Origin of the sequence: Kaistella chaponensis (genome assembly GCF_900156725.1) — a bacterium.
GTDB lineage: Bacteria > Bacteroidota > Bacteroidia > Flavobacteriales > Weeksellaceae > Kaistella > Kaistella chaponensis.
Map to the genome: position 1 here is coordinate 115,344 of NZ_FTOI01000008.1, position 54,095 is coordinate 169,438.

At 32.9% G+C, this 54,095-nt stretch carries 45 protein-coding genes and 1 other RNA gene (1 of these 46 only partly in view); 36 read left to right on the plus strand and 10 right to left on the minus strand.

Annotated features, from left to right (window positions below):
- The 19 genes from bshC to BW932_RS09665 all read left to right on the plus strand — a co-directional run.
- Positions 1-443, plus strand: the end of a protein-coding gene (bshC, locus tag BW932_RS09575) for a bacillithiol biosynthesis cysteine-adding enzyme BshC (RefSeq protein ID WP_076387281.1). 1,144 nt of this gene lie to the left of the window's left edge; only the last 443 of its 1,587 coding nucleotides appear in the window; the start codon falls outside the window, past its left edge; its stop codon occupies positions 441-443.
- 38 nt (positions 444-481) lie between these two features.
- A complete protein-coding gene (locus BW932_RS09580; RefSeq protein WP_076387282.1) occupies positions 482-2,458 on the plus strand; it encodes a LysM peptidoglycan-binding domain-containing protein in 1,977 nt (658 codons plus the stop codon).
- A 104-nt stretch (positions 2,459-2,562) separates the two neighbouring features.
- The gene (gene fabD, locus BW932_RS09585) at positions 2,563-3,438 is read left to right on the plus strand and encodes an ACP S-malonyltransferase (protein WP_076387283.1); all 876 of its coding nucleotides are present in this window, start codon (positions 2,563-2,565) and stop codon (positions 3,436-3,438) included.
- Between the two features lie 4 nt (positions 3,439-3,442).
- The gene (locus BW932_RS09590; RefSeq protein WP_394333205.1) at positions 3,443-4,351 is read left to right on the plus strand and encodes a GYDIA family GHMP kinase; all 909 of its coding nucleotides are present in this window, start codon (positions 3,443-3,445) and stop codon (positions 4,349-4,351) included.
- Between the two features lie 128 nt (positions 4,352-4,479).
- Positions 4,480-6,084, plus strand: coding sequence for a phosphoenolpyruvate carboxykinase (ATP) (gene pckA, locus BW932_RS09595; RefSeq protein ID WP_076387285.1), 1,605 nt, complete (start codon positions 4,480-4,482; stop codon positions 6,082-6,084).
- A gap of 200 nt (positions 6,085-6,284) precedes the next feature.
- On the plus strand, positions 6,285-6,878 hold the full coding sequence (locus tag BW932_RS09600) for a hypothetical protein (protein WP_076387286.1): 594 nt from the start codon (positions 6,285-6,287) through the stop codon (positions 6,876-6,878).
- A gap of 274 nt (positions 6,879-7,152) precedes the next feature.
- Positions 7,153-8,394 carry a tyrosine-type recombinase/integrase gene (locus BW932_RS09605; protein WP_076387287.1) on the plus strand — a complete coding sequence of 414 codons (1,242 nt, stop codon included), beginning with the start codon at positions 7,153-7,155 and terminating at the stop codon, positions 8,392-8,394.
- Positions 8,395-8,396: 2 nt separating this feature from the next.
- Positions 8,397-9,059, plus strand: a complete 663-nt coding sequence (locus tag BW932_RS09610) for a hypothetical protein (protein WP_076387288.1) — start codon at positions 8,397-8,399, stop codon at positions 9,057-9,059.
- Between the two features lie 154 nt (positions 9,060-9,213).
- On the plus strand, positions 9,214-9,489 hold the full coding sequence (locus BW932_RS09615; RefSeq protein ID WP_076387289.1) for a helix-turn-helix domain-containing protein: 276 nt from the start codon (positions 9,214-9,216) through the stop codon (positions 9,487-9,489).
- A gap of 104 nt (positions 9,490-9,593) precedes the next feature.
- Complete coding sequence (locus BW932_RS09620) at positions 9,594-10,946, plus strand: DUF3987 domain-containing protein (RefSeq protein WP_159436429.1); 1,353 nt, start codon at positions 9,594-9,596, stop codon at positions 10,944-10,946.
- A 221-nt stretch (positions 10,947-11,167) separates the two neighbouring features.
- On the plus strand, positions 11,168-11,851 hold the full coding sequence (locus tag BW932_RS09625; protein ID WP_076387291.1) for a DUF6371 domain-containing protein: 684 nt from the start codon (positions 11,168-11,170) through the stop codon (positions 11,849-11,851).
- Complete coding sequence (locus tag BW932_RS09630; RefSeq protein WP_076387292.1) at positions 11,839-12,072, plus strand: hypothetical protein; 234 nt, start codon at positions 11,839-11,841, stop codon at positions 12,070-12,072. Before BW932_RS09625 ends, BW932_RS09630 begins: the two co-directional genes overlap by 13 nt.
- A 144-nt stretch (positions 12,073-12,216) precedes the next feature.
- Positions 12,217-12,513, plus strand: coding sequence for a plasmid mobilization protein (locus BW932_RS09635; protein ID WP_076387293.1), 297 nt, complete (start codon positions 12,217-12,219; stop codon positions 12,511-12,513).
- Between the two features lies 1 nt (position 12,514).
- Positions 12,515-13,462 (plus strand): relaxase/mobilization nuclease domain-containing protein, encoded by a 948-nt coding sequence (locus BW932_RS09640; RefSeq protein ID WP_076387294.1) that lies wholly within the window; start codon positions 12,515-12,517, stop codon positions 13,460-13,462.
- Positions 13,463-13,464: 2 nt separating this feature from the next.
- Entirely contained in the window at positions 13,465-13,968 is a 504-nt protein-coding gene (locus BW932_RS09645; protein ID WP_076387295.1) for a hypothetical protein, read from the plus strand.
- 190 nt (positions 13,969-14,158) lie between these two features.
- Positions 14,159-17,353: a type ISP restriction/modification enzyme gene (locus BW932_RS09650; RefSeq protein ID WP_084566496.1), complete on the plus strand. Its 3,195-nt coding sequence runs from the start codon at positions 14,159-14,161 to the stop codon at positions 17,351-17,353.
- Between the two features lie 228 nt (positions 17,354-17,581).
- Positions 17,582-23,161, plus strand: a complete 5,580-nt coding sequence (locus BW932_RS09655) for a reverse transcriptase domain-containing protein (protein ID WP_076387296.1) — start codon at positions 17,582-17,584, stop codon at positions 23,159-23,161.
- A gap of 414 nt (positions 23,162-23,575) precedes the next feature.
- Entirely contained in the window at positions 23,576-23,959 is a 384-nt protein-coding gene (locus BW932_RS09660; RefSeq protein WP_076387297.1) for a hypothetical protein, read from the plus strand.
- Between the two features lie 5 nt (positions 23,960-23,964).
- Positions 23,965-27,357, plus strand: coding sequence for a hypothetical protein (locus BW932_RS09665; RefSeq protein WP_076387298.1), 3,393 nt, complete (start codon positions 23,965-23,967; stop codon positions 27,355-27,357).
- Positions 27,358-27,596: 239 nt separating this feature from the next.
- On the opposite strand, the gene ssrA is transcribed toward BW932_RS09665, so the two are convergent.
- Positions 27,597-27,995, minus strand: a transfer-messenger RNA (tmRNA) gene (gene ssrA / locus BW932_RS09670).
- A gap of 49 nt (positions 27,996-28,044) precedes the next feature.
- Complete coding sequence (locus tag BW932_RS14300) at positions 28,045-28,197, minus strand: hypothetical protein (protein ID WP_159436430.1); 153 nt, start codon at positions 28,195-28,197, stop codon at positions 28,045-28,047.
- A gap of 144 nt (positions 28,198-28,341) precedes the next feature.
- Here BW932_RS14300 and BW932_RS09675 point away from each other — a divergent pair, with 144 nt between their 5' ends.
- The 4 genes from BW932_RS09675 to BW932_RS09690 all read left to right on the plus strand — a co-directional run bounded on the left by BW932_RS09675 (position 28,342) and on the right by BW932_RS09690 (position 30,717).
- Positions 28,342-29,112: a hypothetical protein gene (locus BW932_RS09675; protein WP_143745543.1), complete on the plus strand. Its 771-nt coding sequence runs from the start codon at positions 28,342-28,344 to the stop codon at positions 29,110-29,112.
- Positions 29,109-29,330 carry a carboxypeptidase-like regulatory domain-containing protein gene (locus BW932_RS09680; protein WP_076387300.1) on the plus strand — a complete coding sequence of 74 codons (222 nt, stop codon included), beginning with the start codon at positions 29,109-29,111 and terminating at the stop codon, positions 29,328-29,330. The genes BW932_RS09675 and BW932_RS09680 overlap by 4 nt, the downstream gene beginning before the upstream one ends.
- Positions 29,331-29,342: 12 nt before the next feature.
- Positions 29,343-29,888, plus strand: a complete 546-nt coding sequence (locus tag BW932_RS09685; RefSeq protein ID WP_076387301.1) for a hypothetical protein — start codon at positions 29,343-29,345, stop codon at positions 29,886-29,888.
- A 97-nt stretch (positions 29,889-29,985) separates the two neighbouring features.
- A complete protein-coding gene (locus tag BW932_RS09690) occupies positions 29,986-30,717 on the plus strand; it encodes an SIMPL domain-containing protein (RefSeq protein WP_076387302.1) in 732 nt (243 codons plus the stop codon).
- 65 nt (positions 30,718-30,782) lie between these two features.
- Here the strand turns inward: BW932_RS09690 and BW932_RS09695 are convergent, their stop codons facing one another.
- The 3 genes from BW932_RS09695 to BW932_RS09705 all read right to left on the minus strand — a co-directional run bounded on the left by BW932_RS09695 (position 30,783) and on the right by BW932_RS09705 (position 33,669).
- Entirely contained in the window at positions 30,783-31,304 is a 522-nt protein-coding gene (locus BW932_RS09695) for a GNAT family N-acetyltransferase (protein ID WP_084566497.1), read from the minus strand.
- Positions 31,301-31,522 (minus strand): PspC family transcriptional regulator, encoded by a 222-nt coding sequence (locus tag BW932_RS09700; RefSeq protein ID WP_076387303.1) that lies wholly within the window; start codon positions 31,520-31,522, stop codon positions 31,301-31,303. Before BW932_RS09700 ends, BW932_RS09695 begins: the two co-directional genes overlap by 4 nt.
- Before the next feature lie 74 nt (positions 31,523-31,596).
- On the minus strand, positions 31,597-33,669 hold the full coding sequence (locus tag BW932_RS09705) for a GH92 family glycosyl hydrolase (protein ID WP_245820707.1): 2,073 nt from the start codon (positions 33,667-33,669) through the stop codon (positions 31,597-31,599).
- On the opposite strand from BW932_RS09705, the gene BW932_RS14240 reads away from it, so the two are divergent.
- Together BW932_RS14240 and BW932_RS09710 are read left to right on the plus strand one after the other, a co-directional pair.
- Entirely contained in the window at positions 33,656-33,946 is a 291-nt protein-coding gene (locus BW932_RS14240) for a hypothetical protein (RefSeq protein WP_143745544.1), read from the plus strand. The genes BW932_RS09705 and BW932_RS14240 overlap by 14 nt on opposite strands.
- Before the next feature lie 96 nt (positions 33,947-34,042).
- Positions 34,043-34,549: a hypothetical protein gene (locus BW932_RS09710; RefSeq protein WP_076387304.1), complete on the plus strand. Its 507-nt coding sequence runs from the start codon at positions 34,043-34,045 to the stop codon at positions 34,547-34,549.
- A 230-nt stretch (positions 34,550-34,779) separates the two neighbouring features.
- On the opposite strand, the gene BW932_RS09715 is transcribed toward BW932_RS09710, so the two are convergent.
- From BW932_RS09715 to tilS, 3 genes are all read right to left on the minus strand, one after another.
- A complete protein-coding gene (locus tag BW932_RS09715) occupies positions 34,780-35,583 on the minus strand; it encodes an alpha/beta hydrolase (RefSeq protein WP_076387305.1) in 804 nt (267 codons plus the stop codon).
- Positions 35,584-35,783: 200 nt separating this feature from the next.
- Positions 35,784-37,856: a protein-disulfide reductase DsbD family protein gene (locus BW932_RS09720; protein WP_076387306.1), complete on the minus strand. Its 2,073-nt coding sequence runs from the start codon at positions 37,854-37,856 to the stop codon at positions 35,784-35,786.
- A 32-nt stretch (positions 37,857-37,888) separates the two neighbouring features.
- Complete coding sequence (tilS, locus tag BW932_RS09725; RefSeq protein ID WP_076387307.1) at positions 37,889-39,190, minus strand: tRNA lysidine(34) synthetase TilS; 1,302 nt, start codon at positions 39,188-39,190, stop codon at positions 37,889-37,891.
- Positions 39,191-39,279: 89 nt separating this feature from the next.
- Here tilS and BW932_RS09730 point away from each other — a divergent pair, with 89 nt between their 5' ends.
- From BW932_RS09730 to BW932_RS09745, 4 genes are all read left to right on the plus strand, one after another.
- Complete coding sequence (locus tag BW932_RS09730; RefSeq protein WP_076387308.1) at positions 39,280-40,116, plus strand: OmpA/MotB family protein; 837 nt, start codon at positions 39,280-39,282, stop codon at positions 40,114-40,116.
- 100 nt (positions 40,117-40,216) lie between these two features.
- The gene (locus tag BW932_RS09735) at positions 40,217-40,864 is read left to right on the plus strand and encodes an O-methyltransferase (protein WP_076387309.1); all 648 of its coding nucleotides are present in this window, start codon (positions 40,217-40,219) and stop codon (positions 40,862-40,864) included.
- Positions 40,865-40,879: 15 nt separating this feature from the next.
- Entirely contained in the window at positions 40,880-41,590 is a 711-nt protein-coding gene (locus BW932_RS09740) for a C40 family peptidase (protein WP_076387310.1), read from the plus strand.
- A 332-nt stretch (positions 41,591-41,922) separates the two neighbouring features.
- Positions 41,923-43,170 carry a 3-deoxy-D-manno-octulosonic acid transferase gene (locus tag BW932_RS09745; RefSeq protein ID WP_076387311.1) on the plus strand — a complete coding sequence of 416 codons (1,248 nt, stop codon included), beginning with the start codon at positions 41,923-41,925 and terminating at the stop codon, positions 43,168-43,170.
- A gap of 9 nt (positions 43,171-43,179) precedes the next feature.
- On the opposite strand, the gene BW932_RS09750 is transcribed toward BW932_RS09745, so the two are convergent.
- A complete protein-coding gene (locus BW932_RS09750; protein WP_076387312.1) occupies positions 43,180-43,791 on the minus strand; it encodes a deoxyuridine 5'-triphosphate nucleotidohydrolase in 612 nt (203 codons plus the stop codon).
- Positions 43,791-44,543, minus strand: a complete 753-nt coding sequence (locus BW932_RS09755) for a glycosyltransferase family 2 protein (RefSeq protein ID WP_076387313.1) — start codon at positions 44,541-44,543, stop codon at positions 43,791-43,793. The genes BW932_RS09750 and BW932_RS09755 overlap by 1 nt, the downstream gene beginning before the upstream one ends.
- Positions 44,544-44,642: 99 nt before the next feature.
- Here BW932_RS09755 and leuS point away from each other — a divergent pair, with 99 nt between their 5' ends.
- The 7 genes from leuS (at position 44,643) to BW932_RS09795 (ending at position 53,594) form a co-directional block, all read left to right on the plus strand.
- Positions 44,643-47,456, plus strand: a complete 2,814-nt coding sequence (gene leuS / locus BW932_RS09760) for a leucine--tRNA ligase (protein ID WP_076387314.1) — start codon at positions 44,643-44,645, stop codon at positions 47,454-47,456.
- A 257-nt stretch (positions 47,457-47,713) separates the two neighbouring features.
- Positions 47,714-48,583 carry a MotA/TolQ/ExbB proton channel family protein gene (locus tag BW932_RS09765; RefSeq protein ID WP_076387315.1) on the plus strand — a complete coding sequence of 290 codons (870 nt, stop codon included), beginning with the start codon at positions 47,714-47,716 and terminating at the stop codon, positions 48,581-48,583.
- Between the two features lie 76 nt (positions 48,584-48,659).
- A complete protein-coding gene (locus BW932_RS09770) occupies positions 48,660-49,262 on the plus strand; it encodes an ExbD/TolR family protein (RefSeq protein ID WP_076387316.1) in 603 nt (200 codons plus the stop codon).
- A 7-nt stretch (positions 49,263-49,269) separates the two neighbouring features.
- Positions 49,270-49,842, plus strand: a complete 573-nt coding sequence (locus BW932_RS09775) for an ExbD/TolR family protein (protein ID WP_076387317.1) — start codon at positions 49,270-49,272, stop codon at positions 49,840-49,842.
- Between the two features lie 25 nt (positions 49,843-49,867).
- Positions 49,868-50,704 (plus strand): energy transducer TonB, encoded by an 837-nt coding sequence (locus BW932_RS09780; RefSeq protein WP_076387318.1) that lies wholly within the window; start codon positions 49,868-49,870, stop codon positions 50,702-50,704.
- Positions 50,705-50,963: 259 nt separating this feature from the next.
- Positions 50,964-51,836: a PstS family phosphate ABC transporter substrate-binding protein gene (locus BW932_RS09790; protein WP_245820709.1), complete on the plus strand. Its 873-nt coding sequence runs from the start codon at positions 50,964-50,966 to the stop codon at positions 51,834-51,836.
- A gap of 93 nt (positions 51,837-51,929) precedes the next feature.
- Positions 51,930-53,594, plus strand: coding sequence for a tetratricopeptide repeat protein (locus BW932_RS09795; protein WP_076387320.1), 1,665 nt, complete (start codon positions 51,930-51,932; stop codon positions 53,592-53,594).
- Positions 53,595-54,095: the final 501 nt, after the last annotated feature.

Consider the following 54,095-nt stretch of genomic DNA (forward strand, 5'->3'; position numbering starts at 1 on the left):
AAACGAAATCCTTCGGTTTAGAGGTCAAGGATTTCTTCAGAAATTTCGCAAGCGTCACCAATGAAATTCTGCTCGAGAAAAATGAAATTCTGCCGCTCCTTAATAAAGATGAAGCTTTTCTGGAAAAACATTTTGAAGAATTAGCTGTGAGTGCGAATGCAACGGATCCAACTTTTGGGAATTTGGTTCAAGCAGAAAAAACACGGCAATTGAAATCTTTTGACCGTATGAGAAAAAGACTTTTACGTGCTGAAAAAATCAAACAAAGTGAAAAGTTAGAAAGGCTTGAAAATTTATTTTTAAAAATTCATCCTGGGAAAGTTTGGCAGGAAAGATCCTATAATTTTTCTGTTTTTTATGCGGATTTCGGAAAAGAATGGCTCCAAAATTGTTACGACGGAATCGATGTGCAAAATTCGGAATTAATTATTTTTACCATTTAATTTTAAAGCACTATTTTTGTAAACATTTACGATAAAACATGATCAAAAAATTTTTCTTATTCTCTAGTTTAGTCGCTTTTTCAGGGGTTTTTGCACAGAAAACGCATACCGTGGTGAAAGGCGATAATCCTTATAATATTTCTAAGAAATATGGTATGACACTCGATGAACTGGTGTTGCTGAATCCAAAGGTAAAAGGAGGAAATCTTGCTTTGGGCGAAGTTTTGGTCATCAGTAAAAAGAGTAAAGCAGAAAAAGCAAGCTCACCAGAAAAACCAGTTTCCAATCTTGCACCTGCAGCAGGAAAATTAGGAAAGATTATTCTTCAACCGAAGCAAACGGTGTATGGACTTACCAAAAAATATCAAATTTCTGAATCAGAATTAAGAAGACTCAATCCACAATTGGATTCTCACCTGAAAATTGGTGATGAAGTAATCTTACCTGCAGAAAACATCAAAAAATTCGGTGGAAATCAACCGGTTGCAGTGTCGCCTGTAGAAAAAACAGAAACTGCTCCGAAGACAGAAGTAGTGACAAAAGCTGAATCTGAAATTAAAGGAGGAAATGAAAAAGTTCCAGAAGTTTTAAAAGAAGATTCCTATCAGATTCAGCCAAAAGATAATTACTACAAATTAACGCGAAAATTCAATCTTTCACAAGCTGAGCTTTTCGCGCTCAATCCTGGTTTAGAGGCAAAAGGTTTGCAACCTGGAGAATTCGTTAAAATAAAAGGAGAAAGCAAAACAGCTCCGGAAGTGGGATCGGTTCAGCCTAAAACTACACAAGTTTCTGCGCCAATTTCCACAAATACCTATTCTGATATTTCTACTTCCGATGAGTATGTGACTTATACCGTTGCAAACGGTGATACGGTTTTCGGAATTTTAAATAAATTCGGAATTACGCTTGATGAATTATTAACGCTGAACCCAAACCTTTCAGAAGGATTGAAGTCAGGAATGGTTTTAAAAATCAAAAAACTAGGAGCTTCCTATATAAAAAAATCTGGTGACGCCCTGAATGTGGTTTTAATGTTGCCATTTGGTTTCGATACCAACGATTCAAAATACAGAAGCATGTCGCTCGATTTTCTTTCTGGTGCTAAATTGGCGATCGAAAGAAACGCAGCGAAAGGTCAGAAATTAGACATCAATGTTGTTGATGCAGGAAACGAAGCCAACTTCAAAAATTCTTTAATTCAAATTAATGCTAAAAATACCGATTTAATAATCGGACCATTTTTCAAATCAAGTGTTTTGCAGGTTTTGGACTATGTGAAAGATAACAAAATCCCCGTAGTTGCTCCTTTTGCAAATTCAGATGAATTGCTGAAATACGACAATCTGATTTTAGTGGAGACAAATGATGCAGTTTATGCAGATCGAATTGTGAAGGAGGTGAAAGAGGTGTTTTCTGACCAAAAAATATACATCGTTGCTGATGCCGACAAAAGCAAAGCGAATGCACTAAAGACCAAACTAGAAAAAGATCTAAAAAATCCGGTGATTATCATCGTAAATTCTGCGCAGGATATTCATCTGGATCAAAACATGATGACCGGAAAAAACGCACCTGTAATTGCGATTTTGGTTGATGAAAGCGATTCTGCAGGAGATTTGTTTGCAAACAAAATCATTGCTTTATCGAAAGAAGTAGAAAGTTTTAAGGCATTCAGCATGTCTTATTCGCCAGTTTTTGAGAAAAAAATAGATGAACTCAGCCAAGCCAATTTGGTGTATCTAATGGATCGAAAAATCAATACTGATGGTGATTTCGAGAAAGAAATTTTAGCAGATTTTAAAAAGAAATATTGCAAAGCACCATCAAAGTATGCCGTAATTGGTTTCGATGTAGTCAACGATATGTTAAGCCGCGAAAATAAAAAAGGCGAAATTTTCAAGCAGATGAATAAGGTGCAAACACAATTAGCCACTAAATTTGAGTTTGAGAAAACCAAAACCGGCGCTTATGTCAACAAAGGATATCGCGTGGTACGCTTAGTTCCTAATTAATCCAGTCAAAATACCACTGGCTGTTTCTAGGCTAAAAAGTCATTCATGGAAGAAGGTAAAATTCCTCTTCCTACTCAATAATTTAATTGTTCTAATAAATAGATATGAAAGCACTTGTATTTCCTGGGCAAGGTTCACAATTTGTAGGGATGGGAAAAGAATTATACGATTCCCGAAAAGATGTAAAAGATTTAATGGAATCTGCCAATGAAATTTTAGGTTTCGATATTGTTTCCTTAATGTTCCATGGCACAGACAATGATTTGAAGAAAACCGAAGTTACCCAACCTTCCATTTTTATTCATTCTGTTGCGGTTTTAAAAACAGTCAATGGATTAGGTGCAGAAATGGTTGCAGGACATTCTTTAGGAGAATTTTCTGCTTTGGTTGCGAATGGCGTTTTGTCTTTTGAAGATGGGCTGCGTTTGGTTTCTGCACGTGCAAAAGCAATGCAAGAAGCGTGTGACGCCAATCCAAGTTCGATGGCCGCAATTTTGGGACTTCCTGATGAAAAAGTGGAAGAAATATGTGCAGCAATCGACGGAATCGTGGTTCCTGCCAATTATAACTGTCCTGGACAATTGGTGATTTCCGGCGAAACTGCAGCGGTAGAAATGGCTTGCGAAAAATTAAAAGAAGCGGGTGCTAAAAGAGCTTTAATGCTTCCTGTAAATGGGGCATTTCACTCTCCACTTATGCAACCTGCACAAGAGAAATTAGCAGCTGCCATCGAAAACACCAAATTTCGCAATGCGATGATTCCCGTTTATCAGAATATTACAACCAGCGCCGTTTTGGAGCCGGAAGAAATAAAAATGAATTTGATCAAACAGTTAACTGGTCCCGTAAAATGGACGCAATCTGTACAAAACATGATCAAAGACGGTGCAACGCATTTCATCGAAGTCGGTCCTGGAAAAACGTTGCAAGGTTTGATTAAAAAAATCAATTCCGAGGTAACCACTTCTTCCGCAAATTAGTATAATGATGGGTAAAATTTTTTCTCCGGGGAAATTATTGCTCACTTCAGAATATGTCGTTCTCGACGGCGCACTTGCTCTTGCTTTACCAACGAAATTGGGGCAAGAGTTTTTTGTGGAAGAAACTTTAGACCATCAATCCCGGATTTATTGGAGCGCACTGCACCAAGGAAAGCCTTGGTTGAAGGCAACCATCGATTATCTCAACGGGGAAATTGTAGCAACCAATATTCCAGAGGCTGCAGCATTCGTTTTAAAGGTTTTAATGAATGTAAAAGCACTTTCTGCAATGCAGCTGCAAAAGGATTCTTCTTATTCCATCACCACAGATTTGCAGTTTCCGGCCAATTTTGGTTTAGGAAGCAGTTCAACTTTAATGAATAATTTGGCGCAATGGTCCAATATTGAATCTTTTCAACTGAATGAAACGAGTTTGGGCGGAAGTGGTTATGATATTGCGGTTGCCAAAGAAAAATCTGCCATTCTTTATCAAAATGTACTTCCAAGAAGGATAATTGAACCCATTAATTTTAATCCAGCTTTTAAAGATGAACTTATTTTCATTCATCTGAACCAAAAACAAGACAGTCGGGAAGGAATTAATCTTTACCGTTCCCAGGAAAAATCACCACAATTGATCGAAGAATTTTCGCAGTTGACGCGTGATGTTTTAAAAGCTCAAAATTTAGAAGATTTTTCACAATTAATGAACCTTCACGAAAAAAAACTCAGTATTTTTCTCGGTATCGAAACGGTGAGCGAAAAATATTTCGAAAACTGCCCTTCTTTTATAAAAAGTCTGGGTGCGTGGGGAGGAGATTTTGTGATGAGTAGCAAATTTTCAGGTTTTGAGGAATATTTTCAGGGAAAGGGTTTTGCTTCTGTCTTTTCTTACAGAGATTTAATAGCCTGATTTTCAGTGCTTTGTTGTTTAAAAAATTTCTTGCAGATTCTGACTAATATCAGTAATTTTAAAACATTATTACTTTCAAATAATAGTAAATTTGTTTTATAAAAAAAACTTAGAAATATAAAGACGTTATGAAGAACATTAAGATCATCCAACAACTCCATGATTTAGGGATTACTGGTTATGAAGAAGTATCCTACAATCCAACTTACGAAGAATTGTACGTTGCAGAAATGTCCAATAAAAATGTAGGTTTCGAGAAAGGCGTATTAACAGAATCTGGCGCTGTAGCTGTAAAAACTGGTGTTTTCACGGGTCGATCTCCGAAAGATCGGTTTATTGTAAAAGATGAAGTAAGCAAAGACACTATTTTTTGGGATGGAAAAGTAAATTTACCGACCACACCAGAAATTTTCGAAAGCTGTAAAAAATTAGTTTTGAAACAGTTGTCTACTTCAGAAAAAATATATGTGGTAGATGCATTTTGTGGAACAAATCCAGATACAAGATTAAAAGTACGTTTTATTATGGAAGTTGCGTGGCAAGCGCACTTTGTAACCAATATGTTTATCCGTCCTTCCAATTATGAATTAGAAAATTTTGGAACACCAGATTTCATCGTAATGAACGGTTCTAAAACAATCAATCCAGATTGGAAAGAACAAGGATTAAATTCTGAGAATTTTGTCATGTTTGATTTAACCCAAAGAATTCAAATCATCGGTGGAACTTGGTACGGTGGCGAAATGAAAAAAGGAATGTTCTCTATGATGAATTATTACCTTCCACTAAGAGGAATGGCTTCTATGCACTGTTCTGCAAACGTGGGTGAAGAAGGTGATGTTGCTTTGTTCTTCGGACTTTCTGGTACAGGAAAAACCACTCTTTCTGCAGATCCAAAAAGATATTTAATTGGTGATGATGAACACGGTTGGGATAATAATGGCGTTTTCAATTACGAAGGCGGTTGTTATGCGAAAGTAATTGACCTTACAGAAGAAAAAGAACCAGATATTTTTAAAGCGATTAGAAGAGATTCTTTGCTAGAAAATGTAGTGGTAGATGAAAAAGGAGAAGCAGATTACACCGATAATTCTATTACAGAAAACACCCGAGTTTCTTATCCAATTTATCATATCAGCAAAATTGTATTGCCTTCAAAAGCAGGACATGCGAAAAAAATCGTTTATTTATCAGCAGATGCGTTTGGAGTTTTGCCTCCGGTATCAGTTTTAAATGATGATCAGGCTCAATATCACTTCCTTTGTGGATATACCTCCAAATTGGCAGGAACTGAAAGAGGAATTACAGAACCAGAACCATCTTTCTCTCCAGCTTTTGGAGAAGCGTTTTTATCTTTGCATCCAACAATGTACTCAAAAACGTTGATCGGAAAAATGAAAGAACACGGTGCGAAAGCTTATTTGGTAAACACCGGTTGGAACGGAACTGGAAAAAGAATTTCTTTGAAAGATACCCGTGCAATTATTGATGGAATCATTGATGGATCTATTGATAAAGCGGAAAAAATTACCATTCCGATTATGAATTTAGAAATTCCAACTTCATTACCAAATGTTTCTGAAGGTATTCTAGATCCACGAGCAACTTATAAAGATGCCTCTGAATGGGAATCTAAAGCAAAAGATTTAGCTGCGCGTTACATTAAAAACTTTGAGCAATATTGTGATAATGATGAAGCTAAGAAATTAGTTGCAGCAGGACCACAGATTTAATATTTTTGAATTGAATTCTATTTTCCCTCGGTTTTTACTGAGGGATTTTTTTTTGGATATTTAATTGAAAGAATTGGGGATTTAATTGAAAATTTCCGTTCTGAATTTTATCTATATTTGTAAAGCATCGTTTAGTGGTTATCTTTAACTTATTTCTTTGCAGTGGATTTTGACTTATAACCGATAAAATAATCGTAAAAATGTGGTGGCATTATATCTTGGTATTCTTTGGGTCTTTGTTGTGTGATATCGTTCCATTTCCTTTTCCACCTGCATTTACAGTGATGGTTTTTTTCCAGATTATGTTTAACTTGGATGTGTGGAGTGTTATTTTAGTGGGAGTGTCGGGTTCGGTTCTGGGTCGATATATTCTGCTTCTTTATGCACCACTTATTTCTGATAAATATTTGAAGTCCTCAAAGAATGAAGATATTCAGTTTTTGGGCGAGAAGATGAATGAAAATAAATGGATTGGTCAGCTTTTTATTCTTGCTTATTCCTTGTTGCCGCTTCCTACCACACCATTATTTTTAGGAGCTGGAATCTCTAAAATGAAACCCATATACATTATTCCGGCTTTTATCATCGGTAAATTTACAAGTGATGCGGTTGCGTTACATGTAGGTAAATATGCGTCAGAGAATTTTGAAAAGATTATTGATCATACCTTTTCATGGGAATCTGTATCCAGTTTATTGTTGAGCATTGCGCTGCTTTTTTTCCTTTTATTTATCGATTGGCGAACTTTAATTCAAAAAAGGAAATTTTTGCTGAATTTTAAAATTTGGAAGTAAATAATTGCTTGTAAATTTCTACAACAGCAGATGAAAATAAAACTTCCTAAAGAAAAGGATACGCGTACCATGAAATAAAAAAAACCTAACCAATTGAAAAACAAAAGATTAGGTTTAAATTTGTGGAGTTGGAGGGAAATGAACCTATTGTATTTTATTATACATCATTTTACATAAACCTGCTATATATCAATATTTTACATATATTTGCATAAGTGGATATATGTCATTTTTATGTCTAAATATAGAATAAGTAGCACCTAAATTAGCACCTATGAATTTTACGTACAAACTAAAGGAACCCAAATCGGCGAAGGAAACTTTGATTTATTTTCGTTCTTACTTCTTAAATGAAAATAAAAATTTCATCTATTCTACAGGTGAGAAAATTAATCCTGCAGAATGGGATTTTGATACCAGACAACCAAATGACCTTAATGGCAGAACCAAAAGAGCGGAAAATCATAGAAGTATAAAAAAGCAATTGGATAGATATAGTAGTTTTTTCACTGAAATAGTAAACAGATATAAAAACATCAATGAAGATCTTACTTTAGATATTCTCCGTCAAAGATTTAACGAAGAGTTTAAAAAAATACAATCAAAGGATGATTTTTTTCGAATTTATGATGAATTTATAGAGGAAAAAGAAAATGATTTTTCCGGCAATGCAATTTCCAATTCGACTCTTAAACGTTATAAGTGCAACAAAACACTGCTTGAAGATTTTGAAAAGAAGACGAAGCATAAATTATCTCTTGGTAAATTCGATGAAAAAACGTTCAATAAATTTTTGAAATTTTGTGTGGAAAACCGTGAACATTCAGCAAATACGGTACACCGAAATATTGGATTATTAAAAACCTTTTTACTTTGGGCATTTAATAAAAAATATAGTTTTAATAACAGTTTTGTAAATTTCAAAAAACCTCCTAAATTTAGAACTGATGAAATTGCACTCAACATAGAGCAGGTTGAAGAAATTTATGCGCATGATTTTTCTAAAAATAAGAAGTTTGAAAGAGTTAGAGATTTATTTGTTTTTGGATGCGTGACTGGAATGCGATTTGGAAATTACAGTACTATCTCAAAAAATGATGTGCAGGGAGATTTCATTAGAGTAATTGATTTGAAAAGTAAATCAAAAAACCTTTCGATTCCCTTAAATAATATCTCTAAATCAATTTTGGAAAAATACGAATATCAACTACCAAATATTTCCAACCAGAAAATGAACGAATATATTAAAGAGGTTTTTAAAGAATTGAAATTTATTGATGAAATAAAAAAAACAATGAAGTATGGTGATCAGTTAGTTGAAATAAATTCAGAGTTTTACAAAAGGATTTCTTCGCATACTGCACGAAGAAGTTTTATTACAATTATGAAAAATAAGCGAGTACCAGACAAAGTAATTATGAGTTACACTGGTCACACGAGTTTGGAAGTCTTTAATGCGTACTATAGACCAAGTGAAGATGATAAAGTTAATTATATGAATGAAGTTTTTAAATAATTATGGACGAAAAAAAATTATATGGTCGTTGGTTTCTTTGGGATGAAATAATTGGGCTGCCAATGATGATATATTATTGGATAAAAGGTGAAAAAATTCAAAAAATGTTAGAGAACAGAATAAATGTTGCAAAAGAAAAATCCAAAAATATCACCCTAACAGAAAAAACAAAAAATGAATATTTGATTAAATATGAAAAATTAAATAATTTTTTTAGTTTACATTTCAAAGAAATAGATAATTCATCAAAACATAATTTTCAAGATAAAATTGATTATTGTTTACTGGAATACAAAAAAGAGTCTTCAAAAATTTTAAGTTCAAGTAATTTAATGAAGTTACAAGAGAATTTTTTGAACGGAGCAGAAAATACTCTTTTTGTATATTTTGCCTTAGATCAAAAGGTTCGGAGAGAAATCAGTTTATCTGATATTATAATTGGCGAAAATAATTCAAAAATTTTCATAGATTTTCTGAAAAAGAAAAAGTTTCTTGATGAAAATAATAATCTTTTAGTGGATCAGAAATCTTCTTTTATAAGAATTCATAGGTTTTTAAAAGACAATCACATTATCAATCCAGATTTCCAAGACACTACAATAATTGAAGCGATGGAAATGAATATAATACCAATTTTGATAAAGGCACTTTCTCTAGGGCAATAACTGTTAAACCGACTGATTTTGAAGAAGATATATTTATGGAATTATCAAAAATCCTTGATTTTAAGTATTAAACTTTACGAAATTGAGTAGAATTGCATAATTAATTATCTCAATCACACACTTTTGCTGGTAGAAATTTTAATACAACAAAATTATGCTAGTAAATCCATTCCAAACAATTCTAGATGAATTAGGGGAAGTAAAACAACTCTTACATTCCATTCAAAAAGAACCCGAATTAGAACTTAAGAAAAAATTCTACTCATTCAAAGAGGCATCAGAAATTCTTAAAGTAGATTATCAAACTGTACGTTCACACGTTCTAAAAGGCAACATCAAAGCCGAGCAATTAGGTAGATTCTATAGAATCAATCATCTTGATCTGATGGCGGCATTAAAAGATGTAAAATCCCTTAAATACAAAAGATAAGCACCACAATTAAAACTTGTGGTGCTTTTTGATTTTTATTTCTAACCTAGAAATATGATTCCACGTGGTTCATATTTCAGCATAATCAATAATTTATGAATGATATGGCAATTAAAATAGCTGAAATTTCAGACGATGAATTTCAATTAGGATCTACCAATATTCTCAACGGATTAAAAGAAGATTTAAAATTAGTTTCAGGCAAAAACATATTCCCCGTAAATGTATTTCCGCCAATAATACAGAAACTCGTCGGTGAATTAGAAACAACCTTAAATTTCTCTCCAGATTATACTTCTGCTGCTATTTTATATGCGGTTTCGGTTTCGATTGGAAATCGAATTCAACTGAAAGTAAAAAACAGTTGGTTAGAAAAATCAAATTTATATATGGTTCTTGTTGGTAGAACGGGAGATGTGAAAAGTCACTCGGTTTCGTTTTGTCTTCATCCTTTGATGAACTTAGATAAGCAGAATTTTGACCACTATCTTTTAAAGAAAAAAGAATTTGAACAATTACCAATTGAGGAAAAGTCTAAAACTACAGTTCCAGTTCTTCGGCAGTTATTGCTGAATGATTTTACGCCGGAAGCATTTGTAAAAGCCCACTATTTTAATCCGAGAGGAATTGGTTTATACACCGATGAGATTGCAGGTTTCTTTAATTCTTTTAATCAATATCGAAAGGGAAGTGAGGAAGAATCCTATTTGTCTGCTTGGAGTGGGAAACCTATTATTAAAAATAGAATTTCTGGCGATGAAATGAGAGTTGACAATACAAAAGTAGATATTATCGGAACTATGCAGGAAGCTATTTTATCTAGTGTTTTTCAATCAAATAAAATGAAAAATGGTTTTATCGATCGTCTTCTTTTTGTGTTACCTCATAAATATGTTGATAATAAATGGAATGATAAAGATTTAGATGAAAAATATATTGGATGGTATTCAGAATTCATAGAGAAAACTTTTCAGCTCTCAGAAAATTCTGAAATTATACTCGAATTTCATCCCGAAGCAAAAGAATATCTGTACAAATGGCAGAATAGCCAAAAAAACGATTTTGATTTTGAATACCAACGAGGAATTTCTGTCAAATTGCAACAATATGTTTTGCGATTTTCAATTCTTTTAGAAGTCATTTATTCAATTTGTAATGATGAAAAACTCCACACGATTTCTTTAAAAACTTTAAAATCTGCAATTAAGTTAAGAGATTATTTTTTTGAAAATGCAGTTCGTGTTTTTGAGATTATTGATAATACGTATTACGATTCGCTCACCGAAATACAAAAAAATGTGTTTGATAAACTTCCACAACAATTCAAAACAGGAGAAGGAATTGAAATAATTTTGAAAGAAGATCTCATGAAAATTAGAAGTTTTAAAAATTTTCTAAAAGATGAAAAACTCTTTAAAAAAATAGCACACGGAATTTATGAAAAGCAAGTTTTTTAGACAGAGTTATTAATTTACAATTGCACTATTTGCACTATTGCATTTTGACTTTTAAAATACTGAATATCAGATAATTAATCTTAACTGAAAATGCAGGAAAGGGTAAGAAGTGCAAAATACATCTTTTTCAAAGTGCAGAAAATGCAACCAAAGTGCAACAAAAAACAACGTTCAATCACCCATGAATAAAGGAAAGTGCAAAAAATGTAGAAAGTGCAAGTATGAAAAGATACCGATATAATTTAGACCCAAGTTCCAAGAAATATAAATGTCCCAATTGTGGAAAATTTTCTTTGGTGATTTTCATTGATTCTGAAACTGGGGAAATTATGGAGCATTATGGAAGATGCGATAGAGAATCAAAATGCGGATTTTTTCATCATCCATCAAAAGATGGTTTTCAAAATAGTAAAAGTTCAACGGTATTAGATCTTTCAACTTATGAATTTTTTGCTTCGTTTCATAAAAATGATCTGGTGGAAATAGCGATGAAGAATGATAATAATTTCTTGAAATATTTAAGGTTTTTAGTTGGTATTAATAAAGCAAAAGAGGTTCAAGAAAAGTATAAAATTGGAACACTTCCCGAATTTAATAATGGAACAATTTTCTGGCAAATTGATGAGCAAAAAAAAGTGAAAGCAGGAAAAGTAATTCAATATTTTGAAACAGGAAAAAGAACAAAAAATATTACGTGGATGCATCAATTTTTAAAGAAGAAAAACGCAATTTTAGATTTTAATTTATCGCAATGTTTGTTCGGACTGCATTTAATTAAAGAAGATAAATCTAGTGTAATTGCTTTAGTAGAATCCGAAAAAACAGCATGCATAATGAGTGTGATATTTCCAGAATTTTATGGTTGTCTTGTGGTGCAAAAGGTGAGTTTAAATTGCAAAAATTAGAACCAATAAAACACCGAAAAATCATCGCCTATCCTGATTGTGAAATTCAAAAAAATGGTACAACTACCTTTCAAGAATGGAAAAGAAAAGCAACTGAATTTAACAGATTAGGATTTGAAATTTACGTTTCTGATTTGCTTGAAAAAGCAGCAAGCCTGCAACAAAAAGAGCAAGGAATCGATATTGCGGATTTTTTTATGCAAGAAGTAAATCGGACATAGGTAAACGGGTTTTATATCGAGATGTGCCAAATGCGCTACAAATCGTTCCGATTTTGCAGCTTTTTGGCAACTCGTTTTTCTCCCGATGGTCAAAAAAGTAAAAATTGCTTCACAATTTTAAAATATAAATAAAACAAATTAAATATGAAAAACAAAGAATATAGATTCAGAGTTTCACCACTTGAACATCTAGTAATTAAGAACAAAATCACAAAAACTGGTCTTTCTATTTCAGAATTTTTTCGCAGACTTTCTTTGGGTTTAGAACTCAAAAATAAATTGACAGATGATGAAATTGAATGCTACAAAAACCTCTCAAAATTTGCGGATAATTTTCGAAGAATTTCAAATTTATTTAAACTTGGAGATGTTACAGGAATGAAAAATGAAACCCTCGAAACTTCTAGATTAATTAGAAAACATTTGGAAAAATTGAAGTAAAATGATCGGAAAAGCAAAATCTTGTATCGGTGGTTTTTCACTTTTTAATTATGTAGTTGATGACGAAAAAGGAATAGAAATATTGCGTAATAATCTTTGTGGAGAAACACCAATTGAACTCTTTCAAGAGATGAAAATCTTACAAAATTTGAATCAAAAAGCAACTAACAAATTGATTTCATTGGTTCTTTCCCCTCATGTAAATGACGGCGAAAATTTAAGTAAAAAACAACTTGAAAACATAACGAAGGAATTCTTGAAAGAATTAAATATTGACACGGAAAAATCTCAATTCATCGCTTTTTTACATACGGAGAAAAGGCATCGGCATATTCACATCCTTCTAAATAGAGTAGATGAAAATGGAAAATTATTCCAGGATCATCATATCGGGAAAAAAGCGCAGTGGTCAGCTCATAGAGTTGCAGAAAAAAACAGATTAATTTCTGCGAAACAAATAAGAATTGATAAAATTAAAGACGTTGAAACTATTAAAATGGATTCTAAAAATTTAAGAAAAGAAATCTATCAAAAACATTTAAAAGTGATGGAATCTACACCAATAACGATGGAAAAATATTTGGCTGAAATGCTGAAAAAAAATATAAAATTTATTCCAACAATCAATAAGCAAGGTGAATTACAAGGTTTTCGAGTGAGAGATATGGAAAATCAAGGCGAAATGAAAGCAAGTGAAGTTCACCGAAATATGGGATTAAAAATTTTACTGGATTCAGGATTGTTTTTTAAGGACGAGAATTTCTCTTTAAATAATACAATGCAAAAATTGAATCAAGTTAATTCTCAAAAACTTGAAAAAGATTGGAGTAATGCTGAAAAAAAGAACAACAGTTTTTCTTCCTCAAATATTTTTGCTCCAAGTCCATGCATTGTAGATCACACCGAAGATGAGCTGAAACGAAAACGAAAAAAATTATTTAAAAGATAAAAATGGCGCAGAAATTAAAAACACAAGATTTAATGGAGGTTTTCAATAAGAATCTCAATGAAGTAAATCTAAAATTCGACTTGAATAAAGAAATAATTTCCACTCTTGATAAGAAATTGGAGCAGATTGAAAATTCATCTCTTAAAATTGAATATGAACCACTTGGAACTGTAATTTTAGATAATGATAAAATGTTTAAGGAGCACAGAAGTGAATTATCAAATATATTTGAAAAACAGATTTCCATGATGAAAGTTGTTTCTAAAAAAGAAAGCAAATATCAATTATATTTTTATGGTGCTTTGACTATTCTTTTGTTTTTGTGTGCGGCAATTCTTTCTTATGGAATTGATCAATATCATGAAAAGAAAGCTGCAGAAAAGGAAGTAAAATTCTATTCAAAAGAAGCATTCCGAAGAAATGAATATTTAAAAGAAAATAATTTGACCGAGAAGTATGAAAGTTGGCTTGAACAAAAACAGTCAAATCAAAATTCTGTTAATTAAGAAAAATTCTATTGAAAAGTGGAAAAGTGCCCAAACTAGTGCCCTCAAATTTCCCCACTTTTCAATAGAATACAACAATAACAATTTGATAATTAAAAGTTAAAAAGTCACTGATAATTATTTGTTTAAATATTTATATTTATAAGATTTTCATCTGCTTTTCGTATTTTTGAAAGATTACGAAATAAATATGACGATTCAACAGTATACTGATAATTTAAGTAGATTATATCAAACCGGTAACGCAAGGGAACATTCTTATCGAGGAGATTTACAAACGCTCTTATCAACTTTGCTTCCAGAAATTTTGGTGACTAACGAACCTGCTCGAATTGAATGTGGTGCTCCAGATTATGTTTTAACCAAAGGGAAAAACAACATTCCTGTTGGGTACATCGAAGCTAAAGATATTGGTGTTAAGCTAGATTCCAAATTATTAAAAGAACAATTTGATCGATATAGAAACGGACTTTCCAATTTAATCATCACCGATTATCTAACTTTTGAATTTTATCGTGATGGCGAAAAACTAAAAACAATCACCATTGCAAGTGCTATTGACGGCAAAATCGTAAGTCAGCCCGAACATTTTGCTGAATTTGAAAGTCTTATTAAAAACTTTGTACAAACCATTTCGCAAACCATCAAAAACCCGCAGAGATTGGCGGAAATGCTCGCTGGTAAAGCCCGGTTAATGGCAGATATTATTGAGAAATCCTTGAATGCAGACGATCAACATGAGCGAACTTCTGATCTGAAAAATCAAATGATTACGTTCAAGAATATGTTGATACATGACATAGACAATAAATCATTCTCTGATATTTATGCACAAACAATTGCTTACGGAATGTTTGCAGCACGCTATAATGATCCCACTTTAGAAACGTTTTCCCGTTTAGAAGCTGCAAATTTAATTCCGAAATCCAATCCTTTCTTGAGAAAACTGTTTCAGGATATTGCCGGTTTCGACTTGGATGACCGTTTGGTGTGGATTGTAGAAGAGTTGGTGCAGATATTTTTAGCCACCGATGTGGAGAAAATCATGACCAACTTTGGAAAATCCACAAAAATGGAAGATCCAATTATCCATTTCTACGAAACTTTTCTTGCGCAATATGATAAAAACCTCCGTAAAGTCCGGGGCGTTTGGTACACGCCGCAACCCGTTGTGAATTTTATTGTACGGGCCGTCGATGATATTTTAAAACACGAATTCAATTTACCACAGGGTCTTGCCGATACTTCAAAAACAAAAATAAAAGTAGAATCTCAAATTCCTGATGCTCGTTCTGCTACTGGTTTTAGATTAGTGGAAAAAGAAGTTCATCGAGTCCAGATTTTAGATCCCGCAACAGGAACAGGAACATTCTTAGCCGAAACAGTAAAACACATCCATTCCAAATTTAAAGGAATGGAAGGGATGTGGTCGAAATATGTAAAAAAAGATTTGATACCCAGACTAAATGGTTTTGAATTGCTGATGGCTTCTTATGCAATGGCACATCTTAAAATGGATATGTTGCTGAAAGAAACCGGTTATAAAGCCGACGACGACCAAAGATTTCGCATATTTTTGACCAATTCTTTAGAAGAAGCGCACGCAGATTCTGGGACATTATTTAGTTCTTGGTTATCGGATGAAAGTACGCAAGCCAATAAAATTAAAAAAGAAACTCCTGTAATGGTGGTGATGGGAAATCCCCCTTATAGTGGCGAAAGTGCCAATAAAGGTAAATGGATTATGAACCTCATGGAAGATTATAAAAAAGAACCAGGAGGAAAAGAGAAATTAAAGGAACGAAATCCGAAATGGATTAATGATGATTACGTTAAATTCATTCGTTTTGCGCAGTTTTTTATTAATAAAAATCAAAATGGAATTATTGGATTTATTAATCCCCACGGATTTTTAGATAATCCTACTTTCAGAGGAATGCGTTGGAACCTACTGAAAGAATTTGATAAAATTTATACGATAGATTTGCACGGTAATTCTAAGAAAAAAGAAATTGCTCCTGATGGATCTGCAGATCAAAATGTTTTCGATATTATGCAAGGCGTTTCTATTAATTTTTTTGTAAAAACTGGACGTAAAAAAGCAGGTGAATTAGCACCAGTTTATCATTATGATTTGTATGGCAAAAGAGATTTTAAATATGAATTTTTAAAAGAAAATGATATCAATAAGATACCATTCAATATGTTGGAGAATATTGCACCCAATTATTTTATGGTGCAAAAAGATTTCGGTGTTCAAAAAGATTATGATCTAGGTTTTAAAATAAATGAACTATTTTCTTTAAATAGTTTAGGATTGACTACAGCTCGTGACCATTTTACAATCCATAACAGCAAACAGGATGTTGAAAATATAATTAATGAATTTCTAATTTTAGATGATGAAATAGCAAGAACTAAATTTAAATTAGGTAAAGACGTTAGAGATTGGCAAATTAATTTTGCTAAAAAAGATTTAAATAAAAATTATCCAGATAAAGGTTCGTTCCAAGAAATTGCATATCGACCATTTGATAACAAATGGACATATTTCACTGGTAATTCAAAGGGTTTTCATTGTTTTCCAAGATCCGAGGTGATGAACAATTTAAAATTTCCAAACTTAGGATTAAGCTTAATAAAAAGAGCAAGAAGCGAATCCTTTAACACTCCAGTAATTTCAAATAAAATTACGGATAAAGGTATCTCTTCATCCCTTGATAATGCTAATGTTTTCCCACTTTATCTTTACAACGAAACATCTTCTCAAACAACAATAGAAGAAACGCCAAACAGAGTTCCCAATCTCAATATGGAAATTGTGGCGAAAATTGAGGAACAGCTCCACCTTGCTTTTGTCCCCGAAGAAAATTTAGTTGTAGATCTTGCCGAGGGTTATGATGGCACTTTCGCTCCGATCGATTTACTGGATTACATTTATGCCGTTTTGCACTCCCCAAAATACAGAAAAACCTATAAGGAGTTTTTAAAAATAGATTTCCCAAGAGTTCCATTTCCAACAGATCAAAAGCAATTTTGGGACTTAGTGGCTTTAGGAAAACGAATCCGTGAAATTCATTTACTAACATCTGAAAAAGTAAATGAATTTATATCTACCTACCCAGAAGATGGGACAAATATTGTAGAAAAACCGAGTTATAAAGATGGCAATGTACATATCAATAACACACAGTATTTCGCTAACGTTCCTGAAGTCGCATGGAATTTCTACATCGGTGGTTATCAGCCTGCCCAAAAATGGCTAAAAGACCGCAAGAATATGGAGTTATCGTATGAAGATATCATTCATTACAATAAAATGATTGTTGCGTTGACTGAGACCGATCGATTGATGAAGGAAGTAGATGGAGTGATTGATTTTTAAAATTTTTTACATTAACTAGGTATTAGAATATTATTACCTCCCTTAGATATTTTTGTAAAAAGAATCTCAGCTACAATGAAATAATCATTACGAATATTAATGGAATGTGAAAAGAAATATAAAAAGCAAACAACTTTCATAGGACAAATTTAAAAATTGTAATCTTCAAAGAAATGTTATTACGTAATTTTACTCAAAATTTTAGAAACTTCAGCGAACCTTGTATTTATGGAAAATGCTATAGTAAAGATAATATCAAACAAACTTTTTGAAACTTTCTATGTAGATGAATTAAAATATGGAAAGCAACAGGATGATGGTAGTTATAAACTTATCAAAGGTAAAATTACTCCAGTTACTATTCAGAATATGATTAATAAGCAAGAAAGCTTACTGACATATCAGGAACTGCATGTGGTTGATACTGCTTTGGTAAAATGGATTTGTATCGATTTAGATATTTCAAAAAGAGAAATTGATAACAATGATGTTAATGCTGATAATCTTAGAGCTGTCAAGAAAACAGCAGATGTTATAAGTGGTTTTCTAGACTCAGTTCATATTTCTCATTTAATGGAATTCTCTGGTAGAAGAGGATTTCATATTTGGGTTATTTTTGATTGCTTAATTACGAAGGAGGATGCTTATTACTTTATAAATTATATCTATTCAAATGTAAAAGATAATTTTGAGGATAACATTATTGCAGATTTATTTCCCAAAATACCTTTTGTTAATAGAAATTCAAAAGGTATTGGATATGGTATAAAGCTCCCTTTATCTCAAAATAAAGGGAGTGGTAAACTTTCGTTCTTTTTAAATAAAAATGAAAATTTTGATGTAATCCAAAGCAATTGGATAGAAAAAGCTAATCCTGAGTTCCTCCAGAAACAACTTGAAATATTAAAAGAGGTTGATTTCGTTACTTCAGAAAAAATCGAACTTTTAACTAAAAAATACAAAGAAAAAAAACCATACCTCCAATCTATAAGTAGATCCAGAAAAGTAGTTTCGACACTTTTAGAAAATATTAGCTTGGATGATATTCTTACCTCTCTGAGAAAATGTGAAAATTTGAATGTCATTCTAAAAGATTTTGAAAAAGGACTTGGGAACAAAGAGAGAGGAATCCTTGTAGGTTTATTAGGACAACTAAAGACTCCCAACAATCCGGAATTTGGCAAGAATATTTTATTAGAACTTTTTTCAAAAATTAAAGGTTTTAATAAAGAGATTACTTTAAAAAAGTTAGAGACTTACAAATATTTCAAACCAATTACATGCAGAAGTTTGGGGAACTGTTCTTTTTGTAAAGAACAGTCTATAAACTCACCAGTTGAGTTAATAGATGGAATTCTTTTACAATTACTACCTTCTTTTACTATACAAAATATTGATAGAGATATTTTTAATAAAATTCAATTATCATTACTGAATTATTCAATGAAGAATGATGAAGTCCCATTATATTCGCAATTAGAAGCTATCAAACATTTGGAATTTGAGGAAATAAACAAATACATTTCTGATATTTATAATAATAAATTGTTACTTAAAGTAGATTCTTTTAAATTTCAGCGAAATGAAGTAACAAAAATTAGAAATTTATATAATATTGATCCAATTAATAACTTTGTGTCAGTTTATTTCACATTTGTTCTAAATAATTTATTTTTTAGTGAAATTTCAAATAATTCTTATGGTTACGAATTTTCGCCTAGCTTTTACAAGCATAATATATTTAACAATTGGTTCTATAATTGGGCTAAATATACTAGAAGTATAGAAAATGTTCTCTTCGGTATTGAATACGAAGAATATTTCGTACTTAAGGTTGATATCAAGAGCTTTTATGATAAAATTGATTTGAAAAGGTTGAAAATTAAGTTGTTTGAAGAGGCTCCAATTGGAATTAAAATGAAATTAGATGAATTAGATGAAGAAAGTGTAGATAATTATAAATCGATAATCGATTTTCAAATAGAATTAGCAAGTAAAACAACAGATGAAAATAAAAAGGGACTACCACAAGGTCCTGCCTTTGCAAGATATTTAGCCGAAATCTATTTATTAGGACTTGATGATTTAATAGAAAATAAATTTATAAAGGATCAGAAGAGAGAGTTTTATAATCGATTTGTAGATGATGTTTTTATTTTTGTCGAATCTGAAGAAAGAGCTAAAGATTTGTTTAAAAACATTAAAGGTTGGCTTTCCATAAACGGTTTGGAATTAAATGATCATAAAACAAAAATAGTTAATGTAAAAGAATATAAAGATTCTGGCGAATATCATAAATTTAAAGATGACGTAAAATACGATATTAACCATGCTAATAAAAATAAGTCTTTGTTGTCTGAAATTGAAATCCAAGAAGCAATATCTAAGCTTGAAACTTTAACTGAGGACGTAAAATTTGGCTTAAAAGATAACTTAAGATTTTTTTATAATAATTTTAAGGATAGTAATAGATTGAATTTTATTAGAAAAAAAATGGCTGACGTATTACCTTTTAGTGATAATGGTAGAGGTACTTTATATCTAATTTTTTATAGCAATTTATTATCAAATTTCCCCAATCAATTTTGGAATATCTCAAATAAAATTAATAAAGTTAACGGTCTATCGTTAACCCATTACCTAAATACAATTTTACTTAATGAGGAAATATTGACAACAAGATTAAATGAAATTGACTCTTTAATAAAATCTGTATATCTAAAGGAAGATTTAACCGAAGCAGATAAATTACTGATTGTAATACTTAAATTTAAAACAAATAACCAAACCGATTTAAATTATTCAGATAAGATCATGAATGCAGCATTACAAACCCCAGGTCTAAAATTCGGAATTGAAAATTGGGCAACTATTGAAGAGGAACTTCGTGTTCTTGATGATTTAGATTTTCTTGTACAATTAAATCAGATAATTATAAAGCAAGATTTTACGAAAGAATTTTTGAATGAACTTGCTGACTACTCCTTTGTAAGATTTTCAGAATGGAAAAGTTCTAATAAAGATTTTATTAACCAAGAATTGGTTTTAAGGCTTTATTACCAAAACATAACCTTTTTAACCCTTTTTTGTGAATCTGAATACTCCAATGTGGGTCCGTCATGGGAACTATTGTTAGATGTCTCCATTAAGATAGGTCAGTTGAGTGATAACAAACATAAATTTAATTGGATTGATAAGATAGAATCGTTTAGTTATACAGATTTCTCGAAGAATAGCTACACACTCATTCTTTCTAATAAGGCTGGATCATCTTTGGGTAATAGTTCATGTGAAAATGAATTTTTAGACCAATATAGAAATTTATTAATTGTTTTACTTTTTAATAAGGATAAGGCAGCTGGTTCGGTTCATTTTCAGAAGGATGTTTTGGAGAATATCGATTCTGAAAATTCTTTGTTTTTTCAATGGGTTTCTAATCCTAATGCTAATCTTTATCCTGATCTACAGGAGGATGTTTGTTTAAAAAATATCGCATTGAACGGAATTATTGTCTTGAAAAATGAAAATAAGTTTTTTGTAAAAAATATTTATCAAAGTATCACAATAGATAATTATAATTATTTAAATATTGATCCAAAATATTCAGATAAAAATGAGATAGAATACGATGTACCATCAACTCGAATTAAAGATGCACTCAAGAAACCAAATTTTATTGAATTCATAAAGTCTCTTAGTGAAGTGGTAACTTCCCATGAAGGATTTAGAAAAGATTATAGATCTAATTATCCATATTTCTATAGACCATTTGATTGTATTGGTAGTCTTCCGGCAGTTCCTTTCTACTCTGACGCTCTGAGCGTAGTGAATTCTGTTGGTGAAATTGTAGAGCTGAATATTTCTTCTTATTGGAAAGGATTGCTAGATGTAATGAAAATATCAGAAATAGCTAATATAAAATTAGAAGAAAGTAGTTCAAAATTTAATTTCAAGGTTAAAGATATAAATGAAAGATTTTTTCCAGTTTCACCACTAATTATAGATTCTGACGAATCAAAAATTAATTTTATAAAATTATTCGCTAAAAATATTAATTCTGATATTAAAACCATTTTTCAATATCAATATAATTGGTGTAGTACTGTTTTAATATTATGTGGAGAATTAAAAAATTCAAACGACCTTATCATCAATTATCTGAAAATACATTTTGAAACTTATGATGGCAATAATGTAGCTGAGGATTTATTGTTTTCAGTAGACGAAACTTTAGCTCCTAAAAAAGATTCTTTAGAAGAATTTTTTAACACCATATTGAGCTCAGTAAACATTTTTCAAAATCAAGTTCATCTTGGTAAATTTGACATTCTAGAAATAATTACTACTTATATCTTAGATAAATTAGAAGTAAATTCTGCGGAACATCTTCCTGTAAATAAATCAGAGCTAATTAATTCTACAGTTCATATTAAGAAAAGTGACGACCCTTTTACTAAAAAGAGTACGTTTGCACTTTACATAAATGATCAAGAGTATAACACAGATAATGCTTTTCTATTCGATCACTATTCTCAAAAATTTCAGCTAGAATCATTGGAAGATCTTTCTGACAAAATAAAAGGTACAGAATATTTTGTTGCAAAAAATAAAGCTACAGTATTCATTTATGCACCAGAATTAGAATTTGTAAAATGTTACGAAAGGATAAATATCAGGAAAAATACACTTTATGACAAACTTTATTCGCATGTCGAAGATTTACCACCTAACAACGAAGAATATTTAAGTTTATTTCCTTTTAATTCTAGATACACAAATATTAAAAATATTGTCGAAGGAAGCGGTAAATTAGAAATAATTAAAGAGAAACTAGGAATACATCTTAAAGCATCATTTAATATTACAAATAGAATAATAAATTGGCTCTTATTATTTAACGAAGAGACTACCGATGGTAGCAATCTTAAAAAATACATGGATGAGAATGGAATAGAATTTCCCACTCTTTACGAATCAATTTTAAGCGTTTTAGCGAATCATAGTTCTGTTTCCCAAAATCATATTGATTTTTTTAAAGAGAAGATCGGTGATTATAATGTAGACAGCAATGCTATATTGTTACCTATTAAAGATAGTCTCAGCGACGCTAATGGCTTAAAGCGATTATTTGATAAGTCAGGCTTTCACGATAGAGATTTCAATTGGCAAAAGCAATTTGATAATTTATGTGGGGATCATAGTTTTAAAGAGTTAGTTATTATCACTGATGTTGCAATTTCAGGATCACAGACAAAAAAAGCTTTCGACTATTATTTAAAGTCAGATCATAAAGACAAAGACCAGTTATTAGAATTTAATGAAACAAAACCTGGTAAGAGAAAATCTCCAAAAGAAGAAAAGTACTTTTTGTTTACTACGCTTGAAAAATGTGAAAAATTTAAAAGTAATATATCTCAATTTGAAAAATTATTATTTGTCTCTCCATTAATGACTCAGAAGTTCAAGGAAAATATTGAAGATTATTTTAAAAGCATTAACCCTCACCTGTCATTTGAATACGAAGGAGAAATTTTGGCCGAGGAGTTTTACGAGTTTGGAAAATGCAAAATGAACAATGTTCATAGAGCGTTATTCAAAACATTGGTAAATGATGTTGAATTAATCAACAAATTATTTGACTATGGAATTAAGTACAATGAAAATTATTATAAGAGAAGCTTGGAGGAATTTGATAAAACTAATCTAATTTTGAGAATCCAGTCACTACCTTCAAAACATATCCGACTATTTTCTTTAAAACCACGGCGTGGGGGAACATCTTTGTTAGACTATATTGATAATTGGTAAACGTAAGTGATGCTCGTGTACCTTTTCAGTTTAGACATTTAGTAAATTGTCATTTGGTTTTTGATAAAACTTTAATTCGATTAGGAAGAATATTATTTTTCAAGATGGGGATGAGATTCCCTTATGATGTATGTAATGATACGGAGATCAAATTGGTATTTAAAATTAAAATATTAAAAAATATATTCTTGTTTCAGGATTGTAGGATAATAGCTTTTTAAACATATGGTTATTAAGGATCTTTAGAAATCAGGTGAGGCGTTTAGCGTACGACAACATTAAAAACAAATATTTCCGGTAGCGCTTATTTCCTCCATCCGAGTTCTGTCAAATTGAAAAAGGTGAATTCCCCTGTCAGGTGGAAAGTTAGGATGAAATCGATTTGTTATAAATTTATAATCTAAATATTAAAATATGATAATTACAACAGCATTGGTAACGACATTTTTACTGAAATTAGGTGAGAAGGGATTGGAAAAAGCATTTGAAACAGGTGGAGAAAAAATTTCGGAAAATTCTATAAATTGGATAAAAGGGCTCTTTTTTAAAGATGGAAAACCTAAAAAAGCATTAAAGGAACTTCAAGATGAGCCGGATAACAAAGGGAAACAGGAAATAGCAAAAAGTATTTTTGAGAATAGTATTGAAGAGAACGGAGAGAACATGAAATATTTTGAAGAGTTAGTTGAAAAACTTCATCAAATACAAAACACAACATCATATAGTAAAAATATTGTAACAGGAAATATTACTTCTGGCGGTAGTTCTATAGTAGGTGATGGAAATGTAATAAATTAATAATTATGAATAATAATATTGTTAGTGCCCCTATTAATGCAGGAGAAAATGCCATTATTGGCAATGGAAATACTATAATCCAAAATTTTATTAGTGGATTAGATATTTTATTGGGTGAGTACAAAGACCAACTAACAAATATTTCAAATTTACTCAATGAATTTAAACCCAAAACTGCCTTAAATTTATTACAAGATATCGAATACCGAATAAAAGATAAAGAAATTGCTCAAAAAGAGCTTTTATCTGGCAAGATCTTTTATTTAAAGGGTTTGTGTAAATCAGAAGTTGAAACCTTTAGAAAAGAAGATTCCGCAAAAGATTTTGTCAAAGCGTACAACATAAATAAGAATGATAATACTTTCAGAGATAGGGCTTGCATTGAATACTTAAATTTACAAGAAAATGAAAAAGCAAATTCTTTAGCAGAAGAAATTTTAAAGGTTGATGAATTTAACGTTGCAGCATGGTATGTAAAATGTGTTTTGTCGGAAGATTTGCTTACTACTCTAAAATTAGTTCCTAAAAATTTAAGAGATAATGCTGATTTCAGTAATTCTTTAGTATTTAGAATTATCCGTATGGATGAATTTAATTCTTTTGACGATTTAAAAAAATATAATATTGAGTATAAGGTCAGTATGGGCGAGTTTAAAGAATTAATATTTGCAAATAAACTCAAATGGATTATTAATATTGATTTGCTGATAAATAAATTTTTTTCGGAGTTTCCCTTGAGATACATTTCAGGAGAAAAATTAATCATTGAAAATAATGCAAGTATGCAAAATGCACTTGAATTACTTGACAAATATGTTTTAACATTAGATAAAACAGAACTTTCTGATTGTATAACACCATATAAATTTTATTACCACTATTTAAAGTATCTGATAAAGAATGATAAAGAAGATTATTTAGCATTATTTAAAAATTATAATAATTTACAAGAAATGCACTGGTCTTTAACTGTGTGCTTATGTCAGGTTCTCAATCATAATAAAAAATTTGAAGATACATTAAAAGTCTTAGATGAGTATTTAATCAAAGGCGGAGAAGATATTGTTGAATACTATATTTTTAAAGCAGTTGTTTTAGATGCTTTAGAAAAATATAAGGACGTTGAAAAAATCTTTTTACACTATTTGAATTTGAAAGAAACTTTAGATGAAAGAACGGTTTTAAATATTTTTTATACTTTCTTTAATATTCAAAAAAAATACGCTGATAAGAATTTATTTGAAAGAGAGTACAATGAGATGATGAATAAAACATATTATTTCCCAGAACTAAAAGAACTTGCAGATTTAACAATAAAAATAGATTTTTTAGAAGAAAAAGGAGAAGATATAAAGCGACGCTTAAAAGAAATAAATGTCAATAGTTTCACATTATTAGGTTGCAAAACACTTCTTGCAAGAAATTTTGAAGGTTTAGGATTAAGAAAAGATGCAATTACATGTTTGGAAACTTTTGTAGACAAAAGCAAAATAACTGAAGAATTGCGACTATATATTCATTTTTTAATTGAGCAATTATATGATAAAAATGATACTGAAAGAAGATATCAAGAATTATTAAAATTATTAGAGTTCTGGAGAAAGAATAATGATTATGTAGATGAACAGTTGTTATTAGTAGAGCGTAACCTTTTTATGGATATTAATGATCTAGAAAATCTTATAATTATTGACGGTTTGCTTAATAAGTTTTTTCCTGAAAATGAGCAATACCAATTTTTTGTTTTATTAACTCTGGATAAAATGGGGAATTTTGAACAACTAAAAGGGATTTCAGAAACTTTAAAAACAAATTTTGAAAATGAAATTTTAGGAGTAAATATTTCAATTCTTCTTTTAAGAAATAAAATCAATACACCGAAGGCATTCTCTATTTTATTTAATTTGGCGAAACATAAAAGTAATACTAATGCGCGTAGATCGTACTTTACACACTCCACAATTTTCACAGAGTACCTTGAAAAGTATGAAGAAGCAAAAATTGGGAATTGGGTTGTTTATAAAGTTGATGAATTAATAGACAAGATAAAAATAGATAAAGATGAAGGGTTACAAGGGAGGTTTTTAGGAAAGAAAGTTGGAGATGAGTTTATTGAAATCTCAAAGATTTCAGGAAATACTAAAAACATCGAAATTATAGAAATTTACAATGATGCAATGAAATTGTTTAGAGATATAACTGAGGAGGCCTATAATCCAATAAATGAACTTGGTTTTGAATCTATGAAACTACCTGAAAATATTGAGGACTTAGAAACTTTTTTAAAAAATCAATTTGGAGCGCATGGAACTGAACAAAAAAATTATATAGACGAATCTTTGAACGAATATTATAATTCAGCCAAAGGATTTATTGAAATTACTAAAGCGGTTTTTAAGGACGATTTTATCGATGCTTATAATCATCTTACTTTAAATTTAGGATCTAAATATACTACTATTCCGAGTTCGTTAACTAATAATTATTTTGCTGAGGATTTCGGTTTAGATTTTAGTACATTATTATTATTTTACAATTTAGCAACAGATTTCGAATTTAAGTTTATTCATAAATTTAAAATTTCATTTCAGATAAAATTAGAACTTGATAGGAAAATTCAAGAATTAAAAGTTTCTCCAGTTTCAACGCTTTCTGTCAATATAACGCTTGATCGAGTGGAAAAATTTATGTATCCCGACGATATAAATGAAATAAGAATTGAATACTTGGAAAAAGTACTTTTATGGGTAAATAATAATTGTATTGTGGATAAAGTAATTGAAAAACTTGAGTTATATCCCAAATTAAGAGAAAACGAGAATAAATTTGATTCAGATTTCACCAAATTGCTTGTTGATTTAATGTATATGTCCTCAAGGCTAGATTTTAGATTGATTAGTAGTGATTCATTTATATTGATTAATAACTACAAGAGTAATATTTATACTAATATTTTAAATCCGGAAAAATATCTTAAAACATATTATTCAGAAAAGTGCGACGAAATATTTTATCGGCAACTTTTAAAATGGAATTATAGTGGGATTGATATTAATTTTGGTGTTTTGAAAAATGAATTTGTTGATTTCCTTGCGGGAAAAGATAATTGTTATTCTAAAGCCGTAGATAATTTACAGTTCTCTCTGCATTCAAATCCGAAAATAATTTATACCTGTAGTAAATTTTTGAAAGAAGTTTATTTGTTTAGTTCAATAACTATGGAGAATAAAAATAGATATGCTTTCGATATTATTGCAAGTAGCTTTAATCAAATGCCAATTAAGTTAATAAAGATTTATGAGGTTACAATTAGATCTGAATTTAAATTGTTGGGCAATTATTTTGATGAGGTTCTTGTAACATTTGGAGAAGTTAAAAAATTGTACGGTTTAAATTGAAAATAAAATATTTGAAAATAAACAATACAAATTTTATAAAATGAGAGGCTAAATAAATTAGTTGGAGTTTTGTTTTTTTGCACTTCGAGACTATGGAGCCCATATTGTGTAATTCAGAAGAATACAAATTTTAAAAGAATATTTATAAAAGCGTTCGATTAACTAAATCTTACCTAATTAGCACCTAAATTAGCACCCACAAATAAAAAGCCCTGTAAATCAAGTGATTACAGGGTTTTTTGTGGAGTTGGAGGGATTCGAACCCTCGTCCAAACAAGCAACACATAAGACTTCTACATGCTTATTCTGCATTTAATTTTCGATTGTAAACAGAGCACAGACACCCAACTTACAACTTATCTTCTGAAATTTTCGATCTTGAGCCAAAGCTTCTCAAAACTTATTTCCGCATTGCTATACCCCAGAATCAGACGTCGCGAAACAGAACTTCTGTGGGATATCTTACCTCCTTACTATCTTCGGGAGAGCGCTGAATCCTACTGTAATTCGGATTAAGCTGCAAGAGCAAACTCTTGGTCGCCAGTTAAAATTTTGTGACAAGGGATTAAAGAGATCGCGTCACGGTTCTCTGCATGCTTACTTACCCATTGATCTTGCTGTCGAAACCAGTCAACCCCAATTTTGTAAGACAGCAAAGATAAGCAAATAATTGTTTAAAAATAAAATTCATTTGGGCGTAACCTTCAGTCGGTCATTCCGGTTCGTCTTACAACGAACCTCCATTTCCTCCTTCAGGTCGGGCTTTTCGTTGCAATTCCTCATTCCGCTTTGCTTCATTCCGGGATTTCCACTGCAATCCCTTACGCGAGAATTCGTCATTCGTAGAAAATTTTAACAAAAAAGAAAACCCCAAATTCAAAAAAAAGCATAAAACCCTTTAAAAAAGGTTAAATTTTTCACGATAATTTCTGTAATTCTATCAGTAGAGACCATATCAAATTATATTTACAAAAATAATTGCCAGTGAACACTAAACTACTTTTTTTATTCATTTTTTCACTTTTCAAAATCAATGCTCAATCTCAATATTTAATTGGTACAACCAATAATGAAAACGGCGATCGAATACAAAATGTTACTGTTCTAAACATTAGAACAAACCAAAGCGCAACTTCCGATAATTTAGGGAATTTTGTTATTTCTGCTAAGATTAAAGACGAATTGCGATTTGTGAAAAACGGATATGAAAGAACTGTAATTTTGGTGCAAGAAAATCATTTTAAAATATCATTAAACATTTCATTAATCAAAAATGCCCAGGAAATCCAAGAAGTAGAAATTGTTTACCAGCCAACAGGAAATCTGAGTAAAGATATACAGCATTACGGTGATACAAAAAAAACAACAAAACTAAAATCAGAAACTGCAAAATACATTCGATCACAATCTACAGAAGAAGTCTTAGCACCCAAAAGAGGAGAATTTGTACAGCCCTTAGGAAAAGGCTTTGTTGTAGGAAAGATAGATTCACATTGGGATGATGTAGATTTTATGCAATTTCTCCTCGAAAATCTCGGAACAGAATTTTTTACCCAAGATTTGCAACTCAAACCATCAGAAATTCAACCCTTTATTTATTATATATTTCGGAATTTTGAAAGACAAGACATTCTTTTTAAAGGTTTTTGTAATCAATATGATCTTTCTAGATTTATCAGTGAAGCGAACAATAAATTAGTAGCTTATCACCAAAATTTACCAAATAATCCGCCAATAAAAAGGAAAAGAAAATGAGGAGAATCTGTGTTTTACTTTTTTTAATGTTCTGTTTTTCAAATTTGTTTTCGCAAAATGTTTCAGGAGTTATAACCGATGAAGATCATAATCCGATTCCCGCAGTTTTGGTTATTAATATCATAACCAATCAGAAAACGACGACCAATCTAAAAGGGGAATTTACGATTGATGCCTCTGTAAATAATGAACTGCGGTTTGTACGAAAAGGTTTTTAACGAAATGCAAAAGTGATCCTACAGCAAGATTTTTTGGAGAACCTACAGATTTCATTAATAAGAACTGCAGAAGAAATTGAAGAAGTGAAAGTTTCTTTTGTACAATTAACAGGTGATTTGAATACGGATTCTCGAAATCTAACAAAAATCGATCGCGCTGCACAAGTAGAACAAGCCGTCGGAATTCCTGGTCCTCCCGAAAAACCGCGGGAAACTCCGCCTCCTACTTTAGAAAAGGCGGGAATAATCAAATACGCATTGAGCAATTTAAATCTTAATAGTTTATATAAAAATATTTCTGGCGATGGTAGAAGAATGCGCTCTTTGTACCGATATGAAGATCTTCAGGATAATATTGCGTGGATTAGAGAACGAGTTGAAGACGACTATTTCACAAAAATGAATATTCCAAAAGATAAAATATCCGAATTTTTGCAGTTTTCAATAGGATTAAAACCAGACATTAATCGATGGATCAGAGCACGAAATTTAGAAAGAGTACTTTTCACTTTAGAAGATACTTTCCCCAAATATTTAGAAAACAGAAGTGTTAAATAAATCTTAATTAAAAGTTAAAATAATCTTAAAATTGGCATATCGTTTGATGCAATGATTTTAATAAATTACCGTTATTATATCTAAACAACAAATTATCATGAACAGAAATATCATCGCAATTGCAATCGCTTCACTGGGTTTCATTATTGGACTGGCTTTGTTGGGAAACGCCATTAAAAATAGAAATAAATCTGAAAATACCATTTCTGTGACGGGTTTAGGTTCCAATAAATTTACCTCCGATCTTATTGCTTGGAGTGGAAATTTCTCCCGAAACAGTTTCGAACTTAAATCTGCGTATGATGAACTGGCAAATGATAAAAAAGTCATCGAAAATTATTTGATTTCCAAAGGAATTGCGAAAAATCAGATGGTTTTTTCTGCTGTAGATATTCAAAAACAAATTAATTATGGCACCGATGCAAACGGGAGAAGCACCCAAACTTTCGGGGGTTATCAACTTTCACAAAAAGTTTCTATCGATAGTAAAGATGTAGCGAAAGTAGAAAATCTTTCCCGAAATATTACTGAAATCATCAATTTGGGAATTGAATTTACTTCTTCGCCACCAAGTTATTTTTACACCAAACTTGCAGATGTTAAGCACCAAATGATTGCAGATGCAACAAAAGATGCGAAACAACGCGCCGAAAAAATTGCTGAAAATTCTGGTGCAAAACTGGGGAATCTGAAAAAAGCAACAATGGGAATCACCCAAATAACCGCACCCAATTCAACAGAAGAGTATTCGTATGGCGGAACGTTCAACACTTCATCCAAAGACAAAGAAGCGAGTATTACAATTAAGTTGGAGTATGAAGTGAATTAAAATGTATATCAACTTTGTCAAAGCTTTCTGCAGTTTCATAAGGCTTTGACAAAGTTTTTAATTTATTATGTTTTTTGAAATAAATACACTTTAGAAAAAATTTGGTTCTGAATTGCTTTTACCTCTGCAATCGCATAATTACTCAACAAAAATAAACGGATTGCATTCTTACCTGCGCCATAACTCGGCTGTATATACTCTTCCGAAATTACAGAAAATCCGTTGCGTACATAGAAATTAATCCTTCTTTCTGCCAGTTCACCTAAAGAGTTCGGTTCGGATTCTAAAACGATATTGCCAAATTTTTCTTGCAATTCACTTAAGATCTGAGAACCTAATTTCAGGTTTCGAAATTCTTCAAAAACTTCGAAATGTTCCAGAAAATAGAAATCCTCCAGTTTCCACAAGATGAGATACCCAACGAAATCATCGTCGCTTTTTACGGCGAAAATGAAACAGTCGGGGTTTTCTATGAGCGATAAAAACTGGTCTTTATCTCTACGTTCGTCTTCCGGAAATGTACTTTCGTACGCAGAAAAAATTCTGGAAAGTTTTTTGCGGGTTTGTAATTCTTCAAACCAAATCATAAGTCAAAAACTCCTGGTCGTCTTGTAACAAACATATCCTTGATCCAAAGCGTAAAAGCTAAACCCAAATAGATGAGGAAAAAAACTCCTGCGGTTGCAAATGTAGAGTAGATGAAAAATACCCGTAATTTAGACACAGGAATTCCTAGTTTTGCGCCCATTCTTGTGAGGACTCCAAACCATTGTCTTTCCATTTTATGTCTCAGATTATTCAGCATATTTTAAATTCTTATCAAAGGTAATTATTTTAAATTATTTGTGCGTTGAGAAGACGGAAATTTCTATTCTCAAATTAATGTTTTGCACTCATTACAAAAACAATTTCGCCACCATTCGCGATATCAGAATGTTTTAAAATATGGTTTTTCACTTGTCGTCCGTTTACCAAAATCTTCGAGACATACACGTTTTCTTCGGATTGATTCTCGGTTTTTATCATTAGTTTTTTTCCGTTTTCTAAATTGATTTTTGCTGATTTTACGATGGGTGAACCAAATTGGTATTCATCTGAACCCGGCAAAACAGGATAAAATCCCAATGCGGAGAAAATATACCAAGCGCTCATTTGTCCCGCATCATCATTTCCGCAAAGTCCGTCAACTCCTGAAGAATACATTTTTTGCATGATGTTTCTTACGCGATTCTGCGTTTTCCATGCATCATTGGTGTAATTATAAAGATACGGAATGTGATGACCAGGTTCGTTGCCGTGCACATAGTTTCCGATGATTCCGTCGCGCGTGATGTCTTCGTTTTGTTCAATATATTTTTCGGCAATTTCGGTCGTGAAAATTTCATCCAGATGTTTCGAAAATTTGTTTTTTCCGCCCATCATCGTAATCATTTCCGGAACATTTTGGGGAACATACAATCCGTAATTAAATGCATTTCCTTCAATGAATCCTTGTCCACTCGTATCCATCGGATCAAATTCTTTTTTGAAAGTTCCGTCGGATAATTTCGGATGCATAAACCCAGATTTCGGATTATATACGTTTTTGAAATTTTCACTTCTTTTTAAATATTCTGCTTCCTTACTCACGTTGCCCAATTTTTTTGCGAGTTGCGCAATACACCAATCGTCATAAGCATATTCTAAAGTTTTAGAAACGGATGAACTGCTTTTATCTTCCGGAACGTAACCGTATTTCAGATATTCATCAATTCCGTCATAATATTTTAAATTGGATGAAGTGATGCTTGCTTCCAACATTTTATTTAAATCTGCATCGGTCGTGTTTTTCGCCACTGCATCTGCTAAAACAGAAACCGCGTGATAACCGATCATGCACCAGTTTTCATTCGCGTAATGACTCCAAATTGGTAACGATTTGTGAACGCTGTGTTTGGAATGAGAAAGCATGGATTTGATGAAATCATTATTTCTTTTGGGCTGAATAATATTGTAAAGTGGGTGCAACGCACGATACGTGTCCCAAAGTGAAAATACCGTGTAATTAGTGAAATCTTTCGCATTGTGAATGTTTTGATCAATATCCAGATATTTTCCATCCACATCCTGATACAAAATCGGCGACATCATCGTGTGATACATTGCGGTGTAAAAGGTTTTCTTATCATTTTCATTAATGGTTTCCACTTCTATTTTCGAAAGTTCTTTCTCCCATTTTGCAGCGCTTTCTTTTTTAATCTGATTAAAATCCCATCCCGGAATTTCAGCTTCCAAATTTTTCATTGCTCCCGAAGTCGAAACTCCCGACAAAGCAAATTTGACGAATATCGATTCATTTGCTTCGGTATCAAAATCAAAATAGGCACGAATTTGTCTTCCTGCAAATTCCGGAAAGTTTTCATTTTCATTCAATTTTCTGTAAAAGCCATTGTATTCTACTTTTTCGTAGCGTTTTCTGCCATAATTTTTAAATGGTTTAGAAAATTTCATGGCAAAATACACTTTTCTTGTTCTTGCCCAACCTGTAGTTTCTCTGTAACCAACCACGGTTTGATTGTCTTCAACTCTTACAAAAGTCCAGACATTTTTAGAATCGTAATTGTAAATATTCGACATTAAATCTAAAATAATGTGCGAATCTGAAGATTTCGGAAAGGTGTATTGGTGAAATCCGACCCGTTCTGTGGCGGTGAGTTCGGCTTTAATTCCATAATCATCCAACATTACTTCGTAAAATCCCGGACTGGCTTTTTCTGTATTTTTCGAAAATTGGGAATGATAACCACTTTTGGGTTCATTGGCTTTTCCGGGTTCTAAATTTAATTTCCCCGTTGTTGGCATCACCAAAAAATCGCCAAGATCCGAATGTCCAACACCACTGAAATGCGTGTGCGAAAATCCGAAAATGGTGCGATCTTCATATTGATAACCGGAACAAATGATTCCGCTCACAATTTCAGACGAATTCACTACCGATCAACAAAAATTAATTCTGAAAATTAAAAATTTCAAAGGGAAGAAAATTGTTGGAAAAATCTCCGCGAAAAATACACACATGAATCTCCGTTTCAATCAAATCAAATTTGCTGATGGCAGTTTCGATGGACCTTTTGGAAGAGCTATTTCTATAGAAATTCCCAAACCCGGCGAAATCTGGTTAATAATCGGCAAAAATCTAATGGCAGACGGAAAACTCACAGGGAAATTCTCGGTCAGTTTACAACAATAGAAGATGCTTTGTACGCTTTAAGAAAAGTTAATCTTATCTTAAAAAGATCGATTGGCCTAATTTCTGAACAAGCCACCTTAATTTAATAATAAAATTATGAAAACAATATTTTTATCAGCAGTTGTTGCTACCACAGTACTTACAAGTTGTTCTACCGTTTCTTCTATTTTGCAGAACACTTTTCCGTATAGCGCAACCGTTTTAGTTGCAGCAGGATCCACTCCAAACGTAGAATTATCCAGTATTTCTGCAGCGCAAAGTTTAAATCAGATCACTTCTTCCAGTGCAAACGTAAAAGATATTCGCGTTTCTAATGCCACACTTTCCGTAGGTTCAGAAACAAGTATGGGCGTTTTTAAATCCGTGAAAGTCTATCTTTCAAACGGTGGAAGCAACCAGACTTTGATCGCATCTCGGGAATCCATTCCAGATAATGTAGGGAATTCCCTTTCTATGGACGTTGCAACTTCAAGTACGTTGGATAAATTGATGAAATCTGGGAACATTCAGGCGAAAATTGTGTACGTTTTAAAAAAGTCGCCCACTTCAGATATTTCTTTGAAAACCTCTATTGGTTTCAATAGCGCTCCGATTACGAACTAATTTTTTTAGGAGCTTCAAGTTTTAAGCTTCTCTTCAAAATCAGACCGCCTTTCTCGGCTCGCTTCCTGCTCAAATGCAGCAGGAGAGCTCAAACAAACCCGTTCAATCCGGGCTAAAATAAAGAGCAGTTTTTCTTTTTTCAAGATCAAAACAATCAAATTTATCAAAAAAAATAACCAACAATTATCGTTGGTTATTTTTGTTAATATTTAAAATATGGTATTTTTCGCTTATTTCATTGAAACCATTTTATTCATTGCCACTAAAATTTTTGCACTTTCATGCATCAAACCGTACAAATGTTTTCCGCTGAAATCGATAAATTCTTTTGGTTCCGGTGCATTTGTAAAAACCATCACTCCTTGAGAATAAGGAACATCTTTATCTTCTTTGCTGTGAATAAAAAGTTTTGGGATTTTCGTTAGAGTTTTTACATCTTCTTTGGCAGAATAAGGCGACACAAAACTGTTTTCAAGATACGCTTTATATTCCGGGGCGTAAACTGCAGCAATATCTCCAAAAGAAGCCATAGTTCCTTCCAAAACCAATCCGCTGATTTCGGACTCATGATTTTTTGCTAAGTGTGCCGCAATCTGCGTTCCAATGGAAGCACCGTAAATTATTTTTTTCGTGTTTTTAATGCCGTCCATTTGGGATATTTCGGTAAAAACTTTTTCGCCATCTGTTGCAATGTTTTTATGAGTTGGCGTTCCGGTTGATTTTCCATATCCCCGAAAATCAACCAAAATAACTTGGAAATTATCTTTCAATAACGGCGTTAAAAGTGGCGCATAACTGGTAAGATTTCCGCCTGCTCCGTGAAAATAAAAAACCGTTGCTTTCGCTTCCTTCATTGGTTTTAAAATAACGGCATTAATGGTATCGTTTTCTACTGCAAATTTTACTTCTTTTTGATTTGCCCATTCTATTGGTTGTAGCGTTTTACTGGGAAAATAAAATTTTTCGTCCATTTGTGCGTTGATGAAAATGACTTTGGTAACAAGTAAAATAAGTAGTAATAATTTTGTCTTCATATTTTTTATTTATAGTGCGAAGGTAAAGTGGTTTGTTTATTTTTCAAAAATAATCATACTCAGTGGTAATTTTTACTTTCTGAACGGTTTTTTTGCAACAATTTTAGAATTTTTTTGCAAAAAAAATAACCAACGACATTATCGTTGGTTATTTATATGTAGATCAAAAACCTGCGATCTGTAGGTCTGTCATCTTTTTTCTATTTTCCCGTCGTCTTAAAATAAGCAATTCCACATTCCAAAAACGCTTTGAAATCCTCTTTCGGCATATATCCAGAAACAGGAGTGTTAATCACTTTTCCCTCTGGTGAAACCAGAACATAATGCGGTTGCGAATTATTATTGAAATTAATTTGCTGAAATAAACTCCATTTATCGCCGATTGTTTTTACTTTTTTCTTCTGTCCATTTCCCATGTCAATCGAGGTTTGCTCACTTTCTGGCAAAGCTTCTTTGTCATCTACATAAAGGGAAGCCAAAATCACTTCGTTCTGTAGAATTGGTAAAATGTCGGGTTCGCTCCACACAAATTCTTCCATTTTACGGCAGTTTTCACAACCATAACCAGTGAAGTCGATCAACAAAGGTTTGTTTTCTTTCTTCGCAATTTCAATGGCTTTAAAATAATCATGTTCCGGATGCATTCCGAGGATTCCATCTTTTTCATCATGCAAATAACTCACATTAATTGGAGGCAAAATTCCGCTTAGATATTGCAGTTTCGGTCTTTCTCCCGGAAATAATCCCTGAATTAAATACACGATAAATCCAATTCCTAATAATCCAATCACTTTTCTTGTCAATGAAATTTTTGCGTTTTTATCATCGTGTGGAAATTTGATTTTCCCGAATAAATAGAGAACCAAACCAATGGTAATCAGAATCCAAAGCGCTATAAATAATTCTCTTTTCAAGAAGAATGTTTTCGAAACCAGATCCGCTTTTGATAAGAATTTCAGCGCCAAACCTAATTCGATAAATCCTAAAACCACTTTCACGGTATTCATCCAACCTCCAGATTTTGGTAAACTTTGTAAAGCCTGCGGAAACAAAGCCAACAAACCAAAAACGATTGCCCAACTTAATCCAAATCCTGCAAGTGCGTAAGTCAACAACATCGGAATATTGGCAGAACCAGTTAAGGAACTTCCCAATAAACTTCCTAAAATTGGACCGGTACAGGAAAATGAAACGATGACCAAAGTTAAAGCCATAAAAAAGATTCCGATCATTCCACCTGCATCTTCAGCTTTCGAAGATTTATTCGCAATGGAACTCGGCAAAGTGATGTCGTAATACCCGAAGAAACTTCCCGCAAAAAAGATGAAAATGAGGAAGAAAGTGATATTTAACCAAACACTTGTCGAAATTTGATTGAAAATATTCCCCGCAATTCCATCGATGATATGAAAGGGAACACTCAATAATACAAAAATCATAAGGATGAAAAATCCATAAATAAAGGCATCTCTTTTTCCTTTTGCTTTATTATTTGAACCTTTTGTGAAGAAGGAAACCGTTAACGGAATCATCGGAAATACGCATGGAGTCAACAATGCGATCAACCCACCGAAAAATCCCAATAAAAGATACGTCCAGAAATTTTCTGAATTCTTTTCCTGCACAATTCCGCAATCCGTTTCTGGATTCATAAAATCGATAGTAGCAACTTTTAAACCTTCCTGTTTTGCGGCAACCGGTTCTATTTTTGTGCTTTCAGGAATGGAGTTTATTTCGCTACTGTCTTTATTTTCGTCAGGAGTCGTCGCGGCTACATTCTCATCTGTAGAAGTCTCTTGTGTTGCAGTCGCAGCGGCGCTAACTTTTTGGTCGAATTCTAAAGTATTTGGAGCCAAGCAAACGCGGTCATTACAGGTTTGATACGTAATTTCTGCGGAAACAGTTGCAGGTTTGGCGCCATTTTTCAGTTTGAATTTCTGTTTAAACTGCACTAAATCTGAATAATAAACGATTTGAGCACCGAAAGCTTCAGAAAACTCATCGTGTTTTTTACCCACTTCAACTACTTTTCCGATGAGGTCGATTCCTTCTTTGGAGGAAAGTTTCATCTCTGTCGGAATTCCCGAATCGGCGGGTAAATCTTTGGAATAAATATGCCAGTTTTTATCGATCGTCGCCGTCAATACCGCTTCGTATTCATTGTTGGGCAACGAATTGATATTGTATTTGAATTTTACAGGATCTTTGATTTGTGCGGTAATTCCCTGGAAAAGGAACAATACAATTAAGATTAACCAATTTTTAAATTTCATTTTTTACTTTACTTTTTAGCAATTTCAAATCGCTATAATTTTACTTTAATGATTGCCTTCGATTCTTTCGTTGCAGCAAATCTTCGGTCTTGGCGAAAAGGGATAATTCCCAAAATTTTGTCGTTTCCATCGCACAAAAGCCAGATTTTTTGCTGGGCTAAAATAGGGATTTTTTCATCCTTAAAAAACTTTGAGATTTTCTTTTTGCCTATCATTCCAATTGGATAGAATAGATCGCCTTCTTTTTTTCGTCTTATTTTTAAGGGAAATTGCATTTTATCTTCGTCAAATTTCCAGGTGAAACTTCCAGATTCTTTGATTTCTGAGCGCACCGTTTCAGGGAAAATGAGCGTACTTTTTTTATTGGGTAGAATCGTTATTTCCGCATTGTCATTTCGAATGAATTCATCGGTGGTTTTTTGTAGAACTAAATTTTCACGGTCAACCAACAACTCATATTCAATGGAATGAAAGGTCTTTCCGACTTCTGCTTTCCGTATTTTTTTTAACTCTTTTGCTTCAGAAAAACCAAATTTTTGCAGTATTTCAAACTGTGCGAATTCACTTTCTTTAAAAAACAATGCTTTATTTATGGTGAGATACGAATCTTTTTCGCAAATGGTTTCTTTTTCGATTTTTAAAATCTGAGCTTGAACAAAATCTTTCGTTTGATTCAAATAGGAAATGCTTTTACCAAAGTTTTCTAAGAAGTTTTCATTCATACCCAAAAGTTCGGGAACAATAGTATTGCGAATTTTATTCCTTAAATAATCATTTTTTTGGTTGCTTTTATCTTCCCGAAATTCTAAATTATTTTCCTTGGCGAAATCGTAAATTTCAGTTTTAGAAAAATGTAATAACGGACGAAGAATTTGGTTTTCATTTTTTGGTATCCCGCTTAAACCTTTTATTCCACTTCCTCGCGAAAGATTGATGAGGAATGTTTCCAACTCATCATTCAAATGATGTGCAGTTACTATGAAATCTAAGTTTTCTTCCTTTAAAACTTTAAAAAAGAAATCATACCGCAGATTTCTTGCCCAATTTTGAAGTGATTTCATTCCCGATTTTTCTTGTTCAGAAATATCTTTTAAATGAAATTGAATATCGTGATTTGTACAAAAATTTTCCACCAATTTCTGGTCAAGATCAGAATCTTCTCCCCGAAAATGATAATTCACATGCGCAACCTGAAACTCGAAACCCGAAACTTGAAACAGGTTCAAAAGCACCATAGAATCTACACCACCACTGACCGCGAGTAGAAATTTGGCATTTCGGTAATCATTGAAAATTTCATGAAAAGCATGCTGGAAAGTCTCTAAATTAAGCAATTTTTAAGGTTTTTTTAAGGAATATTTAGCAAAGATAATTCTTCTAACTAAATTCGTTTCTCTATTTTTGGTTGATTAAATAGTAAATTATGAATATAGGAAAAATCGGTGCAGTTCTTGGAGTTGCAGTTATGCTGACTTCATGTGTGAGCCAAAAAAAATTCGATGCTTTGAACGAGAATTACAACCAGTGCATCACCAATGTAGGTGAAAGACAGCGCGAAATTCAGGATTTGAAAGGAGTCAATGCAGGTTTATCAAGTGAGAACGCACTTTTGAAAGGCCAAAATGATGCATTGAAATCTTCTCTTGATGCCTGTTTAGCGAACAGTGGAAAAGGTTCTGCAAACATTGATAAATTAATTGGAGAGATTAATTCTTCCAACAAATATATCAAACAGTTGATTTCTACTAATTCGAAAAATGACAGTTTGAATATCGCTTTGTCGAATAAATTGAAACGTTCTTTGGATAATATCGCAGATGGCGATGTGCAGGTGAAAGTTTTGAAAGGAGTAGTTTTGATCTCCTTATCCGACAATATGCTGTATAAAACAGGAGATTACAATGTTTTACCTGCAGCACAGGATGTGTTAGGAAAAGTAGCGAAAGTTATCAATGATTATGATACGTATTCAGTCTTGATCGAAGGAAACACCGATAATGTACCGCTGAATGCTTCAACTTTACCAAAAGACAACTGGGATTTATCAGCTTTGAGAGCAACTTCAATGGCAAAAATTTTACAGACTAAATTTGGCGTAAATCCTGCAAGAATTACAGCAGGAGGAAGAAGCGAATACAACCCGAAAACCACCAATGAGTCGATTTCTGGAAGGTCTGAAAACAGAAGAACAGAAATCATCATCATGCCTAAGTTAGAGGAATTCATGAAATTAATGGACATTGCACCGGTGAAAAACTAAGCAATTGTTTCGTAAGAAATTTTTTCAGCGCTGTTCGAGCTTCATGCTTTGACAGCGCTTTTTATTTTAAATGCTTAAATTTGGACCAAAATAACATTGAATGAGTTTTTTTGAGGAGATAAGTCCGGAAATGGATCGCTATTTAGAAAACCACGCTTCGTCGGAACCCGATATTTTGAAAAGATTGCGCAAAGAAACTTTTCAGAAAACAACGCAGCCGCACATGATTTCCGGGTTTTTACAAGGAAGATTATTGGCGATCATTTCTAAAATGTTGCAACCAAAAAACATTCTCGAAGTAGGAACTTTTACAGGTTATGCGACTTTGTGCTTAACAGAAGGTTTAGCAAAAGAAGGTAAAATCACTACAATTGACGTGAATGAAGAACTCGCATATTTGCCTAAAAAATATTTTCAGGAAAGTGAGTTTTCGGCACAGATTGATTTTCAATTAAAAGACGCAAAAGATTTTCTAAAAGAAACCGATGAAATTTTCGATTTGGTGTTTATTGATGCCGACAAAGAAAATTATCCGGAATATTTCCACCTCATAAAATCAAGGGTAAAGTCGGGCGCGGTGATTTTGTTTGATAATGTGTTGTGGTACGGAAAAGTCTTGGAAGAAAATTCAAAACAGAAATCTACCCAAAAAATACAGGAACTCAACGATTTGGTGGCAAAAGATGAAGATTTCGAAAATCTTATTTTACCTTTGCGAGACGGCATCAATCTAATCCGTAAAAAATAAAATTTAGAACCAAGTATGGAGAAAGGAATCTGCACCGTTTCAGTGGCTGCAATACGCGCAGAACAATCGCATCAGTCGGAAATGACCTCGCAAATTTTGTATGGAGAAACAGTAGATATTCTAGAAAAAGCCGCGAAATTTATCAAGATAAAAATGCATTTTGATGGATATGAAGGATGGGTAGATGTGCAGCAAATCTCTGAAATTTCTGAAGAATACTTCCAGCAAAGAAAAACCGAACTGGTTCAGAATACGTTACAAATGTATAGCACTTCACAGGGAGTAATTCTGTTGTCAATAGGTAGCGAAGTGAATAGTGAAAAGGCAGACCCAATTTTTTTAAAGACCGAAAAGGTTTCAGAAACTGCGCAAAAATTTTTCAATGTTCCTTATTTGTGGAGTGGAAGAAGTTTTTTTGGGATCGATTGCAGCGGATTTGTGCAATTGGTTTATAAAGTTCACGGCATTTCTTTGCCTCGAGAAGCACATCAACAATCAGAAGTTGGCGAAGTTTTAAGCTTCGTGGAAGAAAGTAAACCAGGAGATCTGGCTTTTTTCGAAAACTTAGATGGACAAATTTCCCATGTCGGAATGTTGCTCGAAGACCAAAATATTATTCACGCATACGGAAAAGTACGGATTGATTCTCTCGATTCTACGGGGATTTTTAACAAAGAACTGAATAAGCATACTCACAAATTACGGTTTTTGAGAAGTGTTTTTTAAAGATTTTAGAAAAAAGAGAAAAGAGAAAAGAAAAAAGAAACAAGAATAAAGAATCAAGAAAAAAGACAAAAGACAAGAGCGTTGCAAGCAATTTTTTACTTTTAAAATATGAAAAGGATTTCTTTTTTGCTTAAGCTTTTATCAATTGGAGTACTTGTGTTTCCTTGGTAAGATCTGATGAGTTCTTGGAGATATTTGTCAATCTTTTTTTTATATCAAAAAAAACGAAGTTCTGTCCCGGATTATCTATTTGGGATTTTGTTTTTAGTAATTTTAACCACGATTTCTTATTCTTTTTATCTAAAAAAAATGAAATCTAAAAATGAACAATTTTGAAATTTATCTATAACATATTCATCCGTTTCCTCATTTCCGCCATGAAAATTGGCGCCATCTTCAACTATAAATTAAAAAAAGGTTTAGCCGGAAGAAGGCAAAGTTGCGAAATTGTAAAATCTAAATTTTCTCCAGATGACCAAGTAATTTGGATGCATGCAGCAAGTTTGGGAGAATATGAACAAGGACTTCCGGTATTGGAAAAATTGAAGGCGAAATTCCCCAATCACAAAATATTGATTACCTTTTTTTCCCCTTCTGGTTATGACAATGTCATTAAGAAAAAAACAATTGCAGATGCGATTTGTTTTTTACCTTTTGATACCGAAGTTTGGGTGAGAGAATTTACATCCAACTTCAAAACAGATATTTTTTTCACCGTAAAATATGAGTATTGGTATCATTTATTGAATGATTTAAAAAGTCAAGGGACCAAAATCTTTGTGGTTTCTGCTCTTTTTTATGAAACTCAAATCTTCTTTAAAGCCTATGGAAAATGGTTTGTAAATAAATTAAAAAAAGATATTGACTGGTTTTTTCATCAAACCAAACATTCGACCGCATTGGCAAAAGAAATAGGTTTGGTAAAATCTTCAACAGCAGGAGATACGCGCTTTGACCGCGTGAAACAACTTCGCACTGCAGATAATTTTGTAAAATACATCGAGGAATTCAAACAAAATAAATACACCCTTATTTTTGGAAGCAGTTGGGAATCTGAGGAAAGACTTGCCGAAATTATCGCCACCAAAAATAAAGAAGTGAAACTGATCTTTGCTCCTCATGATTTAAAAAGAGTAGAGCGATTGCAGAACATTTTTTCAAATGCAATTCTTTATTCAGAACTTGAAAAAGCAGGTGTTTTTCCCGATGCGAATTCTCAAATATTGATTATTGATTGTATCGGATTGCTTTCTAAAATTTATTCTTACGGTAATGTAGCGATTGTTGGTGGAGGTTTTCACTCAAAAGGATTGCATAATATTTTGGAAGCAGCAACTTTTGGGATTCCTGTTTTCTTTGGCAATCATTACACGAAAAATCCGGAAGCTGATGAATTAATTGCGCGAAATGGTGGTAAATCCTTCGAAGATGAATTTTTTGCCGCGGCTTATCTCGCTGGTTTTGTTCGTGATGATGGAGCAACCAAAAAGATGGGCAGAAATGCTTTGGAATTTATAGATTCGCAACCGAACGCGTCGGATGTTGTAGTGAGCCAAATTTTGAAGATGCATCAAGGTTGAAACGCTTTGTTAACGCAATAAACCTTCTCCTTTAATCCCTTTTAAGATGAGGTCAATCTGATCAGGAATGTTTTCCGGTTCAAACCATTGCAAAAATAAACCGTTATGAAGCGCCAATTCATCTAATCGCTTGTTCAATTTTATTTGGTTTCGAACTTCTTCAAAATTTTCACCTAAATCCAGATAATAATCGGGATCTAACTTTTTAGTTAAAATCATCGAACGATATATTTTATTGAGAAGATAGATGAACAATTTGTAGTGATCGCCGGTTTTCGGCAGGTTTTTGAGGGTTTCGCTGATCAATAAAAGCGTTAATGAAACTTCACCGAATTTATCCGTCGTGATTTTTACATGCTCAGTTATTTTCGCGCTAATTTTCCGGATGTTGGGTAAAAAGTATTTGGTGCGAGCAAACTTCTTCGCTACAGACGAAACTTCTTCTTTAATCAAAACTTCCATTTGATCTCTTTTGTCATCGGCTGTTTCAGGATCAATCAGTTCAAAATAGAGGCGGTGCGATAAAATGCGGTCTTTTTTGAGCAATCGGATGATTAATTTATCTTTTTCTTGAGAAGTAAAATTTGAAATTGCTTCTTTAAACTCTTTTGAAAACTCCATTAATTAAAAATTTTTGAATATTTCATGAATCCATTGATGGCCCAATTTGCCGTGTAATACCACGATTTTAAGACAGAAAAATGCATATAATCCTTGTAAACCAAATACTGGTCTTTCATGATGTTGGTTTTTTTTCGCGAAACACTGCTTTCGTGCATTCTGTATTTAGCCATCGTTTTTTTTAAAGGTTTCCCGACCGGGATTTTCTTTAATAAATTGAGCCACATCACGTGGTCTTCTCGTTTGCTTCCGGCTGGAAAATATTCTTTCCCAACCCTCTTAGAATCGTACATAGAGCTTAACAATGAAAGGCGACAAGTCTTCAATAAATTTTGAAAAGTCACCTCTTTATCCGCAGTGAAATCGGCAATTTTCGGAAGCAATTTTTCATCACATCTTGCGTAATTAGAGTAGGCGAGTTCAGCGTTTTCCTTTTTCATAAATGAAACCATTTCCTCTAAAAAGTTCGGTTCCCAAAAATCATCGGCATCCAAAAAAGTGATAAATCTTCCGGTAGCTTTTTCTAATGATAAATTTCGGGCATGACCTGCACCGCCATTATTCTCGGAAACTGTAAGAATAATTCGGGGGTCATTAATTTTCCTAATGATTTCCACAGAATGATCAGAAGAATGATCATCAGTAATTAGCCATTCCCAATTTTTAAATTTTTGATTTAAAACAGATTGAATGGTTTCTTCTAAAAAAATTGCAGAATTGTAGCAAGGCGTAATAATTGAAACTTCAGGCATTGTGTTTTTTAGTCTTTAGTCTTACAAATTTACAATAATTAGTTTCATTCAAAAATTCATTTCAAAACCTTAAATTTGTGACTTAATTAAATTTTAGAAATGTTTTACGACCATCAATCGATTGAAAAAAAGTGGCAGAATTTCTGGCAAGAAAATCAAACCTATAAAACCGACAACACCACCGATAAACCGAAATTTTATGTTTTGGATATGTTTCCGTATCCTTCTGGAGCGGGTTTGCATGTTGGTCATCCTCTAGGTTATATTGCCTCAGATATTTATGCACGGTACAAAAGACACCAAGGTTTTAATGTTTTGCATCCGATTGGTTACGACTCATTTGGTCTTCCAGCGGAACAATACGCCATTCAGACCGGTCAACATCCGGCAATAACAACCGAAGAAAATATTACGCGTTATGAACAGCAAATGCGAAAAATCGGTTTTTCATTCGACTGGAGCAGAGAAGTTAGAACTTCAGATGCTTCTTTTTACAAATGGACGCAGTGGATTTTTCTTCAGCTTTTCGATTCCTGGTACAATAAATCAACCGATAAAGCAGAACCGATTTCCGAATTGATTCGTCATTTTGAGGAGCATGGGACTCAAAATTTATCAGCAGTACAAAGCGATCAGTTAAATTTTACCGCAGAAGAGTGGAGAACTGCTTCTAACTTAGATCAACAAGATATTTTATTGAATTACCGATTGGCATTTCGTGCAGAAACGACTGTGAATTGGTGTCCTGGATTAGGAACTGTTTTGGCCAATGATGAGGTAAAAGATGGTAAATCTGAAAGGGGCGGTTTCCCAGTTTTTCAGAAGAAAATGATGCAGTGGAGCATGCGAATTACTGCGTATTCTGAAAGATTGTTGCAGGGTTTAAATGATTTGGATTGGCCACAACCGTTGAAAGATTCTCAGGAATACTGGATTGGGAAATCTCAGGGAGCGCAGGTAACTTTCGAAGTTGAAGATTCTGCAGAAAAAATCTCCGTTTTTACCACACGTCCCGACACTATTTTTGGAGCCACTTTTATGGTTTTGGCTCCAGAAAATCCTTTGGTTAAAAATTTCACGATAGAAGGTCAAAAAGAAGAAGTTGAAAATTATATTGAACAAACTTCCAAGAAAACAGAGAGAGACCGCATGTCAGATGTGAAAAATGTGAGTGGCGCTTTCACGGGAGCTTTTGCTTTGAATCCATTTACCAATCAGAAGATGCCGGTTTATATTTCGGATTATGTGTTGATGGGGTACGGAACTGGCGCTGTCATGGCGGTTCCTGCACATGATGATCGGGATCATCGTTTCGCAAAGAAATTCTGTTTGTCGATTATTAATGTTATTGAAAACAAAAATGACATTCAGGAAGAGTCTTTTGATTCGAAAGATTCTGTTTGTGTAAATTCAGAATTATTGAATGGTTTGAAATACGAAGAGGCCAAATCATTAATAATCGCTGAAATTGAGAAAAAGAAAATTGGACACGGAACAACCAATTATAGACAACGGGATGCCATTTTTTCCCGCCAAAGATATTGGGGAGAACCAGTTCCTGTTTATTACAAAGAAGGAATGCCGTACACTTTGCCGGTTTCAGTATTGCCGTTGGAACTTCCTGAAGTTGAAAAATATTTACCAACCGAAGATGGCGATCCACCTTTAGGAAATGCTAAAAATTTCGCTTGGGACGAAATGAATGAAAAAATTGTTTCAACCGATTTAATTGATGACATAAACATTTTCCCGATTGAACTTTCTACAATGCCTGGTTGGGCGGGAAGTTCTTGGTATTTCCTCAGATATATGGATCCTAAAAATGATGGAAGTTTCTGTGCAAAAGAAATCTCCGATTATTGGGGTCAAGTCGATTTATACATTGGTGGAAGCGAACACGCAACAGGACATTTATTGTATTCCCGTTTTTGGAATATGTTTTTGAAAGACCGTGGATATATCAACCACGATGAACCATTTAAGAAACTCATCAATCAGGGAATGATTTTGGGGATGAGTGCATTTGTCTTAAGAATTGATGGAACGAATCAATATGTTTCTAAAGGTTTAGCGAAAGATAATAAGGTTCAAAAAATCCACGTTGACGTTTCTTTATTAAAAGGCGGAACTGATGAACTCGATATAGAAAAATTTAAAAACTGGCGTGCAGAATATGAAAATGCAGAATTGATCCTAGAAGAAGGAAAGTTCATCACCGAACGCGAAGTTGAAAAAATGTCGAAATCCAAATACAACGTTGTTAATCCCGATGATATTTGCGAGGAATATGGAGCTGATTGTTTGCGTTTGTATGAAATGTTTTTGGGACCTTTGGAACAATCAAAACCTTGGAATACGCAAGGTTTAAGTGGCGTTTACGGATTTTTGAAAAAGTTTTTTAATCTTTATCACAATGAAGAACGTTTTGAAATTTCTGAAGAGGAACCTACAAAGGCCGAGTACAAAATCCTGCACACTTTAATTAAAAAAGTAGTTGCAGATATTGCGAATTTCTCTTTCAATACTTCGGTTTCATCCTTCATGATTGCGGTCAACGAATTTCAGAAACTGAAAACCAACAAAAGGGAAATTTTAGAAGCTTTGGCGATTGTTGTTTCTCCTTATGCACCGCACATTTGCGAAGAATTATGGCGCAATTTGGGTCACACTAATTCCATTGAGTTTGAAAAATTCCCGGAATTTGAAGAAAAATATTTAATAGAAGATGAGTTTCATTATCCGGTTAGTTTTAATGGGAAAATGAAATTTAAATTAGTGCTTCCTTCAGATTTAACAGCTTCGGAGATTGAGGAAATCGCTTTAAAAGAAGATCGTGTAATCGATCAGCTTGCAGGAAATAATCCTAAAAAAATCATCATAGTGCCGAAAAAAATCATTAATATTGTTTTTTAAAATAAATACGACGAAATATTTTCTTGCAATTAATCGTAAAATTTGGTCTATTAAACTTGCGAATTTTTAAAGGTATTTTTGAAATTCAAAATTATAACCAAAATTCAATACATATTTTGCAAATTATGCAATGTTAATGAATCTTAACATGAAAAAAAATAACTGTAATAGTTTTGAAAGACTTGCATGATTAAATATTTTGACTTTATTTTACAACTCGAAAATTAAAAAAAATAACAATTATAATTTAGTTAAGTATGGAAATGAATGTTTCAAACAACGAGGAGCAAGTGATTGCTAAAAAAGTAGGAGGATTAAATCCTGCGTTAATAATTCCTATTCTAATTTTAATAGGTGTTGCAATTTATTTATTTGTATTAGGGAATCCAGGTAATTTTAAAGCCGACCCAAGGTTAAACGGTCTTTCATCTGTAGCATTCTCAGATTTAGAATCTAAAGAACTTCATCCAGGAGATGGATTTATGGGGATTATTTATATGGGTGGACCAATCGTACCAATTCTTATTTCATTTATGATTATTGTAATCGTATTTTCTATTGAAAGAGCTTTAGCACTTAAAAAAGCAGCTGGAAAAGGAAATGTTGATAGTTTTGTTTTAAATGTAAGAAGATTATTAAATCAGAATAAAGTTGACGAAGCTATCGAAGAATGTGATAAACAAGAAGGTTCTGTAGGAAATGTAGTAAGAGAAGGTTTAACAACCTACAAAGCTTTGGCACATGATTCTGCGATGAATAAAGAACAGAAAATGGTTGCTCTTAACAAATCAATCGAAGAAGCTACAACTTTAGAGATGCCAATGCTAGAGAAAAACATGATGATTCTTTCTACTCTAGGTACTGTTGCTACTTTGGTTGCACTACTTGGAACTGTAATCGGGATGATCAAGGCGTTTAGCGCATTAGGTTCAGGAGGAGGAACTCCAGATTCTGCGGCACTTTCTATTGGTATTTCTGAGGCATTGATTAATACTGCTTTAGGTATTGGTACGTCTGCTGTTGCAATTATTCTTTACAACTATTTTACTTCTAAAATTGACGGATTAACGTTCAAAATCGACGAAATCGCAATGTCAATTCAGCAGTCTTTCGCAGAATTCCACTAAGAATTCTCGACCGATTGGAGATCTTTAATATGACAACGATCTCAAAAAACAGAAATTTAATAAAAAATAATTTACAATGGCGAGAGTCAAACCAAAAAGACATAATATAAGGGTAGATATGACGGCCATGACCGATGTATCGTTTCTACTTCTTACATTCTTTATCCTCACGGCTCAGTTTGCAAAACCTGACATCGAGACGATAAACACGCCATCTTCTATATCTCAAAAGCTTCTTCCGGATGCAAGTTTGATGACAATTTTGAGTACAACAGACGGAAGATTCTACTTTACGCCTGTTGAAAACGGAACCGAAAGAATCGCTCTGTTAGATAAAATGGGAGAGAAGTATGGTATGACATTTACTGACAAAGAAAAAGTAGCTTTTGCTAATTCAAAATCAGTAGGAGTTCCAATGAATCAATTAAAAGGCTATTTAAATCTTTCAGAGGAAGATCGGAAAGCATTTAAAAGCAAAACGGGAATTCCAATGGACAGTACAAATAAACAATTGATCGATTGGGTACAACAAAGTTTAACCGTAAACCCTGATTACAAATTAGCAATCAAAGGGGATGTTGAAACGAAGTATCCAAAAGTGAAATCTTTATTTGAAGGATTAAGAGACATTGATTTCTTGAAATTCTGGTTAATAACAAGTCAAGAAGTGGCGCAATAATTAAGAAATGGCAGAAGTACAAGTAAAAGACAACGGCGGGAAAGGCGGAAAGGTACGCTCGAAAAAAGCGGTACCTCACGTAGATTTAACTCCCATGGTGGATTTGGCGTTCCTTTTGATCACATTCTTTATGTTGGTTACGACTTTCAACAAACCGAATGTGATGGATTTAGGTCTTCCGGCAAAACCGAAGGATCCTACACAAAAACCTCCACCAACAGAAATTGATTTATCAAATTCAATTTCATTAATCATTGGAAAAGACAACAGAATTTTTTATCACCAGTTAGATGCTGCAGGTCTTAATGACCAAACGCTTCAGGAAACAACTTTTGATAGACAAGGAATTACAAAAGTAATTGAGCAAGCAAAATCTAAAGCTAAGGATCAAACCAAATTTACGGTGATCATAAAGCCAACAGACGATGCAGTATATAAAAATTTCGTAGATATGTTAGATCAAATGGCTATCACCAAGAATGAAGTATACGGTATTACCGATATTAAGTCTTGGGAGAAGTTAGTTTACGAAAGAAAATTAGGTGGATCAGCAGCAACTCCAGCGGCACCTACCAAATAACTTTTAATATTTAAAAGAAAGAATAATGGCAGATGAAAACGCTTACGAAGGAACTCCCACGTTGGATGAAATCGTATTTGAAAATAGAAATAAAGCTTATGGTGCATTTGATCTAAGAACGCATTATCGGTCTATACTTACTAAAGCATTCATTCTTGGTACAATTTTATTTGTGGTTGTTGTATTAACACCATTTGTAATTATGAAAATCAAGGAGATGAACGCCGCAGATAAAACTGAGGTAAATGCTAAGTTAATTGATATCCTCCCAGAAGAAAAAGTTATCGAGCAACCTAAAGACGAACCACCTCCACCGCCGCCACCACCAAAAGAAGAGCCAAAGCAAGAAGTGATTCAAAATGTGGTTCCCGAACCAGTGAAGGCGCCGAAAGTAGAAACTCCACCGCCGCCAATTTCAAAGCAGCTTGAAACGACTACAGGTTTAAATAATCAAGAAGGTGTTAAAACCCCTGCTTATACACCACCACCGCCACCTCCAGGTCCAGGTAAATCTACAACAGTAGAGGTGAAGCCGCAAGTTTCTGAAACTCAGATTTATACCGAAGTTGAGCAATTAGCTGAATTTCCTGGTGGTATTAACTCATTCAGAAGTAAAGTGAATGGTAGTTTTGATACCTCTGTAATGGATAGCGATGCTGGAACAGTGAAAACTGAGGTGATTTTCGTAGTTGAAAAAGACGGAAGTATTACCGACGTTAAAGCGAACGGAGCTAATAAAGATTTTAACGCGGAAGCAGTAAGAACCGTAAAATCGATTAAGAATAAATGGGCTCCTGCAAAAATTAACGGTCAATCTGTTCGATACAGATTTAGAATGCCGCTTACAATGCAGTTTGAGTAACAAAAACTATTTATTATAAACAAAAGAGAAGCGAAAGCTTCTCTTTTTTTAATTTTTTGTATTTTTGCTTTTATGATGTTTAATTGGTTGTCTTTAATTACTGGATTTTTTTATATAGTTTTAGGAATCGTAGTGATAATCTATAAATTTTTTGTAATTTTTTTAGAAGAGAATATTGCTTATACTTTAGGCAGTTTGCTTATCCTTTATGGGATTTTTAGAATTGGCAGAGCTATTTACAAAATTAGACAGAGTAAAAATGAATTATAAACAACTGTTTTTTTTAATATGTTTTTTTGCATTAATGATTACATGTAAAAAATCAGACCGAATTCCTGATGATCCTCATCAGGGAACCATCACGATTTCTGCCGATGAGTCTTTCAGAAGTGTTTCTGAAGCACTAACGGAAAGATATATGGCATTAAATCCGAAAACTAAAATTAATTTGGTCATTAAGAAAGAAGATCTTGGTTTTTTGGATTTGTTAGAGAATAAGGTGCGTGTGATTGTAATGTCCCGTGAACTAACCAACGAAGAGAAAGAAGCATACAAATTAAAGATCGACATGAAAATGGAGCCAGCAAAATTTGCTGCCGATGCGGTAGTTTTTGTGGTACCCAAAAATTCAACCAGAGAAAGCATTACTGTGGAAGAACTTAGTAATGAATTGAATTCAGACCAAAAGAATATAATATTTGATGCCACCAATTCTAGTAATTTAAATTTTGTTGCTCAAAAATTAGGTACCATTCCAAACAAACTGAAATTTTCAATCATCAACGGAAATAAAAATGTAGTTAAAGAAATTGGACAATATCCTAATAAAATTGGAGCAATAAGCTTAAATACGCTTAGCCGACCATACGATAAAGAGTCCGAGCAATTAAGAAATACAATTAAAATTCTTCCCGTCATTTCAAAAGGTAAAACCTTTGAACCTAATATGAAAAATATCAAAGCAATGACCTATCCTTTTACCAGAGTCTTATATTTTATTACTAATGAGGCGTACTATGGACTTGGAAATGGTTTTATTCGTTTTTCTTGTCAACAGATTGGCCAAATTGTAGTTGAAAAAGAAGGATTGCAACCTTATACCATATTTAACAGAGAGGTTCAAATGCGTTAAAATTTTATTAAGAAAGTTCCAATTATTACCAGTAGTAGGATTTTGGTATAGAAATTGGGTGGAAGAATATTACTTAACATTAAACAAATAAAAATGAAAAATATAATGAATTTATCAAAGAAAGCTGCACTTGGGGTTGCAGCAGTGTTCTTTTCTAATTTTGCTGTCGCGCAGACACTACAAGATGGCATTGCTAACGCAGATAGCCACAAGTACGCAAAAGCAAAAGAGGTTTTTACAGAAATGATTGCGAAAGCACCCACAGCTGAAAATTATTTTTATCTAGGAAACGCATATTTAACTCAATTTGAGCCAAATTTTGAAATGGCTCAGGAGAATTTTAATAAAGGTTTAGCTGCAGATAAGAAAAGCTATTTGAATAAATTAGGACTTGCTTCGGTGAAGCTGGGAAAAGGTGATAAATCTGCGATCAGCGAAATTGGTCAGATCGTAAAAGATTCACGCGATAAAGATGCTGAAGTTCTTTATAGAGCTGCGCAAGCTTTAACAATTTTTGGAGGCCCACAGAATGCAGACGTTGCAATAGATTATTTGAACAGAGCGGTTGACAAATCTCAAAAAGGTGGAACTCCTGCGTATTATTACTACACTTTAGGTGATGCTTATCGTTTAAAATTAACAAACAGCCCACAAGTTGCAGGATCAGCAATGACTGCTTATGATAAAGCATTACCTGTGGCGAAAAACAAAGCATCGGTTTATACCAGAATTGGAACACTGTGGATGCAAGCACAACAATGGCAAAAAGCGAAAGAAAGTATCGACCGTGCGATTGTAGCTGACCCATCGTATGCTCCAGCGTATAAAGCGAAAGCAGCTTACGATATTAAATATCAGCAAAATGCTTTAGCAACACAAGATTTAATGAATTATGCGCAGTATGCCGACGAAGATCCCGATACTCAGCTAGAAATTTCCAAGTTATTCTTTACCAATGAAGATTATGCAAATTCAAAACTTTATTTGGATAAAGTATTCGACAAGGTTAAAGATCCTATAAAGTTTAAATTGAGAGCATATCTTTTATATGCTGACGCAGATTATGCAGGAGCAAAGAATAGTTTGGAGCAATTCATGTCTCAAGCAGGACCCACTAGAGTTCAGGCAGGAGATCAAGGTTTGTTAGGTCTTATTTCAGCTGGTGTTGCAGAAAAGGAAACTGATGCAACAAAAAAAGCGGCATTGATGCAAGATGCACAACAAAAGATTGCTATTGCAAAAGCAGCTAAAGATGATACTCTAAATTGGGATGAGGAATTGATTAAAATTAAGAGTGGTGGTGGTATCAATCAGGCTGTTGTAGATCAAGGAGTAACCAGCCCTGAAATTCAGGCGCTTAAGAAAGCTGTTGCCGATAATCCTCAAGATACAGACGCATTATATAAGTTAGGAAACGCTTATCAGGAAGCTAAAAATTGGAATGGCGCAATTTTAACTTGGCAAAAAATGAGCGGTTTGCTTCCGGATTGGGCGCCTGCTTATTACAGTTTAGGCTATGCTTATCAACAAGCTGGAAATAACGAACTTGCAATGATGAGCTACGAAAAATATATTTCCAAGGTAAAACCTGAAGAACTGGAGGCTAACAAAAAGACTTTATCTTATGCCTACTTTGCAATTGCATATTTGGTTAAAGGAAAAGAGGTTGTGAAAGCGAAGGAATATGTTGCCAAATCTGTACAATTAGATCCAACATATCAAGATGCTGTAAAATTGAATGCGGAGTTGAATAAATAATCACGCAAGAATATTAATATCTGAATCCCATTCGCAAGAATGGGATTTTTTGTTTAATACGACGATTCTTGTTCAGTTTAATGAACTGGGCGGTACTTCTGGTATTTATTAAATCTACTTTCCACGTTAAAACTGGTTCCACCTATATTAGTAATCTAATTATTTTCGATTAAATAGTATTAACAAATTGTATTGATTCTTGTCGATGGCAACGTTTCAAGGTTCTAATAGAAGTCGAATTGAAACCTTTCACGGTCGTTGGGAACCATTGCCATTTATCTCTACAACTCAAAATCCATTTACTTCATAGTCCTTAATGATAGTTTTTGCGCATTAATTGATGGGAAGAATGAAAAAGTGGATAACTTTTATGTTGTGTATAGGATTATGGGCCAGTATTTTATGTTTTAAGTATTGGAAATATTGGTAAAATATGGTTAAAAATTTGCGAGATGTTGATATAGTTTTTACATTTGCACCACTCAAAAAAAGAGTAGCGAA

Bases quoted from the DNA above. Each gene is read 5' to 3' on its own strand.
- BW932_RS09580 (WP_076387282.1), top strand. From the start codon at position 482: ATGATCAAAAAATTTTTCTTATTCTCTAGTTTAGTCGCTTTTTCAGGG.
- fabD (WP_076387283.1), top strand. From the start codon at position 2,563: ATGAAAGCACTTGTATTTCCTGGGCAAGGTTCACAATTTGTAGGGATG.
- BW932_RS09590 (WP_394333205.1), top strand. From the start codon at position 3,443: ATGATGGGTAAAATTTTTTCTCCGGGGAAATTATTGCTCACTTCAGAA.
- pckA (WP_076387285.1), top strand. From the start codon at position 4,480: ATGAAGAACATTAAGATCATCCAACAACTCCATGATTTAGGGATTACT.
- BW932_RS09600 (WP_076387286.1), top strand. From the start codon at position 6,285: ATGTGGTGGCATTATATCTTGGTATTCTTTGGGTCTTTGTTGTGTGAT.
- BW932_RS09605 (WP_076387287.1), top strand. From the start codon at position 7,153: ATGAATTTTACGTACAAACTAAAGGAACCCAAATCGGCGAAGGAAACT.
- BW932_RS09610 (WP_076387288.1), top strand. From the start codon at position 8,397: ATGGACGAAAAAAAATTATATGGTCGTTGGTTTCTTTGGGATGAAATA.
- BW932_RS09615 (WP_076387289.1), top strand. From the start codon at position 9,214: ATGCTAGTAAATCCATTCCAAACAATTCTAGATGAATTAGGGGAAGTA.
- BW932_RS09620 (WP_159436429.1), top strand. From the start codon at position 9,594: ATGGCAATTAAAATAGCTGAAATTTCAGACGATGAATTTCAATTAGGA.
- BW932_RS09625 (WP_076387291.1), top strand. From the start codon at position 11,168: ATGAAAAGATACCGATATAATTTAGACCCAAGTTCCAAGAAATATAAA.
- BW932_RS09635 (WP_076387293.1), top strand. From the start codon at position 12,217: ATGAAAAACAAAGAATATAGATTCAGAGTTTCACCACTTGAACATCTA.
- BW932_RS09640 (WP_076387294.1), top strand. From the start codon at position 12,515: ATGATCGGAAAAGCAAAATCTTGTATCGGTGGTTTTTCACTTTTTAAT.
- BW932_RS09645 (WP_076387295.1), top strand. From the start codon at position 13,465: ATGGCGCAGAAATTAAAAACACAAGATTTAATGGAGGTTTTCAATAAG.
- BW932_RS09650 (WP_084566496.1), top strand. From the start codon at position 14,159: ATGACGATTCAACAGTATACTGATAATTTAAGTAGATTATATCAAACC.
- BW932_RS09655 (WP_076387296.1), top strand. From the start codon at position 17,582: ATGGAAAATGCTATAGTAAAGATAATATCAAACAAACTTTTTGAAACT.
- BW932_RS09660 (WP_076387297.1), top strand. From the start codon at position 23,576: ATGATAATTACAACAGCATTGGTAACGACATTTTTACTGAAATTAGGT.
- BW932_RS09665 (WP_076387298.1), top strand. From the start codon at position 23,965: ATGAATAATAATATTGTTAGTGCCCCTATTAATGCAGGAGAAAATGCC.
- BW932_RS14300 (WP_159436430.1), bottom strand. From the start codon at position 28,197: ATGACGAATTCTCGCGTAAGGGATTGCAGTGGAAATCCCGGAATGAAG.
- BW932_RS09680 (WP_076387300.1), top strand. From the start codon at position 29,109: ATGAGGAGAATCTGTGTTTTACTTTTTTTAATGTTCTGTTTTTCAAAT.
- BW932_RS09690 (WP_076387302.1), top strand. From the start codon at position 29,986: ATGAACAGAAATATCATCGCAATTGCAATCGCTTCACTGGGTTTCATT.
- BW932_RS09695 (WP_084566497.1), bottom strand. From the start codon at position 31,304: ATGATTTGGTTTGAAGAATTACAAACCCGCAAAAAACTTTCCAGAATT.
- BW932_RS09700 (WP_076387303.1), bottom strand. From the start codon at position 31,522: ATGCTGAATAATCTGAGACATAAAATGGAAAGACAATGGTTTGGAGTC.
- BW932_RS14240 (WP_143745544.1), top strand. From the start codon at position 33,656: ATGATTCCGCTCACAATTTCAGACGAATTCACTACCGATCAACAAAAA.
- BW932_RS09710 (WP_076387304.1), top strand. From the start codon at position 34,043: ATGAAAACAATATTTTTATCAGCAGTTGTTGCTACCACAGTACTTACA.
- BW932_RS09715 (WP_076387305.1), bottom strand. From the start codon at position 35,583: ATGAAGACAAAATTATTACTACTTATTTTACTTGTTACCAAAGTCATT.
- BW932_RS09720 (WP_076387306.1), bottom strand. From the start codon at position 37,856: ATGAAATTTAAAAATTGGTTAATCTTAATTGTATTGTTCCTTTTCCAG.
- BW932_RS09730 (WP_076387308.1), top strand. From the start codon at position 39,280: ATGAATATAGGAAAAATCGGTGCAGTTCTTGGAGTTGCAGTTATGCTG.
- BW932_RS09735 (WP_076387309.1), top strand. From the start codon at position 40,217: ATGAGTTTTTTTGAGGAGATAAGTCCGGAAATGGATCGCTATTTAGAA.
- BW932_RS09740 (WP_076387310.1), top strand. From the start codon at position 40,880: ATGGAGAAAGGAATCTGCACCGTTTCAGTGGCTGCAATACGCGCAGAA.
- BW932_RS09750 (WP_076387312.1), bottom strand. From the start codon at position 43,791: ATGGAGTTTTCAAAAGAGTTTAAAGAAGCAATTTCAAATTTTACTTCT.
- BW932_RS09755 (WP_076387313.1), bottom strand. From the start codon at position 44,543: ATGCCTGAAGTTTCAATTATTACGCCTTGCTACAATTCTGCAATTTTT.
- leuS (WP_076387314.1), top strand. From the start codon at position 44,643: ATGTTTTACGACCATCAATCGATTGAAAAAAAGTGGCAGAATTTCTGG.
- BW932_RS09765 (WP_076387315.1), top strand. From the start codon at position 47,714: ATGGAAATGAATGTTTCAAACAACGAGGAGCAAGTGATTGCTAAAAAA.
- BW932_RS09770 (WP_076387316.1), top strand. From the start codon at position 48,660: ATGGCGAGAGTCAAACCAAAAAGACATAATATAAGGGTAGATATGACG.
- BW932_RS09775 (WP_076387317.1), top strand. From the start codon at position 49,270: ATGGCAGAAGTACAAGTAAAAGACAACGGCGGGAAAGGCGGAAAGGTA.
- BW932_RS09780 (WP_076387318.1), top strand. From the start codon at position 49,868: ATGGCAGATGAAAACGCTTACGAAGGAACTCCCACGTTGGATGAAATC.
- BW932_RS09790 (WP_245820709.1), top strand. From the start codon at position 50,964: ATGAATTATAAACAACTGTTTTTTTTAATATGTTTTTTTGCATTAATG.
- BW932_RS09795 (WP_076387320.1), top strand. From the start codon at position 51,930: ATGAAAAATATAATGAATTTATCAAAGAAAGCTGCACTTGGGGTTGCA.